The organism is Gemmatimonadota bacterium (genome assembly GCA_009841265.1).
In the GTDB taxonomy this organism is placed as follows: Bacteria; JAAXHH01; JAAXHH01; order JAAXHH01; family JAAXHH01; genus JAAXHH01.
The window spans coordinates 1-57,671 of sequence record VXMB01000009.1 but is presented as its reverse complement, the minus strand read 5'-3'; the positions used below and the strand labels follow the sequence as shown (position 1 = coordinate 57,671).

The following is a 57,671-nucleotide window of genomic DNA, read 5'->3' as shown; positions in this document are numbered from 1 at the left end:
TCCGGACGGACCACTCGTCTATACATTCGACTAGAGGTATACACCATGGCATTCGAAATACTGGACCAGGGCATGATCGCCCGCCAGCCGTCGACCGGTCCGGACGCGGTCGCGGCCTGTTCCCGCTGCGTGGACACGGCGGATGGCGGCCTGGTCTGTTCCTTCGCCGTCCAGGAAGCCCTCGGCCAGAACGATTTCAAGCAGGTCGTCGTCCGGTCTGTAGACGGCGGCAACACTTGGACGAAGCCGGCCTACCTGTGGCCCCAACTGCACGATGATTTCGCGCACATCGGGTCGATCAGCCAGGCGCCGGACGGCACCTGCTTCATCTCGGGTATCCGCATTCCCATCGACGAGCCCGGTGAATCGTTCTGGCGGGACGAGACCCAGGGTATCAAGCAGAACGCCATGTTCTGGGCATCGTCCGCGGACCAGGGCCTGACCTGGACCGATCCTGCGCCCATCGTCCTGCCCGCCGCCGGGTCGGCCGAGGCGCCCGGCGCGCTCACCGTGACGCGCGACGGGACCTGGATCTGCTGCTATTCGCCATACAACACCTTCGATCCCTCCGTGGAAGTGGATCGAAACCAGGTGGTCTACCTGCGCAGCACCGATCAGGGCAAGTCGTGGACCCATGGAACGATGCTGCGTTTCGACGATGCCGGATCGACGGCCGCCGAGGCCTGGGTCGTGGAGCTGGCCGACGGACGGCTCCTCGGTGCTTGCTGGCATATCGCCCCGCACGGCAAGCCGGATTTCCCCAACGCGTACGCGCTGTCCCACGACGGGGGGCTGACCTGGACGCCGACCCGCTCCACGGGCACGCTGGGCCAGTCCATCTCGCTGACTGCCCTGGCGGACGGACGGGCGATGATGGTATACAACCAGCGGCAGCACGGAGATCCCGGGATACGCCTCGCCGTCGCACGGCCCACGGACGATGATTTCGGCGTGGAAGCGGACGAACTCGTCTGGAAGGCCGAAGTCCGGACCCAGAGCGATACGTCCGGCGATCACGACGACTGGCAGGACTACTCCTTCGGCGAACCCGCAGTGACGGTGCTCCCGTACGGCGAGTTCCTGGTCGTGTTCTGGCTCATCCAGCCCGATGTCCGGGGCATCGGCTACGTGAGGGTGAGGTAGCGCGTTGTCCGGCGCCCGGATCATGCTGGCCCCGCTGATCGCGGCGCTGGTACGGCACGCCATCTTCGCGGTCGCCCTTCCCTGGCTGATCCTGTACCGCACCGCGGGCATGGAGGAGATGCGGCTCGATGCCGGCTTTCCGGCCGCCGGATCGGTGCTCATCGTACTGGGCGCGGCCCTATATATCCGCGCCTTCGCCGAACGGATTCGCATGGCGGCGATCGTTACCGCTGCCGCAGGAACCTTCGAGCCCACGGGAGATGCCCGGCCGATTCCCGGGGGAGATGCCCGGCCCATCTGGTCGACCGGCGTCCATGGCTGGTCCCGCAACCCCCTTCAACTCGGTGTCCTCCTCATCCTGACCGGTGAAAGCCTGGCCTTCGAGTCGCTTGCGCTACTCGTATACACGGCGCTGTGCTGGACCGGGCTGACGCTGTACCTGGTCCTCGTGGAGGAGCCGGCCCTTCGACGCGCCCTGGGCGACGAATACCTCCACTACTGCCGCCAGGTTCCACGCTGGTTTATGCGTTTTGGATTCCGTAAACCGTCCTGATCCCACACGCTGATTTCCTTCTTACATTTACCATCAATACGATCTACTCCGGTGGTGCAGTGTTTCTGCTCTGCCCAGTTCGGCCCAGTGAAACTGCCATTTTGGCAGTTATGTCATTTTGGCAGTTATGTCAAGTCTATTACCGGTTTTAGACCGGTTGAGCAGACGGAATTTGCTCTAAAACAGGTCGAAATCGCCAGCATCACGGCTAAATCAGCCATGGCACATGTTTTGCGACCTAAATGGCTTGGTATGAGATGAAACAGCGTAAAATCAGGGTGGAACAGGCGAGGAGGGACCTCATGCGAACGGATAAACTGACGCAGAAATCGATGGAGGCGATCCAGGTTTCCCAGGAGATCGCCCGCGGCCGCAACCACAACCGGCTGGAGCCCACGCACTTGGCGCTGGCGCTGCTCAAACAGGACGAAAGCCTGGCGGCCATCCTGCTGGAAAGGACGGGAACGGATCCGGCCCAGGTCCGGGAAGGGCTGGAAGCGGCTCTGGACAAGATGCCGAGGGTAACCGGCGACGGCGCATCGCTCTATGCCTCCGACGGCTTTCAGCGGGTCATGGACCGGGCGCTGAAAGAGGCGCAGAATCTGAAAGACGAGTACATCAGCGTGGAGCATCTGCTCCTTGCTCTGCTGGATGACGGCGGGGAGGTCAATCGCGTCATGAAGGAAGGCGGCGTACGGAGCGAGGGGATCATGAAAGCCATGAAGGAGGTTCGGGGAACTCAGCGTGTCACGAGCCAGACGCCGGAGTCCGGCTACCAGGCCCTGGAAAAGTTCAGCAGGGACCTGACCGACCTGGCCCGGGAGGGCGGACTCGATCCGGTCATCGGCCGGGACGAGGAAATCCGGCGGGTGATCAAGGTGCTTTCCCGGCGGACCAAAAACAACCCCGTGCTCATCGGCGAACCCGGCGTGGGGAAGACGGCCATCGTGGAAGGACTGGCCCAGAAGATCGTGACCGAGGACGTCCCGGAATCCCTTAAGGGACGCAAGGTGATCAGCCTCGACATGGGCGCCATGCTGGCCGGGGCCAAGTTCCGCGGCGAATTCGAGGAGCGGTTCAAGGCCGTGCTGAAGGAAGTGGAGCAGGCCGCGGGCGACATCGTCCTGTTCATCGACGAGTTGCACACCATCGTCGGCGCGGGCGCCGCGGAAGGCGCCGTGGACGCGTCCAATATGCTCAAGCCGGCGCTGGCGCGGGGGACCCTGCGCTGCGTGGGCGCGACGACCCTGGACGAATACCGCAAGCATATCGAGAAAGACGCCGCCCTGGAAAGGCGGTTCGCGCCCGTATACGTCGGCGAGCCTTCCATCGAAGACACCGTGTCCATCCTGCGCGGGCTCAAGGAGCGCTACGAGATCCATCACGGCATACGCATCCGGGACGGCGCCCTGGTCACGGCGGCGACCCTGGCCGAGCGGTACATCAGCGACCGGTTCATGCCGGACAAGGCCATCGACCTGATCGACGAGGCCGCGGCGAACCTGCGCATGGAGATCGACAGCATGCCGGCCGAACTGGACGATCTGGAGAAGCAGATCCGCCAGCTCGAAATCGAACGGGAAGCCGTTAAGCGCGAGCGCGACGCGGAGGAACGCCTCAAGCCCGTGGATAGCCGGCTGGCCGACCTTGCGGCGCAGCGCAGCGTCCTGCGGGCCCACTGGCTCGCCGAGAAGGAACTGGTAAAGACGATCCAGGAGATCAAGGAGCAGACCGAACAACTGAAAATCGAAGCGGACCGGGCACAGCGCATTGGCGATTACGAGCGGGTGGCCCGCATCCAGTACGGCGAGCAGCTGGAGCTCGACGGCCGGCTCGAGGAGAAGAACCGGGCCCTAGCCGAACTCCAGCGGGAGCGCCGGATGCTGAAAGAGGAAGTGGACGAGGAGGACATCGCCCAGGTCGTCTCGAAGTGGACGGGCATTCCGGTGAGCCGGCTGGTCGAAGGCGAGGTCGAGAAGCTGATTCAAATGGAATCCCGGTTGCACCGCCAAGTGGTGGGCCAGGATGAGGCGATCGTCGCCGTGTCCAACGCCGTCCGGCGGAACCACGCCGGCCTGGGTGACGGAAACCGGCCCATCGGCTCCTTTCTGTTCCTCGGACCCACGGGCGTAGGCAAGACCGAACTGGCCCGGGCCCTGGGCGAGTTTCTCTTCGACGACCGGGGCGCCATGATTCGCATGGACATGTCCGAATACATGGAGCGGCATGCCGTCGCCCGGCTCATCGGCGCGCCTCCGGGTTACGTGGGTTACGAGGAAGGTGGGCAGCTCACGGAAGCCGTGCGGCGCAGGCCCTACCAGATCGTGTTGCTGGACGAAATCGAGAAGGCGCACCCGGACGCGTTCAACATCCTCCTGCAGGTCCTCGACGACGGGCGGCTCACGGACGGTCAGGGCCGCACAGTGGACTTCCGGAACACCGTGATCATCATGACCTCCAACATCGGGACGGAGCATATCGGCAGTCACGACGCGTCCCAGTACGAACAGGTGCAAGCGGACGTGATGCGCGCGGTGCGGGCCCACTTCCGCCCCGAATTCATCAACCGGCTGGAGGAAATCATCATCTTCCATCCCCTCGACCGGGACCACATCCGGGATATCGTCCGTATCCAGCTCGAGGAACTGCAGGGACGGCTCTCGAAACAGGCCGGGTTGACGCTGGAACTGGCCCCCGAGGCCGAATCACTGCTTGCGGAAGAGGGCTATGAGCCCCAGTACGGCGCACGGCCCCTCAAGCGGGTGATTCGCAAGTTCGTCGAGAACCCGCTGTCCATGGCGCTGATCGAGGGCAGGTTCCGGGAAGGCGACGCGATCCACGTCATCCGCGAAGGCGACCGCCTGGACTTCGTCCGGCAGGAAGCGTCCGCGGCGGCCTGAGCACAGGCTCCCGTGAACGGCTTCATCCCGCATACACACCCATACAATTGAATTGACGGCGAATGGCCGATTGTTCATCTTGATCTGGCGGAAACCGTAGACCGTAACGGGTCTTCCCGGACGGGTCTTGCGGGTGATCCCTCACCATGACGCTTCATCGGCTGCCGCTTGAAATGAACAGACGATCCTTTCTGCGAAAATCCGCCGGGGTGACCGGCGCGGGCGTCCTGGCGGGACTGGGCTCCCTGCGCGAGTCCGCCGTCGGCCAGACGAACGACCCCTACGGTCCGTCCGGATCCATCACGGACGTCGAAGGGATCAAGGCCGGGCACTTCACCGACCCGCGGCGTCCGACGGGCTGCACGGTGATCATGGCCGAGGAAGGGGCTGTGGGTGGGGTGGACGTGCGTGGCGGCGCACCGGGCACCCGGGAGACCGACCTGCTCGATCCCGTGAACATGGTGCAACAGGTCCACGCCATCGTCCTCTCCGGCGGCAGCGCTTTCGGCCTGGATACGGCCACGGGCGTGATGCGCTACCTCGAGGAACGATCCATCGGATTCAACGTACGCATCGCACGGGTCCCGATCGTCCCCGCCGCCATCCTCTTCGATCTCGGCATCGGCGGCAAGCCTGAGATCCGCCCCGATGCGGAAGCGGGCTACCGGGCCTGCCAGGCCGCTACGTCGGATCCAGTCCCCGAGGGCAGCATCGGAGCGGGAGCCGGCGCCACAGTGGGCAAGATGTCCGTCGGCGCGCCGGGCACTCGCACGGCCATGAAGGGCGGCATCGGCAACGCCTGCTTCACCACGCCCGAGGGGCTCAGGGTCGGCGCGATCGTTGCGGTGAACGCCGTGGGCGACGTGTACGATCCGGATTCGGGCCGCGTGCTTGCCGGCGCCAGGATGCCCGATGGGTCTGGTTTCGTCCGCGTGGCACGGAAGATTCGCGAGACCGGGTCGCTTCGCCTGGAAGCGCCGCCCGGAAATACGACCATCGGCGTCATCGTGACCAATGCCGGGCTGACCAAGACCCAGGCCAGCCGCATCGCCCAGGTTGGGCACGACGGGCTCGCCCGCGCCATCAACCCGGCCCACCTGCAGGCGGACGGGGACACCCTCTTCACCATGGCCACCGGGACCTGGGAGGGCGGCGTGAACCTGTCCCTGCTGTCCATCCTTGCGGCGGAAGCAGTCACGCGGGCCATCATCCGCGCCGTCGTTACGGCCGAAGGCCTACCCGGTTATCCCTCCTATTCGGACCTGAACGCGGGATGACGGGAAGCGCGACGGAAGCTCTATGTCCCCCTACGTAACCGCCCTCCTCGTTTATTCCATATTCCTCATGGCGATCGGTTGGTGGACGTCGCGGTCGGTCCGCCGCGCCGAGGACTTCTTCGTGGCCGGCCGGCGGCTTTCTCCCGCGCTGCTGTTCGGCACGCTGCTGGCCGCCAACCTGGGCGCGGGTTCCACGGTGGGTGCCACCGGCCTCGGTTACACGCACGGTTTTTCGGCGTGGTGGTGGGTCGGGTCAGCGGGTATCGGGAGCCTCATCCTGGGCATGACCGTGGGGCCCCGCATGTGGCGCGTGGCAAAGGAACAGAACCTGTACACGGTCGGGGATTACCTCGAGCACCGGTACAGCCGCGGCGTCCGGTGTCTTATCGCCGTGCTGCTGTGGTTCGGTTCCCTGGCGATCCTCGCCGGCCAACTCATACCCCTGGCCTGGATCCTCAACCTCGTACTGGGCATCCCGAAGTACGTCGCCTGCATGGCCGGGGGCGCCGTGGTGGTCGTGTACTTCACCTTCGGGGGACTGACGTCCACCGCCCGGGTCAACATGGTCCAGCTGGTGGTGAAACTTTCCGGCTTCATCCTGGCCTTTCTCATGATCGTATCGGGGGCAGGTCTCCTGTCCGGCGAGAACGCGGCGCCTACCGGTTTCGAGAGCTGGTTCGGGGACGATCCTTCCCGTATCTGGGGTTACTTCATCGTCCTGGTGCCCGCGTTTATCATCTCGCCGGGCCTTCTGCAGAAGATCTACGGCGCCCGGGACGCCCGGGCGGTCCGGCAGGGCGTCTGCACGAACGCGGTCGCCCTGATGCTCTTCGCCTTCATCCCCGCGCTCCTCGGCATGGCGGCTTACCACGCCTTCCCGTCCCTGGATTCACCGGACCTTGCGCTGCCCCGCCTGCTGATGGATGCCCTGCCCTTCTGGATCGGCGGGCTGACGCTGGCTGCCGTGTTCTCGGCGGAGATCAGTTCGGCGGACGCCGTGCTCTTCATGCTGACGACTTCCCTGAGCCGGGACCTGTACCAGACCTATATCGAACCCGGCGCTTCCGAGCAGCGGATGCTGGCCGTCAGCCGGATAACGGCCGTGGGCGCGGGACTCGCGGGCGTGGTCCTGGCGGCCGTGCTGCCGGACGTCATCACCGCGCTGACCATCTTCTACAGCATACTGTCCGTGGCGCTCTTCGTACCCCTGATCGCGGGACTGTACTCCACCCGGCCGAACGCGAACGGCGCACTGGCCACGATCGCCGGTTCCGTCCTGGTGATGATCCTCGTGCATCTGTGGTCGAACGGCGGCGGATTGGCCGGCATATCCCCGGCGACCTGGGGCATCGGAACGGCGGTGGTCATCATGGCGCTGCACATGACGTCCCGGCGGGGGACGGAATCTGCCCCGATGAACTCGAAATAAAAACATCAACCCAACGAAGGAGGAAGAGATGCTCAATGACCTGAGGGGCGTAATCCCCCCGGCGACCACACCCTTCTCCCGGGACGGCGCCGTGGATCTCGGGGCCATGAAAGAACAGGTCAACTGGTTGATCGACCGGGGGGCGCACGGCATCGCAGTGGGAGGAAGCACCGGAGAGGGCCATACGATAGACGTCGATGAGTTCCGGGGTCTCGTGGACACGACCCTGGACGCGGCGGCCGGACGCGTGCCGATCGTTGCCGGCATCATCGTCGACAGCACCCGCGATGCGGTCCGGCGGGGGCAGGCCATCGCCGATCTCGACGTGGCCGCGCTCCAGGTGACCCCGGTCCACTACCTCTTCCGCCCCGACGACGATGCCATGCAGGAGCATTTCAGGGTGATGGGCGAGGAAGTGGATCAGCCCATCATCATTTACAACGTGGTGCCCTGGAGCTACCTCTCGCCGGAACTGCTCTGCCGGATCATGGACGAGGTGCCCGGTGTGGTCGGCGTCAAGCAGAGCGCTGGGGACCTGAAGCTGTTCGCCGACCTGATGATCATGGCCGACCCGGAACACCTGCTCTTCTGCGCCGTGGACGCCCTGATGTACTCGGCCTACACCCTGGGCGCACGCGGATCGATCGCGGCCATCCTGACGGCGGCGCCGCGGGCCTCGGTGGATGTATGGGACGCGGTACAGGCGGGCGATCACGCGCGGGCCCTCGATCTGCACCGAAAACTCCTACGACTCTGGAACGCCATGGCGGGGACGAACCTGCCGGCCTGTACCAAGCATGCCCAGACGCTGCAGGGCTGTCCCGGTAGATTTCCACGCGCTCCCATGCAGGATGCGACCGACGAGCAGAAGCGGAGCATCGAGGAAGGACTTGCGCTCCTGGGCGCGTTGGACGTTTAGCACGACAAGGACCGCGCAAGATGGAGGAAATGTCAAGGATGCCCGCTTCGGATCACACACACGCTTCAGATAGCAAGTCCGCTTCGGAACCGCGTCCCGTCCGCATTGAGCCGGACCGGCTTGCCCGGATCATGGACCGTATCTTCGAACGACTGGGCCTTGAAGGCGACGAGAGACGGGTAGTCGTCGAGCGACTCATGGAGGCCTCGCTCTCCGGCTACCATTCCCACGGCGTCATGCGGATCATCATGTACACCGAGGGCATCCGTGCGGGGAACATGATCCCTGGCGCGCCGTTAGACGTCCTGGGTGAAACCGTCTCCACCGTGCATCTGGACGCCAACATGGGCATGGGCCCCTGCACGGCCACCGAGGCCATGAAACGCGCCGTCGGCAAGGCCGGGGCGACGGGTGTCGGCTGCACGAGCGTCGTGAACGCCAACGATATCGCCCGGCTGGGCGGATATGTGGAACAGCCGGCGAAAGACGGTTACATCGCACTGCTCATGACCAACGATGCCGGGGGCAATCCCTGCGTAGCACCCTGGGGCGCGACCTCCCCCCTGATGAGCACCAATCCCATGGCCGTCGGGATCCCCCGGGAAAGCGGCGACCCGATCCTCATTGACCTCTCCACGGGCGTTACGTCCGAGGGCGGATTGAAGATGTTGCGCAACAAGGGCCAGGCGGTGCCCGAAGGCTGGCTCATCGACGGTGAAGGGCGGACCACGACGGATGGCGAGGCCTATTTCGCGACGCCCAGACGGGCGGCTATCCTGCCGTTGGGCAGCCTGATCGCGGGACACAAGGGCTTTGCGCTGAGCATACTGGTCGACGTGTTGACCGGCGGTCTGAGCGGCGCGGGCTGCAGTGGCCGATCCCCGGAAGACCTCGACCAGAACGCCCTGTTCCTCCTCGTCATCGACCCGGAGAAATTCGTTTCAAGGGCCGCCTTCTCTGCTGAAGTGGACCGGCTCGTGGAGAGCATCAAAGACGCACGCAAGGCGCCTGGCGTGGACGAAATCCGGGTGCCCGGCGACGGCGCGCGCCGTGAACGTGAGCGGCAACTGAAGCAGGGCATCGAAATCGATCCGCCCGTCTGGTCCGCCATCCTTGACATCCTGGACGAACTGGGCATCGGGCGAGACAAAGTGTAGTCTGGCCACTTCGCCAGGCCGCAGTCTCAGCTGTCGCGGTCCCAGCTACCGCAAGCTCAATTACCGGTGTTCGCCACCCGGATACCCAGGTAGCCCGTAATGCCCACGGTCCCGTAGCCCAGGATCTCCTCGTACTTCGTATCGAAAAGATTGTCGACCCGTCCGAACAGCTGAATGTTCGGCGTGATCTTCCAGTTGGCGGCGACATTCACGATCCCGTAGCCGTCCAACGTAACCGGCGTCGCCGGCCAGGTGGTAAAGTCGTTGTCCCGCCGTTCCCCCGCGAACCGGTAACTCAGGTTCAGGTCGAATCCCGGCCGCACCCGCTGATCCAGCACGATCCCGCCGCTGTGCCGCGGACGCCGCAACAACTGCTCATCCGATTCGTGGTCCTTCGAATCGGTAAAGGTGTAGTAGGCCCGCAGGGATGTTCCCGCGCCCCCCGAATACCGGCCGGTCAACTCCACGCCCTTGCTCGTCGCCTTGAAGACGTTCTTGTAACTGGAGGTCGCGCTATCCCATCCGACCATGTTATCGAAGGTATTGTCGAAGTACGTCACACCGGCTGCAAGACGCTGGTCGGTCGTGTACTGTTCGATCCCCGCTTCCCAGCTCTTGCTCGACCCCGCCTGGAGCGTGGAATCACCGAAGGATGAATACAGCTGGAACAGTGAAGGCGCCTTGTAACCCGTACCGTAAGCGCCTTTTAACCTGGTCCCCGTCTCTTCGAAGAATACGTTTGGTGCGAGGTTGTAGGTGACTTCGGATCCGAACCGGTCGTGGTGATCGACCCGGATGCCCGCGGCAGCGAACAATGCGTCGCCATACTGCAGCATCTCCTGCAGGTAGACGCCCGTCATCCTCGCCGTCCGCCGGTCGAACCTGCTCGAAAACGGCCCTTTAGATTCCGATTCTCCCTGTTCCGACTCGGTTTCGGCCCCGAACACGACGGTATTCCCCTCGGCCAGTAACAGCGTGTGCTGCCAGTCCACTTTGTGCAACCGGGCGTCGAACGTGGAATTCGCGGCCGTCTCCTGGTTGGCGTCCGCCGGATTGTCGTCTTCCCTGCTGTGGTCGACCAGGCTGTAGCCCAGCGTCTGCCTCCATCGCTGCGACCACAGCTCGAGGGTCGCGGAGGGCCGGACAAACAGCTGCCTGGATGTGTTTATCCGATTGGGATCGTCTCCATTGGGGCCGGTTCCGTTGTCGATATCGGCGCGGCCGTCCGTGTACCGGACGTTGAGATCGACCGAAACGCCGGCGGAAGGCGTCGCCCCGAAACGGCCACCCAGCGTGGTGTTCCGGTATCCGTCTTCTTCCATGTTCCCCAGGGCGTTCGACGAGATTCCCTTCGTGTTGAGGAACGAGCCATCCATCGCATACCGGTAGTCTGTTGTGCCCCCGCTCAATCCCGCCCGGCTTCGAATGGTACCCAGCGCGCCGCCCTCGATGGAGGCATCGATCTTCGGCGGACCGTCCCCCTGCTTTGTAATGATGTTCACTACGCCTGCGATGGCATCCGATCCGTAAAGCGTGCTCTGGGACCCGTAAAGCACCTCGATCCGCTCAACCTGGTCGACGGTCATATGGGCCGGACTGTAGCTGCGTCCTGGAGACATGGGGTCGTTCACTTCAACGCCGTCGATCAGAAACAGGGTGTAGGCCGATTCGGCGCCGCGAAGGAAAACAGACGCGTTCCTGCCCGGCCCGCCGTTCTGTGCCACGCTCAGCCCGCCCACATCGCGCAACAGGTCGGCGACCGTGTTCCGGCTGCTGCGTTCGATATCTTCGGAGGTAATAACGGCGATCGAACTCGAGACCTGCCTCAAGGGAGTCTCGATCTTGTTACCCGTTACGACTACGGTGTCCAGGATGTACCTGGGCGCCTCGTCCGCCGCATTCTGCGTATCCTGTGCATTCTGCGTTTCCTGGGCGAATCCTGGCATGGCGGAAAGCAGGATCAAACTGAACACGGATTTAAGTGTGCTTCGTAGGTATTTCATTTTGGGCTCCTTGCCTGGTGAATGGTTCGGCTTCGATAACGGCGACACAAATCAGGGCTTTCCGGATACTGAATCAGGCTATCGTTGCAAGGTGACCTCCCATTAAACAAAAATCCCCGCACCTGAACGATGTCAGATACGGGGATGCCGTTTATCATCCTCGGAGCATGGCCCGCGCTATACCACGCCCCAGGATACTTAGCCGGAGCGACTACGCCGGATGGCCACGCTTTCCATTATCCATGTACACCGGACGACTTCAGTCCACGGAAGTGCCGATGAAAACTATGGCGCAGGTCGGTCTTCTGGCTTCCGGATCGTTCTACTCGCCGCGCCTTCCCATTCCTTTCGGAACAGTGGCTCGAGCCCTTAGGCTCATGTTGCGGCTTTCGTCCCCGGTCACAGCGACGGGTCCGCGACGGATTCGCACCGTCTTCCCAACTTCTCACCTGCTCCTGTCAATGTAGTGCTACCGTGACGGGAGATCAATCGAAAAGCGTGAATTTTCTTGAGGTATCCACCACTCCGTGACTAATTTTCCATTCACTGCAACTCATGCAATGCAATATCGGAATGCAAAAAGAGCATAAAGTTCGAAAGGGACAAACACGATGACGGATAGCGTGAAAGTCGGCCTGCTGGGGGTCGGTTTCGATGCGAACTCGACCTTTCGACGCGGTCCGGCCGCCGCGCCGCCTGCGATAAGGGCCGCCCTCGGATCGGAGTCAGGCAATCCATACTCTGAGACCGGCATGCGCGTGTGGCCGAGCGACAGCGTGCTCGACCACGGCGACCTCGACGTCCCAAACGAAAAGGGCACGCGGGAACCCATCGATGTCATTGAGCGTGGGGTCAGGCAGGCACTGGACGAAACGTCTCGGCTCGTCGTCCTGGGCGGCGATCATACAGTCACTTATCCCGTAGTTCGCGCTTTCGCCGCGAAACACGGCCGGATCAGCCTGCTGCACTTCGACGCGCACCCGGACCTGTATCCCGACTTCGAAGGCAACCGCTATTCTCACGCCTGCCCCATGGCCCGCATCCTGGAAGACGGCCTCGTCGAGCGGCTGGTCCAGGTCGGCATTCGCAGCTTCACGCCCGCGCAGCACGACGCGGCGAAGCGACACAACGTCGAGGTAATCCCCGCCTACTCGACCGGACCGGTTCCGGCGCTGGCGTTCGACACACCGGTCTACATCTCGATGGACATAGATGCGCTCGATCCCGGTTTCGCACCGGGCGTCTCCCATCCCGAACCGGGCGGCCTGAGTGTTCGCCAGGTGCTTGAGGTCGTTGCCTCAATGCGGGCGCCGTACGTGGTCGGCGGCGATGTGGTCGAGCTCAATCCCAAGCTGGACCGAGACGGCGGGACGGCGATCGTCGCCGCTAAACTGGCCTGTGAACTACTAGGGCGCGTCATCCTCGACGGGCGGGCGGATTGATTCTGCCGCTGTCACAGCACCAGGGCTTGTCATTAAAATACCGGGAGCAGTTCTGTTTCCAATACATCACTGATTCGACTGCAATAACTCCAAAATACGTTCAACCTTCTGATCAAGACTGTCTACTTTTTGTTCAAGGCTGTTAACCTTCTGATCAAGGCCGTTAATCTTCTGATCAAGACGGTTAACCTTCTGATCAAGACTGTCTACCTTCTGATCAAGACTGTCTACTTTTTGTTCAAGAGCATCCATCCGCTTGTCGAGTTTAACAAACGAAGCTGCAAGCCCCGCAAGACATGTTACGATGTGGTCGTACTGTTTTTCAAGTTTCGTGACCCGGTCTTCCAGGTAAACGGTCATGATTTACTCCGAGTTGGTTGGAAACACGGGCTTAAGCGTACCCGATTTCTATCCTGTTGTAATACGTACGGCTGTTAAACACCCACACAACACCCCTGAACTGGACATCTTCTCACCCTTCTTTACCCATTCACCACCGGGCATTCAACTGCAGAACCCACCGTGTTTCGACGAGGGGTACCTTGAGTTGATCGTAACGGGTCTGGCGAGTCCGCGTGTAGCGAATCAGGGTTGAAACGCCCGGTCCGACCGGTCCGTATAGCAGAATAACCCATCTCTCGCGGTGATTAGCTCTGAACACGGAGGCCGTGTCCTCCGGATCGGGAAACCCGGCCATCGTGTCCTCCGGATCGGGAAATCCGGCCAGGGTGTATTCCCACTGCGCGGACAGGCTGAAGCGGTCTTTGGATCGATACCGCATGTACAGCCGCAGATCGTGTTCGGGCTTCAAACCGGACCGGCCGCGCCGCTCGTAGCGGGCCCGCCATTGGACCCGAGCCGGCACGCGCCAGGCCACCTGTCCCCGCCAGGTATCCAGCAGGGCCGATCCGGTGGCCTGCCGCTCATCCATTTCACGGCGCCACACTCCGGAGGCTATGACACCGCGCCCCATTCTTCGGCGAAATCGAAAGGTGCTGCGCCGGTACAGTTCCAGGTAGGTCAACCGGGGTTCAACGCTCAATTGTAGTGTCGTCCGGCGATCCGGCCGCCAGCGCAGAAGCAGGCTCTGCCATGCCCTTTCGGTTTTCTCGATGAACCTGGCTTCCGGCTGGCGGTGGAAGGTCAGCCCGCCTTCCACGCCCTCCATGCTCCAGACCATGCCTCCCTGAACGGTCTGGTATCCCTCGTCGTCAATGGCCACCTCGCCGAACAGGTTCGTACCACCGTAGAGGTAGTCCAGGTCCGCACCAACGCGCAGGCTACCTTCCGATTGCAGGACCGAGAAACCGATCAACCCACTGTTCCGGCTCCAACCCAGGCGGCCGCCGGGTTCCCATTTGCCCGAATCGGCCCGCGAGAGGATCCCCGTAAGGTTGAAACCGCGTCGGTCAATCCGCATAGCCATGCCGCGCCGGGCGCCGGATGCATAGGTCGTTCGCACGGGCCTCAGGCCACGGATGCGGCGTTTCACCGACGCGCTGAGACTGGCCGTGGAGGGCCGGATCGAATGGCTGCGCCATATCAGTCCCTGGCCGAAATCCATTTCAAAGTATCCGAGGATCAGCCTGCGGTAAGTAGCCGAACCGCCGAATTCCACGTATCCGGACCGCCACCTGGTTTCGCCGCCCCGGTCCCGGCGTTCGCCCCGGCCTCCCAGCTTGAACCTGTTTCCCAGTCCAATATCCGCCTGCACACCCAGGATGCCGTTTCCCGGCGCTTCGGGACGGTCGGTGCGGCTTCGCGCCAGGCGCAGGCGTCCGGTGGTCTTAAAACTGTGATCGTCCTCCGCCCGAACGAAAGGACTGATCCGAGAAACGAGGTCCGCCGTGAATCCCGGAACTCGTGCAAGCTCCCCGGCGCTGCCGAAGGGGCCGTGTCTTTCCCGCCAGGCCACGATCGCGCCGGCGAGGGCTGGCGTGATCCACGGGAGTTGTTCCAGCTCGGTACGGTCCGCCCGGTTGATATCGAGCGGGTCGCGCCGCAGCGATACCAACAGCGCGATGTCCTCCGGATCGATATCGGCGGCTTCCCGGTCGATCAGCGCATCGATCGAGTAGTCGAGATCCTGGGCAGCCCGTTCTGCAGGCAGGCCCATCATCGCCACAAGGGACGCGGCGGCAAACGTGCGCTGTATTTGTTTAATGAACAGACGCATATCAACCGAACTCCATGGTAAGAGAAAACCGGTGCGTGATGCCCAGCAAGGCGTGGGACGAGAGGGCGTAGTCCGTCTTGACCCGTCCCTTCGCCAGGCCCAATCCGACGTAGAAAAGAGAAGGATCGGTGCTCAAACCGGCCCGGATCGTAACGGATTCGGCCAGGCGAAACTCCTGGCCCACTCTCGTGGTGTAGCCATGACGCGGGTGGCGGTCGAACTGGAAGGAAACCGTCAACCGGTCTCCCGTCCTGCTCAATCCCGCCTGGATGATGCGGGGGCTTTCCGCAGCGGGACCGGATTCCGAGAAGCGGCCGACGGCGTGGGCCATCGCGCCGAGACGAAGATCATAGGGGAGATCCAGGAGGATGCCCGCGTCCATCGCAACGGCGGAAGCGCCATCGTAATTTTTAATGGAAAGGCTCAATCGGCGGAGAGCGAGTCCCGCATGGAACCGCTTGCCGATGGAACGTCCGTAGGAGAGACCGAAGACACTCTCCCGGTATAGCGAGCTACCCAGTCCGTGATAGAACAGGCCGAAATGCCCGAGGCCGGTCGGCGCGACGGCGGAGACGGCCACCTGGGCCAGTTCTTTCATGCCGAAGAGCCGCGTATAGTAGCTCGTCAGGGCAAGCCGGCCTACCCTGGGCGTACCGCCCGGGTTCAGGAAGGATGCTTCGGCGTCGTCCGCGACGGCCACGAACGCGCCCGCCATGCCGACAGGTCTGGCACCGGCGTAGACCGGTTCGAAAGCGCTCCATGCAGTACCCGGTGTCGCGAGTAACAATAAAAGCGGTAGAAAACGTTTCATTTTGGCTCCCATGTGGAGATGAACTGTCGAGTGACCGCTTCAATGCGGCATACCTCAACAGTCGGAAGCCGTTTCTGAAATCTCGTTTTCTACCGCAAAAAGTCGACCTGGGTCCGTCCCACTCTCGTGTTGACAGCAACCCCCGATCCCGTATATTGATGGTGGTGCGCCCCAGTAGCTCAGTCGGACAGAGCATCGGACTTCTAATCCGAGGGTCGCAGGTTCGAATCCTGCCTGGGGTATACCAACCTCGCATCTACCCAGAATAACGGGCTACTACCAACAATATTCCTTTCATACCGTTTGAACCGTGAATTGTAGTCACGGGATGACACAATGGTCGCCGAAGAGAACGTCCCCTCCTGAGTACCCCAGGCGTCACGATTCCGGCGATTCACTGGCAGAAAACGCTCGAACCTTGCGTTTTCTGGTATCCCGGAGAGAAACGACCCGGGTTCCGTGGATCGATTCATTGTCCGGCAGCGCCGTTTCGCCTTTCTCCTTGCCGGTCTGCGCCACACTTTTCACCGACTTCAGGATATCGCCGCCCGAAACGGCCTCGTGATCGGCGTCGTAATAATCGTACCAGGGCAGGCCGGCTTCGGTGTAGTGTTCGGCCGTAGGCGGTTCTATCGGGGGACGCTCACCGGTTATGGCCAACCACTGGGCCGAATTGGCGATGGTAATGAAACAACGGACGGGATGCCGCTGGTCCCAGGCATCCAGGCCGTATTCGTCCTCGTAGATTTCCTGCCGCATCCGGCCGCCGGGCGCCAGTCCCATGCCCTCTTCCCGGGGACTCTGCATCGCCATCGGCGCCATGTCCCTTTCTCCGTATACTCTGGTCCGCATCGCTTCATACCGTTCCGCCTTCATGGGATAGGCCGTTATCTGCAGGCCGCCATACTGCGCCGAGCCCGTCAACTGCTCCTCGACCGTGTACCCCTTGCCCAGCGGCATGGCCACGAACTGGCGGATCACGCCCTTTTCGACGCAGTACCCATCGAGCCACGGCTGTTCGGGCAACACCAGGTAGTCCTGCGGATCGGTATTCAGATAGTTTATCCAGTTCTCGCCGGTGATGGCGCAGACCTTCCCGGTCGCGATCTTCAATGCGAACGGATAAGCACTATAACCGCTGAAGTTCAGCCACATCGCCTCAGCCTGAAACATCGGCATGATCACACCGCCCCTGCGGACCCACTCGTCCGGCAGGCGATCCGCGTAGTCGTCCAGGTGGCGCAGGGGGAAACAACCCAGACCCGGTGGCAAAGGGTAATCCCGCCCATCGTCCGGGATGCGCAGCGTACGCTGAAACGAGATCGAACACCGGGCACGATCGTGGACTTCCGGGCAACTTATTTCCAGTTGGTCGTGCTCAAGGTAAATCATCATGGGTCTCCTTATTGTTACCATTCACCGTCCCGCACTTCGCGAACTATCTTGAGGATGGCGTGATCGGGCGCCTCCTTCATCTTCCGGATCAAGTCCGCGAATAACTTCGGCCGTTTGCGGATGATCTCCTGCAGATCGCTCGACACCTTGCCCGCCAGGGCCAACAGCACGTCCGGGTCCTCCCCCAAATCCCGTGCCAGCTTGAGCGTCGTGGCCTCGGAGGGCGGCGCCACATCGCCGCGTTCGATCTTGCTCAGGTAGGCCGGTTCGACCTCGATGCGCTGCGCCACCTGGCGCAGGGAGAATCGCCTTTCTTGCTTCCGCAGGGCTTCGCGGCGGGAACGGATGTGTTTACCAAAATGTGTCATATGTCATATATAGTACACATTCGGATGTTTGTCAAGCCCCTATGTTAAAAAGTTTCGAAGAAACCCCAGTTTGTACGTATTAGTTGTTAAATAGTCCTCGAAAGCGTAAAATCGATCCATTTGGATTTTCACAAAGGAATCAATAACCAGGAGTACTAGAAGCATGGGATTGTTACGAGGTTTGTTACGAAATTTGAAGATGACGGATGGTATGCCAGCCACCCAATCCGCGTCTATCCGGCCAGCCAGACGTTCCGCGTCTTCCGTCCCAGCCACGGTTCGGGGCGCCTGGCGTTTGCTTGCGACGGCACTCGCATTCTTAATCACCGCCGTAGGAACCACGCAAGCCCAGGAAAGCAAGACCGGTTTCTACGTCGGCGCATTCTCGGGTGCTGGTGTAATGGACGTTCGTTCGACCGACATCGACGGTTTTACGGGATCTCAAGGCGTCCCCGGAGAGATTTTCGAGTACGACGACACTGGATTCCCGACCGGTGTCGTGGCAGGCCGGCACTTTCACCTGGGACGCGTGCCGATCCGGTTCGAAGTGGATGGCGCCGTCGTCGGGCTTCCGTCGGCTTCGCGGCAGATGGATCCCGTCGGAATGGACGAAACGGCCACGTCGGAATTGCGTTGGGTCGGGACGGCGCGCATTGGCGTTCGGAAATCACTCGGCCGAGCAGGCGTGTTCCTCGATGGCGGTGTGTCGGTTGTCGGCATATCGAATTCGTTCATCGATCTCGACCCGGGAACGGACGGCCAGATGCAGGTGGACCACGACGATTCATTCGACGATCAGTTGACGCGCGTCGGGTGGGTCGTGGGCACAGGAATCGATATGCCGGTGGCCGGCGCCTGGAACATCCGATTCGAAGGTCTGTACGTGGATACGGGAGAGACCGACCACCAGGCCCCGAACCGGCTTGACGTCAACGCAGGCGTCTGCGGACCTGCCGGTCTCCCGAGTCCTTGCCGCTATGGCATCGATCAACGGTTCGCCCTCCTCCGCCTGATCCTCGTTCGCAGTATTGGCCGGTGAATGGACGATTGATTTCGTTGACATCAATCCGTTCTGTGCGTATATCGGATGCTGGCCTCAGTGGGTTCCCCGTGCGTCTGTAGCTCAGCTGGATAGAGCAACTGACTTCGGATCAGTAGGTCGGGGGTTCGAATCCCTCCGGGCGTATTCTCTTCTTCGACTTCCCCATCTGTTGCATCGATTCCAGGACATCGATTCCAAGACATCGATTCCAGGATATCGACTGCCGGAAAGGCATATCCATGGATCGCATCAGGATCGGCGTGGTCGGCTGCGGCGCGATCGCCCAGATCCAGCACCTGCCCCATATCGCCGAACTTCGGGACCGCTACGAACTGGCCGGGCTCTGCGACGCGTCCGCGAAACTCGTTGACTTCATCGGCGAACTCTACCATGTGCCCGAGCGCAGCCGTGTCTCGCGGTACGAGGACCTCCTGGCGCTGGACCTGGACGCCGTACTGCTGTGTTTCGCCGACCCCAAGACCGACGCAGCCGTCGCTGCGCTGGACGCGGGCAAGCACGTGTTCATCGAAAAGCCCATGTGCTACTCGGTGCGGGAAGCGGACCGGATCATCGGGGCCGCCGAAGCTTCGGGCAAGACGCTGATGGTGGGGTACATGAAGCAGCACGATCCGGGGTACCGTTTCGCCCGGGACGAAGTACTTGCCATGCCCGATATCCGCTTCATTCAGGCCAACCACCTCCACTGCGGTAACGACCGCCACTTGAGTGAATACACGTTGTACGCCTTCGACGACATACCGGGCGAGGTAATCGAGCGCACAGGCGCCCTCCGAGAGCGCGCCGTCCGGGACGCCATCGGCGACGTGCCGGAGGCCGCACGAAGGATCTTCTTCTCGCTCTCCGGCAGCATGATCCACGACATCAGCAGCCTGCGTGGCCTCTTCGGTCCGCCGGACCGGGTGGTCAGCGCCGAAATCTGGCGGGGCGGATCGAGCGTGACGACGGTGCTGGCCTACGAGAACGACGCGCGGTGCGTGGCGACGTGGACCAGCCTGCCCGAACTGCACGATTTCCGGGAGACCCTGGAAGTCTTCGGCGCGGGACGGCGCGTGGGTATCCGTTTTCCCACGGGGTTCGACCGGGGACTGCCGTCGCCGGTCACGGTGCAGGGCATGGACGGCGAACAGCCCTGGAAAAAGGAACTCGTCGTCAACAAGCAGAACGCGTTCAAGCTGGAGCTGATCCACTTCCACGATTGCGTCGTGAACGGTAAACCACCCATCACCGACGGATACGGCGCGCGGCAGGACCACGCCCTTTGCCGCGACATCGTACACGCCTACCTGCGGGCCAACCCATCATGAAGATCGTCTTCTGTACCCTCACGCTGAGCGGCTATCGTTCACCAGAAGCCGCGGAACGGGGCTATCCCCTGGCCGAAGAGCGCAAGCCGGTGTGGGACTGGCTCGTCCGCCACGGATTCAACGGGATCGACCTGGGCGAGACCTGGTTCAATTTCTACGACGCGCCGGACGAAGTGCTCGTCGAGCTGGGCGAGGAGGCGCGGGGTCACGGACTCGAAATCGGCGGGCTGACCGTTCTGCGGAAGATCATCACCTGGCCGGCGCCCGAGGAGGTCCGGGCGACGAACCGGGGGTTGCTGTCCCGTGCGGTGAAAGCGGCCCAGCTCGCGGGCGCGCCGCTGGTCAACATGTCCATCTCGCCGCAACCCTGGGAAGTGGGCGTGCGCGAACAGGATCTCCGTGGACAGTCCGACCCGGTGGGCAGCAGCATGCGGGCGCGGGACGAGGACTACGATGAAGCCGCCGGCGTGCTACGGTCGCTGGCGCGGGAAGCCGAACCGGAGGGTACCGAACTGACCCTGGAACTTCACCAGAACAGCATCGTGGACACCCCGGAGGGCATGCTGCGGCTGATCGACCGGGTCGGCCATCCCCTGATCAAGGCGAATCCCGACCTCGGCAACTTCTACTTCGCCTACGCGACGCCCGAGGGTGGCTGGGACGACGTGTGCCGCATGCTCGCGACCCACACCAACTTCTGGCACGTCAAGAATATCCAGCGGATCTACTTCCAGGAAGAAGACCGCGCCCAGCACATCAACGCGCCCCTGGGCGAGGGCATGATCGACTACCGCCGGGCGCTTCGGATCATGCGTGACGGCGGCTTCGACGGGTACATCAGCATCGAGCTGGCCACGGGCGCCGATCCCTTCAACGCGATCCTGTCCGGCAAGCGGTACCTGGACGAAATGATGCGGGACGAGATTTGAAACTGAACTTCTTCCAGATGCTCGCCCTCATGGGACCGGGGATCGCCGTCGCGGCCACGGGCGTTGGCGCCGGGGACATGATTTCGGCCACCAATGCCGGCGCGAATTTCGGCACGGTGCTGCTGTGGGCCCTCGTCTGGGGCGCCGTCCTCAAGTTCGCCCTGAACGAAGGGGTCGGACGCTGGCAGCTCGCGACGGGCACCACGCTCCTGGAAGGCTGGGTGGAGCGCCTCGGCAGGCCCGTACAGTATTTCTTCCTGCTCTATCTCCTCATCTGGTCCTTTTTGGTCGGCGGCGGGCTGCTTTCGGCCTCCGGCATAGCCGGCCACACGGTATTTCCAGGGCTCTCGGTCGCGCAATGGGGAATTATACACGCCCTGGCCGCGTGCGTCATGGTTTGGGCGGGCCGTTTCGGGTTCTTCCTGACCGTCATGAAGGTGCTCGTCGGCCTGATGTTCGTGAGCTTCCTGATAAGCGCCTGGGCGCTCCGCCCCGACTTCGGCGACATCCTGCGCGGCATCGCCCTGCCGACTGCACCGTCGGGTTCGGTGGTCGCCGTCCTGAGCGTCCTGGGCGGCGTGGGCGGCAGTCTGTCGGTCATGTGCTATGGGTACTGGATCCGGGAAGCCGGTCGCGAAGGTGGCGAGTGGCTCAAAGGTATACGGATCGATCTCGGCGGCGCCTATCTCCTGACGGGGTTCTTCGGCATTGCCGTCATGATTCTCGGCGCACAGATACGTCCTGAGGCCGTGGGCATCGATATCGTACTGGGCATGGCGGACCGGCTTGAAACGGCACTGGGGCCGTTCGGGCGGTGGTCCCTCTACCTGGGTTTCTGGGCCGCGGTCATCACCTCGGTGCTGGGGGTCTGGCAAGGCATCCCCTACCTGTTCGCCGATTTCATGGCGATGTTCAAAAGGGCGTCCAGCGAGGCCCGAGAGGCTATGGTCCGGACCGATTCCCGGTACTACCGCGGGTTCCTGCTGTTCCTGACCTTTCCGACCATGGTCCTGCTGCTTTTCGACCGGCCGGTTTCCATCGTCATCATCTACACGGTGGTCGGCGCCTTCTTCATGCCGTTCCTGGCCGGCACCCTGCTGTACATGAACTCGAAACGTGAATGGGTCGGAAACCTGAAGACGGGGTGGCTGCTGAACGTGCTCCTCGTCCTCGCGCTGGTTCTCTTCCTGTATCTCGGTGTCAATCAGTTGATCGACGCCCTGGGTTGACCCGGACGATCGAGCGGCGGACCCCGGCGATAACCCGGCTGAGCTGGCGATTATGCGGATGACCACGCGATCGAGCGGCGGAGCGGCGGACCCCGGCGAACGGTGCGATCAATGAAACGGAGCGGATGAAATGGCCTCGCCGATCGGCATCGGCATCATCGGTATGGGCTGGATGGGCATGGTCCACGGCCGGGCCTACCACCAGGTCCGACAGCGCTTCCCCGAAAGCGGGCTGATTCCGGAACTAGTGGTCTGCGCGGACGACGTGGCGAACCGGTGCGAGCAAGCCCGGAACATGCTGGGATTTACCAGGACCACGACGGACTGGCGCAAAGTCATGGACGATCCCGATGTGTCCGTGGTCAACATCACCGCGCCAAACCGTCTCCACCTGGACATGGTCCGGGCCGCGGCGAAGGCGGGCAAGCATATCTTCTGCGAGAAACCCGTGGGCCGCTCTCCCGCGGAAACGGCCGAAATTGCCCGGACGGCCGCCGAAGCCGGCGTGCTGACCTGGGTGGGTTACAACTACCACTGGGCGCCGCTGGTGCAGCATACGCGCAGTCTCGTTGCCGACGGCGTGCTGGGCGATATAACCCACTATCGCGGCCGCTTTTTCGCGGGCTACGCGAGTCACCCCGACGGCGTGCTCTCGTGGCGCTTCCGAAGAGAGGATGCCGGAAGCGGAGCCCTTGGCGACCTCATGTCCCATGTAACCGACATGGCCCACCTGCTCGCGGGACCCATCAGGCGCGTGGTCGGACAGAAGGCGCTGATCATCGAAGACCGGCCCGTCGCGCCGGCCGGCGAAGGAACTCACTTTTCCTTCGGGACCGGCGGGCAACGCGAACCCGTGACGAATGAAGATTACGCCGGAGCGCTGGTGGAATTCGGGAACGGCGCCCGGGGGACCTTCGAAGTCTGCCGCGTGATCCAGGGGACGAAATGCCAGATGGCCTTCGAGATCCACGGCACGCATGGCGCGGTCCGGTGGGACTTCGAACGCATGAACGAATTGCAGTTGTACACGGTCGACGGACCGCACGACGGGTTCGTTACCCTGCAGAGCGGGCCGGCCTATCCCGGGCATGTCCACTTCAACCCCGGCCCGGCCGTGGGACTCGGATACGACGATCTCAAGGCGATCGAGACCTTTCAATTCCTGCAGTCCATTGCAACTGGCAGGCAGGGCGAGCCCGGCTTCAATGAAGCGCGGGCCGTGGCCGAGGTGCTGGCCGCGGTGGAGCGCTCCTGGTTGTCCGACCGCTGGGAAACGGTGCAGGAAATCGGCTGAGTTACCCGGCGAAGGCTATCGACTAATCGATCGCGGCCGGCACCGTCCGAATCGATCGGAATCAGGTATCTAAACGAAGGAGCAGATCATGGCATATCCCCACGATAAGGTCCGCCTGACCACGGCGCAGGCGGTGGTCAAGTACCTGTCCGTGCAGTACAGCGAGCGCGACGGCGTGGAGCGTCGTTTCATCCCCGCCATATTCGGCATATTCGGCCATGGGAACGTGGCCGGGCTGGGCCAGGCGCTTTTCGAGTACGGACAGGACCTGACCTACCACCAGCCCTGCAACGAGCAGTCCATGGTGCACACGGCCTCGGGTTACGCCAAGGTGAACCACCGCATGGCCACCATCGCGTGCACGGCATCTATCGGTCCGGGATCGACCAACATGCTGTCCGGCGCGGCCACGGCCACGATCAACCGTCTTCCCGTGCTCCTGCTGCCGTCCGACTACTACGCCACCCGGTACCAGGGCCCGGTGCTGCAGGAACTCGAGCACCCGGTGTCCGCCGAGGTCAGCGTCAACGACTGCTTCCGCCCGGTCAGCCGGTTCTTCGACCGGATCAACCGGCCCGAACAACTGCTTACCGCCTTGCCGGAAGCCATGCGCGTGCTCACCGACCCGGCGGATACGGGCGCGGTGACGATCTCGCTGCCCCAGGACGTGCAGACCCACGCCTACGACTACCCGGCCCACTTCTTCAATAAGCGGGTCTGGCGCGTGGAGCGCAGGCCGCCGACGAAGGCGCGTGTCGCGGAGGCGGTCGAACTGCTGAAAGGGGCGAAGCGGCCGATGATCATCGCGGGCGGCGGCGTCCACTATTCGGAAGCCTGGGACGCCCTCGCGGCCTTCGCCGAGACCTGCGGCATACCCGTGGGAGAGACCTTCGGCGGCAAGGGCGCCATGCGCGAATCCTCGGATTGGGCGATCGGAGGGTTCGGCGTGACCGGCACGCCGGCGGGCGCCAGAATCGCTGCCGAGGCCGACCTGGTCATCGCCGTGGGAACGCGACTGACCGATTTCTCCACGGGCTCGCAGTCGGCCTTTACGAATCCCGACGTCCGGTTCATCGGCATCAACGTGGCCGGACACGACGCCTACAAGCAGGGTGCCCTGCCGGTCACGGCCGACGCCCGGGAAGCGCTGACCGCCCTGGCCGAAGCCGCACGGGAGGCCGGCATCCGGCCCGACGACACGTACAAAGCGGAAATCGGCCTCCACATGGAGGCCTACCAAAAGTCGCTGAATGAAAAAGTATATGTCGACCATCCCGGCGAGGCCATGAGCCAGGCCCGGCTCATCCAGACCCTGAACGGCGAAGCCCGGGAAGGCGACTGCGTCATCGCCGCCGCCGGCAGCCCGCCGGGCGACCTGCACCGGCTCTGGGACGTGACGGGCGGCGCGGCCTGCTACCTGGAATTCGGTTTTTCGTGCATGGGATGGGAACTGCCGGCCGGACTGGGCACCCGCATGGCCGGGAAACACGACGAAATCTACGTCTACATCGGCGACGGGACCTACCTGATGAATCCCACCGAACTCATGACCGCCATGCAGGAGGGCCTCAAAGTGACCGTCGTCATCTCGGAGAACCACGGTTACCAGATCATCCGGGCCCTGCAGATGGCCCGGGCGGGCCGGTCGTTCGGCAACGAGTTCCGCGGACGGGACGCCGGTTCGGACCGCCTCGAAGGGGAGTACCTGGAGATCGATTTCGCGGCCAACGCCAGAAGTTTCGGCGCACGGGCATGGCACGTGAAGTCACCGGACGAGCTGCGGAAGGCGCTCAGGGAAGCCCGTTCGGAGACGCGGGCCTGCGTGATCGTGTGCGAGACCGAGAAACACCGCTACCTGCCGCCGTCCGACGTGTGGTGGGACATCGCGTCCGCCGAGGCGACCAACGATCCCATGACGCGGAAGCTGCGCGAGGGATACGAGGCCGAACGGCGCACGAGCCAGCGGTTTCACTACTAGGGGAGGACGCCGTGAACATCCGCATTGGCAGCGCGCCGGATTCCTGGGGCGTCTGGTTTCCCGACGACCCACGGCAGACCCCGTGGCAGCGGTTCATGGACGAGGTGGCCGAAGCCGGCTACACGTGGATCGAACTGGGGCCCTATGGTTATCTGCCCACGGAGATCGACCGGCTGCAGCGGGAACTGGCGGCGCGGAACCTGAAGGTGACCAGCGCCTTCGCCATGGGGAACCTCGAGGATCCGGCCCGTTGGCCCGATCTGGAGCAGCAGGTGTTGGGCGCGGGAGAACTGCTGGCCGCCACCGGGGCCGGCTTCCTCGTCCTGATCGACGGGACCTACTCCGACCTGTTCACCGGCGAAATGATCGAGCCCCGGACACTGGACGACGAAAACTGGCGGCGCCTGGTCGATACGACCCACCGCGTGGCCGATCTCGCCCGCAACGCATTTGGACTCCATCTCGTGTTCCACCCGCACGCGGAGACCCACGTCGAGTACGAGGAACAGATCGAGCGTTTCCTGGAAGACACCGACTCCGGGCGGGTGTCGCTGTGTTTCGACGTGGGCCACCACGCCTACCGCGGCGGAGATCCGGTGGCCTTCCTCGAAAAACATCGCGACCGGATCCCCTATCTCCATCTCAAGAGCGTGGATCCGGTGAAGCAACGGAAGGTGGAAGCCGAAAACATCCCCTTTGCCGACGCGGTGGCCAAGGACATGTTCTGCGAGCCCTCCGCGGGCCTGGTCGATTTTCCGGCTTTGCTTGGGCTGCTGAAGCGGATCGACTACGATGGTTACGCCATCGTGGAACAGGACATGTATCCTGCCCCTTTCGACAAACCTTTCCCGATCGCGAAGCGGACGCTGGAGTACCTGCGGGGCATCGGGTTTTAGGGTCGCGTCAGACTCGAGCCTGCCGCCTTCGCATCGCTCCCGGCAGCCAGATGAACAGCGTTCCCAGCGAGACGCTCCATACCGAACCGGCGAGGAATGTGCCCCCCGCAACCATACCGCCGTTCAAAATCGTCATGACCGGACCCTTATAGTCGAGTACTCTCCCGGAGTTCTCCGGCGAGAACCGGCCGTGCTCCAGCCCGACGAAAAACGCGGTACTGTACGAAATCAGGTTCGGAATGAACCAGACCAGGAACACCACCACGATGAGCGATCCCGCCACCCGCCTCCAGGCCAAATGGTCCCACCTGCCTTTTAACCCGTAGTACAGGTAGGCCAGGGGCATCAGGAAGTAGACGCCGATGAACATGGACTGATCGGGCGCGACGAAATCCAGCAGCAGGCGCGTCGCCGCGACGATCCAGCCGAAGAAGACGAGTCCGCGGATGTCCGACCAGAGTGACGGTTGATCCGATGTCATAGAGGTTCTCCCATTCATTGAAGCATGTATTGCGTCGTGGCATTGCTGCTGTACGACGACATTGCTGTGCGTTCAGTATGTAAAGTTCGCGGACCGTTCATCCGCCAGCCAGTCGCTCATGGAGAACGCGTCCCGGTCCTTCTCGGACAGGATGGCTTCACCCACGACGATCTCGTCAAAGGCACGCTTCAACGCGCGATCGCAAAGCGACCAATCCAGGTCGGGTGCCAGGGGCGAGATGCCGGCCTCGTTGCCGGGGCTGTACTCTCCGCTGCACAGGTACTCCAGGATGCAGTCGGTCGGGCAGAAGAAGCCGTGGGCGAATCCCGGCGGTACCCAGATCCACTCGCCGTGGTCGGCGTCGGGATCCTCCGAAATATCGCGTGCAACGATACTGCCCAGGGTGGGCGAACCCAGCCGGATATCCAGCGCCAGGTCCACGATGCGACCCCTGACGGCGCGGACCAGCTTTCCCATGTGGGGGTTCCACTGGAAATGGAGGCCTCGGACCACGCCGGCGCGGGAGAAACTCTCATTGATCTGTAGAAAACGGACATCACGAAGAAACTCCGTCTCTGAGTTGAGGGCAAGGTCTCCCAGCCGGTAGGATTCGGTGAAGTACCCCCGGTCATCCCTGAAGCGGCCGAAGCGAATCACTTTCAACTCGGGAATCGCGAGGGATTCCACGGCTTCGATCTTCAAGCGTTTCTCCTTTCAAGAGCGGTCGCACGCTCGCTGAAGATAGGCAGACGAGGAAGAACTGGGCAAGAAGGAAATCCCGCGGGCACCGCAGTTACGAAAGTCGGCAGCGAACCGTCGCGCTTGACAACCTCGATTCGTCGCGCTTGACAGCGTTGGGCCGTTGCTGTTGATTCCCGACTATACCCGCACCACGATCTGAATCGAGAAGAAAGAAGCCCCGAATGACCATGGAATCCGGCCCCACACCGGCGGAACGGAAACAGTGGGAGGAAGAAGGGTATCTCGTCTTCGAGGACGCGATCCGGGGCGAGATGCTGGATCGACTCCAAAAGGCCTTCGACCACTGGGCTGCCGCCTGCAAGGAGAATTGGCTCGACAGGATAGCCCGTGGCGAAGCCGCGGCGACCTATTACGATATCCCGAATACCCTCGAGAAAGACGACGTATTCATCGATATCCTCGACCGGCCGCGCTACTTCGAGTACGTCAAAGCCTTTACCGATGACGACATGATCTTCATTGGCGAGCAGGTCCGCACGGCGCCGCTCTGGCCAATGGGTTACACGGGATGGCATCCCGACGTCCCCCCGGACCATCCCCTCCACATCAAGGTGCAGGTCTACGTAAACGACGTCGAGCGCGACGGCGGAGAATTCGCCTACGTCCCGGGCAGCCACCGGCCCGGCGCCGGGCCGTACCCCCGCGTGAAGAGTCTCGAAGCCATGCCGGGCCACAGGCGGTTCCCAGGCAAGGCCGGAACGGCCGTCATGTTCAATACCTACGGATGGCACGTGGCCATGAAAAACCGCACAGAAACCCCCCGGAAGTCGATTATCCTTACCTACGAAAAGCGTACGCCCGGAAAAATCAACCCCGGACGGTACGCGCACATCGCCCCATCGCTGAGCACGCCGGACCGGCGCCGGCTGTTCGGGATGGCATAGGCAGGAAACCGCATGCCGCGTATCGATGCCCACGGTCACGTGTTCGCGAAGGTGACCCGCGAGTTTCCGAGAGAAGCAGGCGGCAACACGCCTCCGGAACGCGAAGAAACGGTCGAAAAGCTGATGACCTACATGGCCGCCAGCGACATCGACCAGGCCATGCTGGTGCAGATCGGCGGCACGAGCGTGGCGCAACACGCCTACCTGCTCCATTGCCTCAGGTCTAATCCCGATCGCTTTCTGGGCATCGGGCTCATTCCCGAGTCGGCCTACGGCGCGCCGGAGGAGCACATGGACCGGTTGACGGACGGAACGGGTATCGTGGGTTTTCGCCTCGGCATGGTCGGCGGCCCCCCGGATCCCTTTGATCCCGTAGACGTACGCACGTTCACGACCTACCCCATCTGGCGGCACGCGGCGGAAAAGGACCTCGTCCTCTGGCTGTACGTGCGGGCGGCGGACGCCCACCTGATCGCCTGGCTCGTCGACGCCTTTCCCCAGGTGCGCGTCGTCATCAACCACCTGGGCATCTGCCCGGGACTGGGCAAGGGCCGGTCGGACCAATGGGGACGGCCGCAGATCGACATCGTGCCGTACAATCCTGCCTTTCATACCACGCACAGGCTTAGCACCTACGAAAACGTGACAATGAAACTGTCAGGCCATTACGCCTTCAGCAAAGAACCGTACCCCTACCCTGATCTGGCGGGGTGGCATAGGAACTTTCTAGGCACATTCGGCGCGGACCGCCTCATGTGGGCGACCGACTTCCCGTGGATCTACGACGAGCCGGGATACGACAAACTGGCGAAACTGGTCGAAGAGACCATGCCCGAAATCAAGCCCCACGAGTACGAGGCGATCATGGGCGGCACGGCCAAGCGGTTCCTGCGCTTTCCGGACATTAAGTAATACGGATTGCAACAGTATGCGTCTACGTTCCGATCGGAGACCAAAATGAGCGACGACCATAACGGTTTACTGACCAGCAAACACATCCAGGGCCTGGTTCAGCGGATGGGAGAAGCGGCCGTCGACTTCACGGCCGTCTTGGCCCCGGATCAGCGGGCGAAAGCGCTCTTTCCCTTCGAAGACGATGACGCGCGCACCTTCTGGGACTACGTGCCACTGGCGCGAAAAGGCCTGCCGCTCGGCGAGATGGACCGGGGTCAGCGGCGCCGGGCCATGCAACTCGTCGCCTCTGGGGTTAGCAGCACGGGATACGCCACCACGACGACTATTATGGGCCTGGAAGCCACGCTGGATGCCCGTGAGGGCTGGTCGTCGGGAAACTGGCGGGATCCTTCCGACTACTACGTGTCCCTATTCAGCACGCCTTCGGACCAGGATCCCTGGGGATGGAAATTCGAGGGGCACCACGTTTCCATCAACTATACCATCGCCGGGGGAAGGATCGTCGCGCCCACGCCCTTCTTCTTCGGGGCGAATCCGGCATCGGCCGAGCTCAACGGCGTCAGTTCGCTCCGGCCCCTGGGCAACGTGGAAGACCTGGCGCGGGAACTGGTGCGCGCCCTGGACGAGGAACAACGGCACAGCGCGCTGATCGCAACGGTTCCGCCGGGTGATATCGTCACGGTGAATCAGCGCATTATAACGGAAAACAGGGAGAAACCGGACCGGCTAGCCCGAACGGACGTGCCCTACGATGCGGTGCGATACACGGAAACGCCCCGCGGCCTCGCCGGGGCTGGCATGAACGACGGACAGCGAGAGATGCTGGAGACCCTCATCGGCGAGTACATTCACCGCATGCCCGACGCCGTCGCCGAGATCGAATCCGACCTGTTGAGGAAGCACGGCGTGGGCGACGTCCACCTTGCCTGGGCGGGCGGCCTGGAAGCCCGGCAACCGCACTACTACCGCCTGCAGGGCGGACGGTTCCTGGTGGAATACGACAACGTGCAGAACGACGCCAACCACGTGCACACGGTATGGCGCAACCCGACGAATGATTTCGGCGCGGACCTGCTCGCCCACCACTACCACACCGCGCACGACCACGGGGTGGTACACCGGCACTGAGCAGGCGGTCTGATACCCTGACGTGGCACGCCAGTTCCCGGACGCAGCGCTCCGGCGGGTCGCGGATTCAGTACCCCTTGCGCTTGTCGATCACGCTCACCAGCGGCCGTCCATCCAGGTAACGCCGCAGGTTTTCGCAGAACAGGGCCACGCACCGGCCGTCCCGGTTGGGAGATCCCCCGGCGGTATGGGGCGTGATCACCACGTTATCCATCTTCCACAGCGGATGGTCGCCGGGCAGCGGCTCCTGCGGCACCACGTCCAGGCCCGCGCCGCCAATCTGTTTGCCTTCCAACGCTTCCAAGAGGGCCGCTTCATTGACGATCCTGCCCCTGGTGACGTTGATCAACAGCGCGTGGTCTGGCATGCGGGCGAAGGCGGCCCGGTCGAACAGCCCTTCCGTTTCCGCCGTCAAAGGCGCGCAGACCGCTACGACGTCCGACTGTTCCAGGAGCGCATGGAACCGGTCCATGCCCCAGCAGGCTTCCACTTCGGGCGGCACTTCCACCTTCTCCGGATCCACGGCGACGACGCGCATGCCGAAAGCGGCCGCCCGCCTGGCCAGTTCACGGCCGGTTCCCCCCAGTCCCACGATGCCCATGGTCCGGTCCACCAGTTCCCATGAGGCGTCGCGAATGGGCCAGCGCGGATCCCAGCCCGGATTGCGGATCGCGGTGTGGACACCCCGAGTCAGCGCGAGCAGCAGTGCCATGCCGTGATCGGCCAGGTGCACGCCCACGAAGCCCTTCGAGCTGCATAGCACCACGTCGCTCTCCACCAGTTCGGGATAAAGCAGTCCGTCCACACCGGCGCCCCAGCTCTGGATCCAGGCGAGCCTCCTCCTTCGCGCGAAGAGCGCCCGGGTGATCTCACCGCAGACCACTTCGATCTCCGGCATGACGGCCAGCGCCTCCTCCTCCGAATCCACCCTTATCACCCGTACTTTCTCGTCGACCCGGCGGATCTCGTCGACGAGGGGTTCGATCAGATTCATCCTGAGCAGGACGTTCATGGCTGCACCTCGGGGTAGACGGACATCAGGTTCGTTTCTTGAAATAGGAAGCGCCTTTCCTGGCGATTTCGAAGGCGGTTTTGCCGTTCCTGTTAAGTACGGTCGTGTCCGCACCCGCGGTGAGGAGCGCTTCCGCGGCCTCCGCGTGTCCTTCGTACGTTGCGCGATGGAGCGGAGTGCGGCCTTTGCGATCCTGCGTGTCCAGGTCGGCACCGGCTGCCGCCAGCAGCTTCACGGCCTCCGCTCGGCCGCATTCGGCCGCAAGCTGTATGGACGTGCGATGGGCGTCGTTCCGCGCATCGACCTCCGCGCCGTGGTCCAGCAGCCACCGCAGACTCTTCAGCGAACCCGCCCTCGACGCCCAATGCAGAGGTGTCATCCCGTACGCACGGACCGCCGTGGCGGTTCCGGGATCGACGGCCACCAGTTTATCTAGCTGTTCCGCGTCGTCCAATCCCGCCGCCGCGCATGCGTCGTAGGCCGCGCCGTCCTCAATAAGCATACGGGCGACTTCACGCTTGCCCCGGTTCCTGGGTGCATCGTCGTCGCCCCAGAGTCCGGGAGCCACGGCCTCGTGCAGGGACGTTACGCCCCGCTCTCCGTTCCCCTTGATCGGCAGTTCGTGATGTCTTCCGGCGCCGTACGCGATCAGGAGCCTGGCGATTTGGGGAAACCCGCCCCAGGCGGCCCAGTACATGAGGGAGAGGTTCGCGGGCCAGCCCGTATGGGGCTTTTTGACAGACACCGGAGTAGCGTCCGCCGCGCCCGAGGTGAAAACGGCTTCGAGCGTGTCTGTCGACCCCGCCCAGGCCGCTTCGTGGAGTACGTTATAGGAACGGGTATCGATGTTGAACGGCACGCCGCGATCAAGCAGAAGCGATACCGCGCCTCCGCAGCCGCGCATGCCGACGATGACGGTAAGCAGGTGGGCGCCCATGCGATCGAGAACGGCCGGATTATCGGCAAGGATCGCGGTCATCCGCGACAGGTCCGGCTGGCCATCCCAACGACCGGGGTCCGGTCCCATGGCGGCTTCGATGAGGCGCTTTTCCGCCAGGGTAATCTCCGGCAACTGCGCTTCACGAAGGAACCAGTTTTCGTGGAACAGTCTGATGGCCGGACTGTCGCGCACCGTACCTCCCACCGGACTGTCGCGTACCGCACCAACCTTTGGAATGTAGCGAACCGCTATTCGAGCAGGTTCGCGCCGCCGTCGTCCATCTTCCCGGGCTGGCGCCAGTAACGGTACTGTGGGGTCCATTCCGCTTCGCCGAGGCCTGCAAGGCCCAGCAGGTTCCAGAGGGAGCAGTACAGGTCGCCGGGGCCGAACACGCAACTGTTCTTTCGCAGCACCTGGTCATCCTGCCGTTCGTAAAGCACAGCGCCAGGCATGTTCTCTACGCCCTCCATTACCGTCTGTTCCACGATATACGCGCCGCCACCGTGGGAAGCGAGGCGAAAGCGCCAGTTCCGCGAATTGGCGAAGTCACGCTGCAGGGCGGGGGGATCGCCGGACAGCAGCACGACGGACATGGCGTCCTCGAGATGGGCCAGCATGCCATTGAATCCATCCGCCCACAGCGTACAGTACCGGCAACCCTGTCCCATGTTGTGGATGGCCAGCAGGCGGTCGCGGCCGGCGAACAGGTCGAGCAGGGAGACCTCTCCAGACAGGGTGTCGAACCGGTAGTCCGGCACCGGCAGAGGAACATTGTCCCGCCGCAACGCGTTCAGCTTAGCGGTGAGTTCGAAGATCTGCCGTTCGAGGGCAACGATGTCCTTCTCGACCATGCGTATTCCTTTCGTCAGAAACGGTCGATGACCGTCAGAACCGGTCGATGGCCGTCAGAACCGGTCGATGACCGTGACGCCCGTCTGGCTGAACCGTCCCATGGCTTCCAGTTCCGCGCCGGCCTCTTCGAGCGCGACGGTCTTGCCGACCAGGCGACCGGGCTGCAGCGCGCCGGAGGTGACCATGCGCAGCAGGTCGGCAAACCGGTGGGCCGGCATGCCGTGGCTGCCCACGATTTCGAGTTCCTTTGCGATGACCGCGTTCATGGGGATCGGGACGTCGGCCTCGTCCGCCAGGGTCAGGCCGATCTGCACGTGGCGACCTCTCTTTCGAAGGCACCGGATGGAATTGCGGCTCGTGATTTTGCTCCCGAGGGCGTCGATGGAGACCAGGGCGCCGCCGCCTGTCTTCCGCCGTATTTCTCTGACCACATCTGGACTCGTCTTTGCATTCACCGTCATGCGTGCGCCGAAGTCCCGTGCCAGCTGCAACCGGGTCTCATCGATGTCCACGGCGATCACCTCGGCTCCCACGGCCGCCGCAATCATGGTCGCCGACAGCCCGACCCCGCCGCATCCGTGGATGGCCACGAAATCACCGCCGGTCACCCGGCCCTGGTCCACCACGCCTCGGAACGCCGTCATGAACCGGCAACCCAGGCTCGCCGCCTCGACGAAGTCCAGGTCATCGGGCAGGCCCACGAGATTCACGTCGGCGTACGGCATGGCCACGTAACCGGCGAAGGCGCCCCAGCCAGTAAACCCCGGCTGGTACTCGTTGTCGCAAATGTGGTGATGGCCGGTCAGACACTGCTCGCAGGTGCCGCATCCACCGCAGAAGGGCACGGTCACCCGGTCGCCGACCCGCCAGTTGCGCACCAGGCTGCCCTTTTCGACGACCACGCCGGCGAATTCGTGGCCCGGCACATGAGGCAGCTTGATCGACGGGTCGTGTCCCATCCATCCGTGCCAGTCGCTCCGGCAGATCCCGTTAGCCCGCACCTCGATCACGACGCCGTCCTCCGACGGCACTGGATCGGGTACTTCCCGCACCTCGAGGGGTGATCCGAAGGCGTCCATTACGGCGGCTTTCATCAGGTAGTCCTAAGGCTTGGCGGGCGTTCCGGTGACCGATGGGTCGCCGGAGGCACCCGCCTCTTTAGAAAGATATTCGACTGTGGATTCGGCACGACGGACAGGCCTAGAGGCGCCAGACCACCAGGAACTGGATGGTGTTCTCGTCGTCGTCCGTGCCGAACTTGTTTCTCCAATACTGGTACTCGAATCCGAGCATCAACTGATTGGGTTCGCCGGCTGCGGCCCGGCCGATGTCCCAGACGAACTGCGGCTGTGCGAGAATCGATGCGTCGTGCCGGCCGCCGAGTTCGTTGGACCGGCTTCCGATGTACTCCGCGTGACCCATGAATGCGAAGGAATGCTGGCCGATATCAAAAGGGGCGGCCCAGTTGATGTCGAACATGAAACTGTGCCCTTCCTTAGGTGCACCGCCCTTTGCCACGCCGAAGTTCTGGTCGATATAGGCCGTGAGATCGGTGTTCAGGAACAGGAATCCGGGGATATCCCAGGACGCCCGGAATCCAGGCAGAAACTTGAACAATTTCGCGTCGCCGCCCATGTTGATTCCCGCGATGATCGCCAGGTCGGAAATGAGTCCCAGGCTGGCATCAGACTGCTGCATTTTGCCGATACTGAGCGTTGGATACCACTCGGCGTAGAAATCACGGTCGTTGAATCCGTCCGTTTCCCGGTCAACCAGGTAATTAAGGAAGAAGAAACTGTCCCCGAGCTTCCATTGGGAGGCCTGCTGTATGTTGAGCACCAGGGACTGCACGCTTTTTTGTGCGAAGGGATTCCTCAGCTTCCCCGCCTTCAGATGGAATTCGGTCTGGGCGGAGGCCGTGAGCACCGTAGACGCTGCGGCCAACAACATGATCGTCCATACCGTGTATCGTTTAATACTGCTGTAGACGCTACGATTCATCCCAGTGTCCTTGTCCGGTGACGACCGCCTTCCGTTTCTTTCGAGTATTGCCGGGCTACAAGAGTTGATTTCGATCAATCTCCCCAGCGGTCGGGGTTTATCCCCGGCGCTTCGCTTTTCATCCCCTTCGGCTTGTGCGGCTGCTGCCACTCCAGGCCGGTCGTATTCAGGCTCTGCAGGAAGGGTCTGGCCTGTGCGGGCGCGGCGGCAACGTCCCCGGGATCCCACTCCTCCATCGGCTGAACGGGCCCGGACCAGGCCGGCCGGTAACCGAACTGGATCAGTTCCCGGGGTACCGTGTCGCGGTTGGGATGGGTACCGTGAAAGACGTCCTTGGGAATGACCAGGGCTGATCCTGCTTTCGCGCAGAGGGTCACCTCCTGGGGATGGGACTTGTAACGTACGTAGGGGTTGCCATGGGCGTGAAAGGACAGGTGCGAACGCGGCACGACCCGGAACGGCGCCCTTTCCGGCGGCAGATCGTCCAGATAGTAGAGCACGCGAACCAGACGGGGCGAACTGCCCTCGTAGCTGAATATGGATGAGCCGTAGGGCTGGCCGTCCGTATGCATGGAAATGGGCGGCGAACCCGACAGGGTCCGTGTGAACAGGCCTCGCGTAAACACGATATCCGCACCCATCAGCGCTTCGAGGAACTCGATCATGGGCGGATGCCCGATCAAGGCGCACATGGCCGGACTGCGCCACTGGGCCTCCAGGCAGTAGGTCTGGCAGTCGCTGTAATCCTTGCATTCCATGGGCACATCGGCCAACTCGGCCTTCAGCCGTGCGATGTGATCGGCGTCGAGCATGTCCGGTAGATGCACGTAGCCTTCGACTTCGAAGTGACGGATACGCTGGGCCGTCGTGAAAGACCCGAAATCCGTCTCGTCGACGTGCATGAATCCGATCTCTTCCCGGGGATCGATTTGAACCGTGGCGCTTTCCATGCTGCGCTCCTCGATGCTCTACGGCATCTTTCTTGCGACATTCATCGGTCGTTGCGTTTGAGGAAACTATATGATCTGGCTGGTCGTTTTCAAGCGTTTTCCGCGCGCATTTGGCAAGACCGGCGACCCGCAGGCACGCTGACCGGGGGATTACCCTGCTGCGTATTCGACCCGGGTGCGAGTGAGGTTTCGAGCTTCCCGGTTCAGGACCGCGCGCCGAAATGCCGGCGCACGAAATCCCAGGCCGGCGTCTTGAAAAACCGGTGCCCGCCTTCTCCGACGGCCAGCTTGCATTTATCTCCGGCGCCGGCAACCTCGTAGACTGCCTTGAGCCGGTCGAAGGCTTCATGGACGTGGTCGATGGGAAAGATGGGGTCGTGCCGGCCGGCGATGGCACAGAAGGGGCGTGGAGCGATCAAACCGGCCACGTCGTACATTTCTCCCATCCGCAGCAAACCGGGCACGTAGTTGCATTCACAGTGGTGGATCATCCCGATGCTGCCCACGAACGTGCAGAAATAGCACCCCGGCATGGAGAGAGCGATCCGGGTGTCGCAGGCCGAGGCGAAAAGGGATATCGTACCGCCGCCCGAGTTGCCCGTGATGGCTATGCGGCCGGCGTCAACGGGCAGATTGGCGACCGCCCAGTCGATCAGGCGGGACGTGTCCCACACGCGTTCGCCGATGGGCGTTCTCCCGAGCAGCAGGTCGTGGACGAGTTGGTCGCGGCAGGAGTGTACTCTATCGGCCTCTATGTCTTTCGCGGTGCGCGTTTCCCCGAAGGCCCGCGTGGTCGGCGCGATGACGATGTACCCCTCCTCGGCGGCCGCCTGCCGGGCGATGTCTCGCTCGCCCTCCATCATGTGCGCCTCTTCCGCCGCGTCCCGGGCAATGCCGACGTAGATGTGGGGATGATTGTGACCGTGGGGCACAAGGACCAGGGGGAGCGCCTCGTCGCGGTCTATCCCACCTGTGCCTGAGTCTGTGCCTGTGCCTGTGTCCCCACGCTTCACGCCTTTAGGGAGCAGGAGGTAGAAAGGCAGCGGTACCGTCGGTTCGACCCAGAGATACCAGCGTTCCCGGACATGACTGCCCAGGTCGGTAGATTCAAGCCGCTCCGCTTTCGGCACGTAGCCCGAGAGGTCCGAAGCCATGTTGTCCAGGCCGAGGGCTTCCCGCAGTTTCGGGCGAAAGGCGGCCTGCCAGGCGGACAGGCCTTCCGGATCCGTCGCCCTGAAGGTGTACGTCCCGGAGACGTTTTCATACAGGGCATTCAAATGAGTTTCCTGGTCATAGGGCTTGAACGTTCCGGCCGCCGGCTTTCCCGTCCGGTTATCCATCATGAACTCCAATGCTGGTTGCGAAGACTTGATACGAGGTGCGCGTGTGGCCGCCCTGTCAACGGTACCCGAAGATCAGCGGAAAAACGGCCACGACGAAGGCCGCCCATACGGAGAATACAGGGAGATAGTCCGTCTGCCAGCGTTCCACGGCAGAGAACGGCCCCCGCCGTCGCAAGAATCCGATGTACAGGCGGGCCGTCCACGCCAGGTTGCCGAACAGTATGATGTTCAGTCCTATGGCCCACATTCGGTTCGGCGTGATCCCGAATTCGCTGATGCGCGCCGTCATGGACGCCAGCACGAGGATGTCTACGACCAGGGCGGCTGATACGAGCGCGATCTGCAGGCCGTCAAAGACGCCCGGCGGCGCCACGGGGTCTCTTGCCGAGACCGAATACAGCACGAGACCCAGGACGACGATGAGCAGCGCATCGAAGGCGATCAGCATCTCGCGCTGCACGTCGATCCCTCTTCCGGTCCACACCAGGACCGCGAGAAAGGACAGCAGCATCAAAGTGAACAGTGGCGTGAAAATCCGCGTGAGCACCGGCGCCACCTGCTCGATTGCGCCTTGCCCGGTATCCACAAGCCAGGCCACTACGACGAACGCGCCCATCGCCCCGCACGGAATGATCCACGATGCGACCGCCCATCGCAGGTCCACGCCCAGCGCGTTGAACACTGTCAGCGTTATGCCGGTGAGCACGCCGCCGCCCAGGGCGATGAGCACGTACAGGATGAAGAGCTGTCCGCTGAACCGCACGAAATCCATGCGCAACCCGCGCGTCCGCCAGTCACCCCCGGCATATGCGAAGCCGACGAACAGCCACAGGGCAATGGGCACATGCAACGTGGCGAGAATCGCGGTATCGCCACCCGGTTCGAAGGGAAAGACATTACACAGCAGCATGGCCACGAAGAAGGGCGGTATCAACCAGCCCCATCGGGCAAAGTCCATGCCGCGTTTCCAGGCGAAATAGGCCGTCACGAAGGGAAACGCGAAGAAACTTATGTTCAGCGCATAGAACTGGTTGACGTCATCGTCGTCGAATGCGTATCCGAACAGCGCGGGAACCTTGATCGCCAGCGCCGCGCCGGCGGTCAGGCAGAGGACGAAGATGAATTCCGTCAGCCTGGGCCTGGCGAATCGCGGGGCTATGTCGATATTGTCGGTAACGTCGATTTTGCCGGTTTCGTCCGTGGCGGGCTCGTCTGGTGCAGCGCCCATCAACTGCACCGCGTGAACCTGGACGAACGCGCGCGTCGCCGGGTCGTCACGGCTGATACGTCCAACAGCGACCTGAAAGGCTTCTTCGGCCGGGAGACCGAGCCGCAGCAGGTCGCCGGCCTGGACCCTCAGCCGGGCTTCGAGCGCATTCAACTCGGTCGCCGGCAGGGCGCCATGCCGTTCCACGTAGGTCCGCCACCGGGCGATTTCATTTTCAAACATGGGTTCGTTCAAGATCCTGGCCCTGGGGAATAGGATTTCCCGTAACCATGCGTTACTCTGTACTGGATACTAACGCGGATCGCCGTGCAATGTTCCAGAACGGAGTCAATCTGCGCCAGGCGGATCGCCGAGATCCGGCACCTCAAGCAGAGCACCCCCGTGGAGCGCGGACTCATGGGCCGTCAGTCCGGGCAGCATGTACCTGGCTGCGGCCCAGGCGTTGTTGGGGGGCACCGTACCGTTCACACAGGCCATCACGAAGTCGTCGACGAGAAACTGGTGGCTGCCCGCATGGCCGTTGGGCAGCCCTGCGAAAGTCTCCGGCAACCGCTCGACCGGGTGCGCCGAGGAGACGCCGAGATGGGTGCCGTCGGATGCGGTCACCTTGTCCATCGGGTCGCTTCCGGGCACGGGCTGGCCGGTGCAGGCGAGCAGGTCGTCGAGAGGTTCCACGCGGGTCCCGTCCTTGCGAAGCCAGGATGCCCCGGCGGCGGTCTGTTCGAAGCCGCCCTCGGTCCCCTGAAGGCCCATGCGCACGCAACCTGGATGGCCCACGCGCCGGAACTCGTTGATGCGGCAGACACTCCCGTCGGACATGCTGTACAGCGCGCTCTGGTTGCTGAAGGGATTGGCCCAGTCATTAGCCCCGTAAATCCCGTCCTCGTGGGTGTCTCGAAATCCCTGGCAGGATACCCGGGTCATCCGGGCGCCGGTGACGGATATGATCTGGCTCGTCGAATGCGTGGGGTAGTACATGGGCGGTATGCCGGCTGTATCTCGCCAGTTCTCGCCGCCGCGCCAACGCGCCACGTCGTAGAGGCCGTGGTCCCAGTCATGGTAGTATTCCGCCTGGCCGTAGACAATTTGGCCGAAAGCGCCCCGCGCGAACTGTTCCCGGCAATACAGCACGCCGGGATAATAGTAGCTGGTCTCGCCGAGCATATAGACCGCGCCCGAGGACCTGGCCGCGGCCACAAGGTTTTCGATCTCGGTGACGCTGATCCCCGGCGGCACGGCCGAGTACACGTGTTTTCCGGCTTCCAGGGCCTGGACGGCCTGGGAGCCGTGAAGCCAGTTCTGTGTAAACAGGCACACGGCGTCCACGGGGGATGCGCAGAGGTCATCGAGGGAGGGGCTGGTATCCCTGATCTCGAAACGGGTGGCCGCAACCGCCCTTTTTTCGTCGTCCAAATCGCACAGCACCACCCGTTCTACGTGCGGATGCGCCTTGAACAGGGGGATGAACGACTGTGAGAACGCACCCGTCCCAACAATACCGACCTGGAGTCCCATGTCCACCTCATGACGCGCTCAGACGCCTTTGCAGTCCGCTTCGTTAGCCCCTGCCCGGCTTATTCTCCATTTGTTACAAGGAGATTGCGCAAGAACACCACCGCGCGGGGAATCGCGCTCGGCATCGACGTGATATCGTGCGTTCCACCCGGGTAGATATAGGCCTCGAACTCAGGCGGTCCGCGACCGATCTCCCCCATGGCCTGAATCATGGATTCCGCCTGGGTGACGGAAACCACCCCGTCCATGTCGCCGTGATGGACTTGCAAGGGAGGCATATCCTCGGCAAACAGGACGGCGGACCGGCGGATGAGCGCCAATCGGGCATCCTGGAGCGTAACGTCCCCGGTCCACCACGGTACGACGTACGTGGTGCGCAGGTATTCGACCCCGGGCAGATCGACGGTCACACCGCTCACCAGAAGCGTAGCGATGTCGCGCGCCCATTCGTTCTGGAAATCCGTCGGTCCGAAGAACGTGATGAGGCCCGCGATACGTTCATCCCGGATCCCCATCAGCATCGCCACTCCGCCTCCCCTGCTGGCCCCCGCCGCGAAGTACCGGTCGGTCTGGGCTTCCGGTATCGTTTCCATGGCGAGGTTGACCAGCGCCAGCGCGTCGTCCACGTCCCGGTCCCACGGACTGGCCGGACCATCCGACAGCCAGGACCGGTCATCGTACCTGAGCGGTTCGTCCCGGAACGACGGGATCAGGTAGACGAAGTCGTCCGTCATTTCTCCGAGGGCGACGGTTAATATAAATAACGTGCTTTCCACCGAAACGCCGTCGTCACCGCCATGGGCGAATAGCAGTATGGGGAGGCCCTCGGCGCCGGCGCCGTCAGGCACGATGATGGCGCCGAAATGGCGTAATCCCTCGACCTGGTGCGAGACGACACGCAAGGTGGTCGGATATCCTCCCATGCTGTAGGCTTCCTCAAGCTCGACCGTCCCTCCTGCCGCAGAGAAGTCCCGCGCGGTCCAGTCGGCGCGGACCGCCGATAATTCGTCCTCTTCGGCTGGCGCGAACAGGACGTCTAGCGAATCTTCCACGGAGATCGCGTGGCCGTTCACGTTGGCGGTCGCGCTCGAAGCGGTGACGGTCAGCGTCTGCAGTCCGGTGGTCGAACCCAGCGTCCAGTGGGCGGCGGCCATGCCGTCCGGTCCGGTTCCGACGGTTGTCGGTTCGGTTACACCATGGTTGGGTGAAAACAGGACGAGCGCACCGGGCAGGGGCTGTTCTTCCTCGTCGAGCACCTGGACCACGACCGGTTCCCGCAGACTCGAACCGGCAAGCGCGCGCTGCCCGTCGCCGGAAACGACGTTTATCCTGGCGGCTCGGGGCGGATCCACGGGATCGGGCGAGGTAGGGCCATCCTCGCCGCAGGAAACCAGGACGGCCAGGGCGATGAGCAGCGTGACCGGAGCAAGAATGCGCCGGCGGCAGGCTGCCGATCCGAATCCCGACGTTCCGGGGCCGGACGTTCCAAGGCCGGAGACGGATACAGGCCGCGATGGATTTTCAAATGGACGCATTTGCTTGTTCGGTGGTAAGTGCATCGGTTAGTGGATGGTTTCGTGCTGCTCGGTGCGAATCTGGTATGTCAGCGGGCTGTTAATTTACGGATCGGCTACAGAGATAGAAAGCATCAATTGTCTAAACCGCGAATTTGTTAAGTTTTTTAAGTAATCTGCCCGTTCAACCAGCGTGTTGCGCACCTTTCAACCAGCATGTTGCGCACCTTTTAACCAGCGTGTTGCACGATATCTACGAAGTAACGCTCGAGGTCGGAATGCGCCGGAGCCACAACAGGCACGCTATGCCCGCCACGGCCAACACGCCGTTGAAACTGAACACCAGGATCCAGGCCGACGGCCCGCCGGAAAGGTCGAGTATCGATCCCGCGACAACCGGCGCCCCGGTTCCCACGACAAACCCGATGAAGGACTGCACGGCCTGTGCGGACCCGACCAGGTTCCTCGGGGCGAGTTCCGTCACGGCCGTCGAGTAAATGGCGGAATCGGCAGCCGTAAAGAACCCGTAAAGGAAACCCAGCGCAATCAGCCAGGCAATCGGAAGTCCAACCAGCCATCCGGCAAGAAAAGAACAGATGCCGCTTACCGTGAAGATCAAAGTCGCCGTTCTGTTTCTCCCGAATCGGTCCGACATCCATCCACCCAAAAGCACGCTGAAGATGCCCGTCATGAACATGAAGCCGGCCAGGGTGGCGGCGCGCGAAGCAGCGACTTCCGAATCAAACCCCGTCATCATGAGTGCGGCAACGAGAAGCAGCGGCAGCCACAGGCGGGCTACGAAGAGTTCTGCGGTGTGCAGCGCATAGGCCATGATCACCAGCATCAGCCGGCGGTCGCGCAGCGGCGCCAGGGACAGCCAGCCCCGATTTCCATGGCGACTCTCCTCATGTGGGGGCCGAGCACTTCGTCCGGAGGAAAGAATTGCAACAATTACAACGCTTGCCAGACCGGGAAGCGTGGTCGATAGAAATGCCGGCTCCCATCCGTCCAACCAGTCCAGCAAGATGCCCATGAAAACGTACGAAACCGTCGTACCGGCGTAACCTGATCCCACGAAGACGCTGACGGCCGTAGCCCGGCTACGGCCGGCAAACCGGTGCGACGCCAGGCGGATCCCGGTGATGTAGACACATACATGACCGACTCCGTAGGCGAATCGCAGCAGACAGGCGGACCACAACCCCTCCGCCAGTTTGGGAAACAGCAAACCGCTGCTCGCCGTCAATACAACGCCAATAAACAGGATCCGAATTGGATTGAACCGGTCGGTGAAGGGTACAAGGAGCAGAGACGAAATGGCATAGCCGGCCAGGTACGAAGAGAAGATCACGCCCGACTGGGTATTGTTCAGTCCCCACGCTTCGCGAATGAAAGGAAGGGAAGCGACGTAGCTCGAGGAGGACAGCAGGATGAGGAATAGAGAGGCGCTCATTCCCGCGAGCCAGGCCAGATCGGCCCTTGCGCTCAATGTCCCGCCGCTTTGGCTGGTGCCTGTGTTGTCAGAAGTTCCCGAATGATTCGATGGTGACAACTTGGACATTGTTGGTAAAATGACGGTTAATAAAGGCGCTCTTACGGGCTGATATCGCCGCTGGCACTGTTACGTCATTGACCATGACCTAAACTACATTCAACCAATTTTAGGCGTTCTTTACTTAAATTCAACCACTACATTACATGCACTGATTCAATTGAAAAGAGGGGGTACGAAATGACCGCACAAAAACCCTCGGACGAAACCTACCTGGCCCTGCTGCGCGGAATAAACGTCGGCGGCAAGAACATCATCAAGATGGCGGATCTCCGGAGTTGCTTCGAGGCCGAATGTTTCCGCGATGTCGTCACCTATATCCAGAGTGGGAACGTGATCTTCCGTTCGCCTTCCACCGGGCTCAGGACCTTGACGAAGAGCATCGAGGGGATGCTGTCCGTGGCGTTTGACTACGAAGCGAGTGTCGTGATGCGCTCAAGAAAGCAGATGCGGGCTGTGGTTTCCGATGCGCCGGCGGGGTTTGGAGAACGGCCGAAGACGTACAGATACGACGTGATCTATCTGAAAGCGCCACTTACGGCAACAGCCGCCATGGAGGGCATCCCCACCAGGCCCGGCGTGGATGAAGCCTGGGCGGGCAGCGGTGTGCTCTACTTCTCCAGACGGATCGACCAGGCCTCACGGAGCTATCTCAGCCGTCTCGCGTCGATGCCCGTGTACCAGCGCGTTACCGTCCGAAACTGGAATACGACGACCCGGTTGGTTGAACTCATGGAAAAACTGAATGCCGACTAACCTGACCGACGCCGGCCGGTCTTGCGTATCTTGTAGTATTCGATTCGCATCGGTCAATCATTTGCATACTCATTCAGCACTGATCGAGTTGTTCGACGTCGTTCAAGGGCGAGTCGTCATTCCGTGCCGCACCGTCCATCCCTAAATACCAATACCGGCATGTTGGGAATCGAGCAGTCGGAAACGTACCCGTAAAGCGCATTCATCTCGGCTTCGAAGGCGTTGTATTCTGCCAGCCGACTGACCAGTTCCGTCGGATCTGTGGATGATGCTGAGTAAACGATGTACGCCCAGGGTCCGCCGCACGGCTTAGCGCCAATGCCCGCGTAGCGACAGTCTGCAATCGAAGCCCCAGCCGCGTCGCCGATGAGTGCGTCGATTTCCTGTCGCATCTCTACCAGCCGTGCCCGGTCGCCTTCCTCGGTCCGCTGTTCGCCTTCATTGGTCGGCTGATCCCCCTCATCGGATTGCTGTTCGCCATTGTTGTCTGGTCCAACAACAGGATCGCGGTCGTCACAGGCAATGAGGGATACGGAGATCGACGCCGCCACTACCAGGCATACCACCGCAACCAGGTATCGCATGGACTTTCCTTTCTTTCGGAAATGAATCATAAACCCCACTGTGGAGGACGCTTGACCACGCATGCGGTTCCCTTCCGAGGCTACGATTCACCGCGTCAACAGCTTTACATTATCGACTGCAACCCGATCGGCAGATCAGTTCCCAGGTTTCCTTGAAACAGATTCGAATTCCAATCTACTAATCACACCCTCCACTCTTCCTAGCCGGGTGTTCATGTCATGCACTTCTTTAGATAGGTCTTTGATGTCTTCCCTGGAAGCCATTTTACCGCGTATAAAGAACAACCAGCCGAGAATCAAACAGGCTCCGGTGGTTACAGGCATGATCCAATCACTCATGTCGACTCCTTTATTGATTGTGGCCTGTTTTTATAGTTGTGAAGTGTCTACTTCGTTTGCAATGTTCTTTTCTCATCCGCCTTCCGAATCCGTCGAATGACCGTGCTCGCGACGTTGTTATCTACCTGTATCTAACCGACCGGGTGTCATTTGATTCATCCGATACTTCGTGTGAATCCCCCGGATAATCTTTATAGTAGCCTTAACACCTTCTGTTCTCGAATTCTGTAGATGAAAAAGGAGATCGCACCATGCAAAAATACCGGGTCGCTGTTCTGGGCTGCCGTGGCCGGGGTACGGCCGCGGGCCGCGCGTACCATCAGCATCCCCGCACCGAAGTTGTGGCATTGTGCGACCTCGTGCCCGAACGGCTGGCGACCCTCGGCGACGAACTGGGGGTTGCGGCTCGTTACGACGATCTCGACCGGATGATCGAGGCCGAGGCTCCGGACATTGTCGCTATTCCCACGGGTACCGAATTCCACTACCCGCTGGCTATGCGCGTGCTGGAACACGGCGTCCACATCGACATTGAAAAGCCGATTTGTACGACCCTGGCCGAGGCCGACGCGGTGCTGGCCAAAGCCGCGGAGCAAGGGGTGCAGGTGGCCGTGCATCACCAGGGGCGCAGCGGCGGTGCGCTTCAGGCGGTCAAAGCGGCGGTTGACGAGGGCCGGATCGGCGACTTGCGGTTTATACAGGGCAGCGGCAAGGGCTACTACGGCGGCTACGGCCTGATGAATATCGCCACGCACTCGCTCAATGCCATGCTAGGCGTGGCCGGACCGGTGCGAAGCGTGCAAGCCGTGGCCTTGACCGATGGACGTCCGATCACGCCCGAGGACGTGGTGCCGTCGCCGAGTGGCATGGGCTACATTGCCGGTGAACACGTGACCGCGGCTCTTGCCTTTGAAGGCGGGTTTTCGGGTGTCCTCCTGCAGCACCGCTTCCCGGTGATGGATTCGACAGCCTATATGATCGAGATCTACGGCACCGAAGGCAGGCTCTATTGGAAAAGCGATGCCCCGTGGTTTCTGTCTACTCCGCACTTTGCCCCCGGACAGGCCGAATGGCAGCCGCTTGCCCCCATCGTGCCGGAGCACTACGATCCGGCCGGTCCCGCTTCCGTGGAGGACTACCAGTTCGCCGACGAGTACGTGCGGGCGCTCGACGAGGGCCGTGCGCACGAGTGCTCGGGTGATGCCGGCCGCCACGTGCTGGAGATATTGATGGGCATTTCGAGTCGGGCGCGCGCGGCCGGCGTGTGGATCTGCCGCAAGCGGAACGCGATCACCCGCTCCTGCGCTGGCGCGAGGAACACGGTCTGGGCCTGCCCGGTCCGATGCCGCGCCCCTATTCGGAATGGCTCGCCGCGGAAGACGGCCGTCTGGGCCGGAGTGCGAGCTAGCCGCCGGGCTTTCCCAAATCACCCTCCTCGTCCCTACCCGGCAAACCCGCCCACGCCCATAATCCGCTCCATATTGCCACCGAGAATCGCCGCCATCTCGTCCTCGTCCAGGAACGGGCAGTAGCGCCTCACATAGTCCAGGCTCTGGCGGTAGGTCCAGTGCAGCAGCACGATGGGGATGTCCGTACCCCACAGGATGCGGTCGGCGCCGAAACATTCGACCATCTTCTCCAGGACGGGCCGCATCTGGGGCATGGGGTAGTCCCAGCGCGACTGCAGGAACACGGCGAAGAGGATCTGGATGTGGAAACGGGGGTGGTCCGCGGGCGCGGCTTCATACACTTCGTCGGGGACGTTGATCCGGTCACGTTCGGCAAACATCCGCCAGGGGAATCCGTGGGTCACGATCACGTCGACATCGGGGAACCGGTCCATCCAGGCACTCAACGAACGTAACTCTTCGATGTATGCGGAAGGCGATCCGACCGCGCCGAGGGTGAAGAAAACAGGAATACCCAGTTCGGCCACTGCTATCCAGAACGGGTCGAAATCGGACCCGGTCCATTCAGCGGAGAGGTCATAGAGCGGCCGGTGAAAGGGCGCGAACTGAAGGCCCGAAAGGCCGAGAACGCCGATCGCCCGTTCCAGTTTCGCAATGGCCTCGTCGGTCCGGTCAGGTATCCACCATTCGGGGACCTGGGCCAATCCCTGGAGCCGCTCCGGGTAGCGGCGGCAGCATTCCGCGATGTAACCGTCGTCGAGCCCCATGTAGGGCGTGCGGTGAAGGAGGGCCCGGTCGACGCCCGCGTAGTCCATCTCCGCCACCAGGCTTTCCGGTGAAAATGAGAAGTCCTCCGTCCACGGCGGCAACGCTTGTTTGACGTAGTCCTCGCCATCGACCGACCACTCGGCCAGTCCGTGTTTCCCGGTGCGGAAGTTTGCGTTCCGCAGGCCCTCGAAACGCCAGGGTAGATCGGGATCGTATAGCCCCGTAGCGTCGGCCGGCGCGCGGTCGCTACGCCGCCAGACGGGCTGCTGCCGGGCCTGGGACATGAACAGTTGCAGGTGACGCCGGAATTCGGTATGATCGTCGAAACCTCCGATATCTCCCGGAGAAGGAAAGCAATAGGCGTGTCCGTCGTAGATCATTTAATGCCTCAATAGTTCGCCCGGAATGGACCTTCGAATCCCTGGAAGACGCATAATGAACAGGTATGGATGCGGGACCGCAACTTCATTCCTGCTTGTCAGTTCTGAATGGACTTGACGGACAATTACCATGGCGTTAAGGATGTTGGACGAATGATTACAACGGACAACATGCGGAGGGATCATTAAAATGCCGGCCCATCCCACGGATGCCGAACGCTTCCTATTCGACACGAACGGTTACCTCGTGCTGGAGGATTTCCTTCCGAATTCCCAGGTCGACGCGCTCAACGCCGCGCTGGAGCGGACGATTGCGCGTCGCCGCGACCCCGGGTTCCAACGAGCGCACGAACCGGCCTTCGCAGACAAACTGGATTCGGCCAACGCACGGGTCATGCACCTGCTGGCCGAAGATCCGCTCTTTCTGGACATGCTCGACTACGAGCCGATGATGCACTATGTCCACAGTCTGTTCAACGAGATGCCCCACCTGCACTCGACCGACGCCATCTACGAGATCGAACCCGAAGAGCACCACGGAAAGGGCTGGCACACGGACGGGATACAGGACGGATTTCGTGACTTCCAGCCTCACATCCCGCTATTGCAGTTCAAGGTGGGATACTACCTGAGCGACATGTCCGGTCCCGACCAGGGCAACCTGACCCTGGTACCGGGCAGCCACAAGTCCCTGGTCGAGCCGGACGCGAAGAATGGAATGCCCGGGGCCGTACAGATCTGCGGACGGCCCGGCACGGCCGTGCTCTTCCACAACGGGGTGTGGCATTCGGCCGGCCCGTTCACGCGCAAAGGCGGCAAGCGGGTGATCCTCTACTACGGATACGAACACCCGTGGATGCTGGCCTGCGCGGAGCAGTGGCGGTACGACAGGGATTTCCTGAACAGCCTCACACCCCCACGCCGGCGATTCTTCCACGGTTTCGTCTTCGACCCGCCGGAATACCGCTGGGGTTGAGCCGACGCGTATCGCAACGGAATCGGGCCATGAGATTCCTTCTCGTTCCTGTCTTCCTCTCAATCATCGTCCTTCCGTCGTGCAGCCGGGAAAGCCCCACGGGACCGCCGCGGGCAGCCAGCATCACGATATCGCCTGCCGAGGCCGAGCTGGACGCCATTGGCGCGACCGTGCAACTCACCGCGTCGGTCCGGGACGGGAACGATCGGGTGATCGCGGACGCTGCCGTGACGTGGACCAGCGGAAACATCGAAGTGGCCAGCGTGACAGACGAGGGCCTGGTCACGGCCCGGAAGAACGGTTCCGCGGTTGTCACGGCCGTTTCGGGGCCATTCCATGCAAACGCCACCGTCACGGTATCGCAGGCCGTCGCTCGCATCGAGGTCATGCCCGCCAGCGTGACGCTGACGAAGACGGACGTGGCGCTGCGGTTGGACGCCGTGGCCAAAGACAGGAACGGCAACCCGGTGCCGGACGCGCGGCTCTTCTGGACCAGCAGCGATCCCTTCGTCGTCTCGGTGAACGCCCTGGGTGACCTCGAAGCACGGTCGAACGGAAACGCCCGGATCACCGTGTCTTCCGGGGAAATATCGGCGAGCGTGGAAGTCACGGTCTCGGGATTTGGACCGGACGCGCTGGACCGCGCCGCCCTGGTGGCGCTGTTCGACGGCACCGGCGGACCGGGATGGACGCTCGCCACGAACTGGTCGAGCGACGCGCCCCTTTCCGAGTGGCACGGAGTGACGACCGACGCCGAAGGAAGGGTGACCGAACTGTTGCTCGACCGGAACGGCCTGGAGGGCGCGATTCCCGCGGATCTGTTCCGGCTGGAAAGGCTCCGATCTCTTTCACTCCTGGGCAATCGGTTGACCGGAAGCATACCTCCCGGAATCGGTCGACTCGCCCGGCTGGAGGAGCTGGAGGTTTCCTACAACCGGTTGACGGGAAGCATACCCCCTGAAATCGGACGACTCGTCAGGCTCAGGATACTCGGCGCCAACGGTAACAACTTCTCGCCAGGACCGTTGCCCCGGGCCATGACCAATCTCGACCACCTCGAATCCCTGGGGCTAGCGAGGACTCCGCTGTGCGCACCGTTGGACGCGGTTTTCCAGGCCTGGCTTCGCGCGATTGACAACGTTGAGGTGGACAATTGCGAGGACATGGAGCGGAGCGCGCTGATCGCGTTGTACAACGCGGCGGACGGGGGGAACTGGACCGGACGGCAAAATTGGCTCACCGCCGCGCCCCTGAGCGCCTGGCACGGCGTCACGATCAATGATCAGGGCCAGGTAACGAGCCTGGACCTGGCAGACAACAACCTTGAGGGAACGCTGCCGTCCCGGCTGAGTGATCTCCGGTCCTTGAGCATATTGGACCTGTCCAACAACTCCAGCCTGTCGGGACCGCTGCCTGCGTCGCTGGTTGGTCTCGGCTTGACGGTCCTCAAGTTGGGCGGAACGGGACTTTGCGCGCCGCCCGAACCCGCTTATCAGGCCTGGCTGTCCACCGTCGGGGACATACGGGTCGACAACTGTCCCGCGGCCGTCGGCCCCGACCGGGTGGCGTTGACCACGCTGTACGGCGAAACGGGCGGCGCCTACTGGAAGGAGGCCGCCAACTGGCTCAGCGAAGCGCCGCTGCGGGATTGGCACGGCGTCGAGACCGACGACGAAGGGCGTGTGACCTCCATCGACCTGCAGTACAATAACCTGAAGGGGCGGCTGCCTTCGGAACTGGCGCTCATGGACCGGCTGGAAGTGTTGCGTCTTTACGGCAACGGCCTGACGGGGGCCATTCCGCCTGAACTCGCTCGCCTCGACCGGCTCACCTCGATGGAACTCTCACTGAACCTGCTGACGGGACACATTCCGCCCGAACTGGGACGACTGGCAGACCTCTCCGTCCTCGATCTCTCCGCCAACGGGTTGACCGGGGCCCTTCCACCCGAACTGGGACGACTCGACCGACTCTCCTTCCTCGACCTCAGGCTCAACCGGTTACACGGTCCCCTCCCACCGGAACTGGGAAACCTCCGCAGCCTCGGGCGACTGGAGCTCTCCTCCAACGAGTTTACGGGCTCTGTTCCCCCGGAATTGGGACGACTGGAATCACTCACCGTCCTCAATCTCGCCGTCAATGGGCTGACGGGATCCGTTCCACCCGAACTGGGGCGACTCCGAAACCTCGTCGCGCTCGAGCTCGGTAGAAACGGGCTGACGGGCCCCGTTCCGCCGGAACTGGGACAGCTGGCAGACCTCGAGGAACTGGATCTTTCCACCAATGGGTTGACGGGCCCCGTTCCGCCCGGACTCGGAAGCCTGGCAAACCTCGAGGAACTGAACCTCTCCGCCAACGGGCTGACGGGCCCCGTTCCACCCGAACTGGGACGACTGGCAAATCTCGTCACGCTAAGTCTGGCGTCAAATCGGCTGAATGGACTGGTCCCACCCGAACTGGGAGCACTCGGAAACCTCAAGACGCTGAGTCTTTCCCACAACGGCGCAATGCTAGGGCCGTTGCCGCGCGCGTTGCTCAACCTCGACCTGGCCTCCCTGCTGCTGGCCGGCACGCGAATTTGCGCAACCCGAGACGTCGAGACCCAGACATGGCTGCAAAACATCGATGAAAGGCGCGTTTCCACCTGTGGAGGCACTGTCGCGCGCGTTGCGTCCGCATATCTCACGCAAGCGGTGCAGTCCCTCGAGAACCCGGTGCCGCTGGTTGCCGGCAAGCCCGCGCTCCTCCGCGTCTTCGTAACGAACGGCGGCATGGCCGACGCCAAACGGCCTCCGGTACGCGCTACTTTCTACCAGAACAATCTTCCGGTGTACACGGCCGAGATGCCGGGCGGAGACTACAGCCTGCCGGACCGTCCTGAGGAGGGAGACCTCGCGGCGTCATCTAACGCCCATATTCCGGCCTATGTCGTTCGGCCGGGCCTGGAAATGGTGATAGAAATCGATCCCGGCAGCATACCGGATTCCGCTTCGGACGTCGATCGCCGCCTGCCGCCTGCCGGACGGCTGGCCCAGGAGGTGACGGAGATACCGCCCCTGGATCTTACCCTGGTCCCGTTTCTGTGGACGCAGAATCCGGATTGGGCGCTCGCGGACTACGCCGCGGGCCTGTCGCCCCATGACGAACTGTTCAGGCTTACCCGGGAAACGTTGCCGGTAGGCGATCTCCATCTGAACGTGCGCGAACCCGTGTGGACTTCGGTGGCCTCGGAGGCGAAGAACACCATATCGATCCTGATCGAGGTTTTTGTGGTTCGCATCCTGGACGGCGCACGGGGACACTATATGGGCATCCTCCCTGCCAGCGAACGCGTGGGCGTCGCCGTCATCCCCGGAAGCATCGGCGTGTCGGCACTGAACGGACAGATCATAGCCCATGAACTCGGACATAACATGAACCTGAGGCACGCGCCGTGCGGTGGCCCGGCCGGTGTGGACCCCGACTACCCCTACGCCGACGGGACTACCGGCGCATGGGGCTACGATCTCCTGTCGGGATCGCTGGTGTCGCCGCGGAAACACGACCTGATGAGTTACTGCCCTCCCGGATGGATCAGCGACTTCCACTTCGTCAAGGCGCTGATCTATCGGCGGTCCCTGGAAACGCCCGTTCCTGCTGCGCGCGCCGCTTCCGCGACCAACCTGCTGCTATGGGGCGAAGTGAACGACCTGGGTGAAATCGTCCTCCATCCTGCTTTCGCGGTCGACGCCCCGCCCGTCCTGCCGGAGACCGGCGGTCCTTATCGCCTCACCGGTGAAGACGAAACGGAGAACACGCTTTTCGCGCTGTCCTTCGGCGCGGTGGACGTCGCGGACGGGGCCGGGCGCGTTTTCGCCTTCGTGCTTCCCGTCCGGACAGACTGGCTCGATCGTTTACATCGGATCGCGTTATCCGGCCCGGAAGGGGTGACGACGATGGATCGCAGCGGAGGGCCGTCCGCCGCGATCATGTTGGACCGGGCGACCGGCGCGGTCCGGGGCATCCTCCGGGACTGGCCCGACCAGGGCGGCTCTCCCGCGTTCGCCCGGCGCGTGCCGCCGGATGGAGATTTCGAAGTGCAGGTCAGCCGCGGCATCCCGGATTTGAACCCCCGGTAGCGAGGGTTGCCTGCCGAAGCCCAGCGTTCGGTTCAAAAAACTGTTTTGGGAGTGGTGCAATGGTTATAATGATTAGGTATAGCCCGGATCGGTCGTGTCGTCCAGATCGGGGATGCCGTCGAGACCGGTCCCTGTGTACACCCGGATCGACCTGGATCGACCCGGATTCCCGCCCGGTCCCATGAATCTTGTTCTTGCCCTGGCGCTGACCGCCGTCTGCCTGGGTGGCGAGACCTTCTTCCACGCGCCACGGGCCTATCTGGGAGAGCGGGCTTTCTCGCTCCACCTTTCCGATGAGCGGGTGGCGAACGGCCATACCCTATTACTGCAGTGCATCCCGTACGGTCCCGGCGAGGAAGCCGGTCGTGCGGCTGATCTTCCGATTGAGCGGGTCGATCTCCCTGGTCCGGCCGATCGCGTGGCTGACCTGACCGTTTCGACGGGTGCCCGGATCCATCGCCTGTACCCTCATCCGACCGGGCCCGAAGGTGTTTTGTTCGCGCTGATCGGCATTCCCTATCGTGCGGCGCCGGGATCGGATACCGTTCACGTGGAGTGGACCGAAAGCGATCGGATCTTCGATCGGGAACTCCCGTTCACCATAGTTGCCGGCCCGTACCGGTCGGAGCAGATCCGCGGCGTACCGCAGAGCCGGGTCACGCCCTCGGTCACGGACTTCCGGCGTATCGCACGTGAACAGAAGATCATCGCCGCGGCGTACGAGGCGGTACGGGATACGGTGATGATGGAAGACACGTTCCGTTACCCCGTGGAGAAGAAGACCATCACCAGCCCGTATGGGACTCGAAGGGTGTTCAACGGTCTGCTTCGAAGCTACCACGGCGGACTCGACCTGCGTGCCTACGAAGGAACGCCCCTGTACGCCGCCCAGTCCGGCGTGGTCAAGCTGGCGCAGGACCTGTTCTATTCGGGCAACCATGTCCTCATCGAACACGGCATGGGCATCCACACCGGGTATTCGCACATGAGCCGGCTGTACGTGAAAACGGGGGACGAGGTGTCACGGGGACAGTTGCTGGGGCTGTCGGGGGCCACGGGCCGGGTGACCGCCGCGCACCTGCACTGGACGGTGAGCGTAGACGGCGTGGGGGTCAGTCCGCTCCAGTTTACCGAGATCCTCGCCTTGCTGTACCAGAAACCCGTCGAAGTGCGCAATCCGAATGACGGTTGAACGGGGTAGTCATGCGATCGAAGATCTGCCTGTTGCTCCCTGCTTCTTTGCTGATGATTGCCGTTGCCCTCGCGTCGGACGCACTGTCCGGGCCGTCAGGGCCGCCTGGTTCCTCCGGCCAACCTGGTCCGCCCAGTCAGCCCGGCCAGCCCGGCCAGGTCAATTCCGTCGGCGTGACGCTCCCTCCGGACGCCGCACCGCCCTCCCTGCAGGTCCTGCGGACCTTCGAGCTGAACAACCGGTACATGGACCGGGCCACGTCCTCCTACCAGAAGTCCTTCGGATTTGCCCTGACGAACGAACCGCTCAGCCGGGTCGACCGCGATTTCAACCTGGTGCCCGCCGCCGCCACCCGCTGGGAGGTGACCGAGGACGGCCGCACCTGGGTTTTCCACCTCAGGAAGGACATGGTGTTCGGCGACGGCAAGCCCGTAACCGCCTACGATTACGCGGACACGTTCCGGCGATGGGCGGACCCGGACATCGGCTTCGATTTCGAATGGTACTACCGGCCCATCAAGAACTGGGGCGCGGTCGTCGCGCGGAAGATGCCGCTGGACTCGCTGGGCGTCGAGGCGCTGGGCCCGCACACCATCGCCTTTACGACCACCCGGCCCGCGCCTTTCGCGCCTCATTTGCTCAACTACAGCTGGGTGACACCCACCCACCAGTTCGAGAAATACGGGGCCGCCTGGTCCACAAAACCCGAAACCCACATCGGGTACGGCCCCTACCGGCTCAAGGAGTGGACGATCAATGACCGCATCGTCCTCGAACCGAATCCCGTCTACCCCGGACCCAGCACACCCTACCTGGAGCGGATCATTGCCCGGTTGTACAATGCCGCGGCCCAGCCGCCGTTTCTCGCCTCCTACGAGGCGGGCGAGGTCGATTACGTCCTGCTGAACAACCCGGCCGAGATCAACCGGGTCCGGTCCGACCCAGTACTGCGAAACCATCTCAATACCTATACGAATTTCACCACGTACTATCTTTTCATGGATACCCGCGGACCTCCCTTCCACGACCTGCGCGTCCGCCAGGCTATCAGCCACGCCATCGACCAGCCGGCCATCATGAAATCCGCCCTGAAGGACATCGCGGTGCCCGCCGTATCGATGATGCCGGCAGGATTTCCCGCCGCACGTCCCGATTCACTCGCCCATATCCAACGGTACGATCCCGAAAGGGCCCGCAAACTGCTCGCGGAAGCGGGATATCCCGATGGCAGGGGATTCCCGGAGATGGCCATGTGGCTGCGCGGCGAAGCCTATCTCAGAAAAGTGGCCGCCGAGGCCATCCAGGCCATGCTGAAGCAAAACCTGAATATCGAGGTCGAGGTGCTGAACGTGGAACGGAAGGTCTACACAGAAGCCATGAACGCCAAGGAGATCCCCTTTTCCATGATCGCCTACGGATGGGACTACCTCGACCCCAGCAACCTGCTCAACCTGTGGTTGTCCCGGGGCCGTCATCCGTGGCGCAACGACCGGTTCGAGGTACTCGTCGAACGGGCCAACCACCTGGTGGGCGATCCCGGCCGCCGTGCGCAACTCTACCATGACGCGGAAGAGATCCTGGTCCGCGACGTGGGCGGCGTGTTCCTATGGCACGACCTGGTCAACGAGATGTGGCGACCCTATGTCCGCGGCGAAGCCCTGGAACCGAACGAATCGGGATACAGGGCCTGGCGGGGAAACCAGATGCTGAACCTGATGACGACGATTTATATTACTGAGGATGTATCCCGGGAAACGACGTCACGCAGGCAGGCCGGACCCCGGAGTGGGCTGACCGAGCGTTGACGGGACCTTGCTCACCGCTTCAATCATCAGATCGGTCCGCTTTATGGGTATGCCATCACACATGAGAACATGGGGTATTCGGGGTATCCTCGCCTCCGCGGTTGTATTGACAGGCTTGGCGGCACTCCTGTATTACACGCTGTTGGGGTCCGCCGTCGCCGACCCATCCGGCCAGGATGAGCCGGCTCAAGTAAACTCCGTGGGCGTCACGCTTCCCCCGGACGCCGCGCCGCCTGAGCATCAGCACCTGCGCACCTTCGAATTGAACAACCGGTTCATGGACCGGGCCGTTTCCTCTTACCAGAAGGTCTTCGGTTTCGCCATTACGAACGAGCCGCTGACCCGGGTCGACCGGGACTTCAACCTGCTCCCCGCCGCGGCCACGCACTGGGAAGTGACCGAAGACGGCTTCACTTGGATTTTCCATCTGCAGCAGGACCTTATTTTCGGCGACGGGCGTCCCGTGACGGCCTACGACTACGAGTCTTCGTTCCATCGCTGGGCCGATCCGAAGACCGGGTTCGATTTCGAATGGTACTACCGTCCCATCAAAAACTGGGGAGAAGTCGTGGCCGGCCGCATGCCGCTGGACTCGCTGGGCGTCGAAGCGCTGGACGAGCACACCATCGCCTTCACCACGACCCAGCCGACGCCCTACGCGCCGGAGCTTTTGAATTACAGCTGGGTGACCCCCACCCATCTGTTCGAGAAATACGGCCCGGCCTGGTCGACCCGGGCCGAGACTCACATGGGCAGCGGTCCCTTCCGGCTCAAGGAATGGACGATCAACGACCGCATCGTCCTCGAGCCGAGTCCCACGTACCGGGGTCCCAACAAGCCCTTCCTGGAACGCATCACGGCGCAACTCTTCAACGCCGCCGCCCAACCGCCCTACCTCGCCGCCTACGAAGCCGGCGAAGTCGACTACATCGTGCTGAGCAACCAGGCCGAAATAAACCGCGTCAAATCCAATCCCGCGTTGGAAGACCACCTGAACACCTACGTGGATTTCCAGACCTACTATCTGCTGATGGATACCTACAACCCGCCCTTCAACGACCGGCGGGTGCGCCGGGCCTTCAGCCACGCCGTCGACCAGGCTTCGCTCATGAGTTCGGCCCTGCGGGACATCGCGTTGCCGGCCGCCGCCATGTCGCCGCCGGGGTTTCCCGCGGCCAACTCCGAAGCGCTGGCCGCCATCCAGGCCTACGATCCGGAAATGGCGCGTAACCTCCTGGCGCAGGCGGGTTATCCCGATGGCAAGGGATTCCCGGCCGTGAGTATTTGGCTGCGGGGAGAAACCATCGTGAACAGCACGGCCGCCGAGGCGGTCCAGGCCATGCTGAGGCAGAATCTGAATATCGAGGTCGGGGTGCGGAACGTGGAAAGGAAGGTGTTTACGGAAACGATGAACGCCAAGGAACTCACCCTGGCGCTTATCCCTTACCGCTATGACTACGTAGATGCCAGCAACCTGCTCACGCTGTGGCTGTCTAACGGCAGGCATCCCTGGTACAACGAGCAGTTCGAAGATCTGGTGCTTCGGGCGAATGTGCTGGTGGGAAATCCGGACCGGCGCAACGCGTTATACCAGGAAGCGGAGGAAATCCTGGTCCGCGACGTGGGCGGCGTGTTCCTCTGGCACACCCTGATCAATGAAATGTGGCGGCCCTACGTACGCGGCGCAGCGCTGGAGACCAACAAGTGGGGGTACAGGGCATGGCGGGGCAACCAGATGCTGAACCTGATGCCGACCCTGTATATTTCGGAAGACGTCCAGGATGCGGCCCCGAAAAAGGAACCCGCCGGCTTCTGGGACTGGCTGACCACCCGGTAGATCCTAGCCGAGGCCCAGGAACGGATCCAGTGCCTCCGCCTACGCCGCTGCTTCCTGCACGATCCGCCCGTCGAAGAGGCGGATGATCCGGTGGGCGTGGTCGGCCAGTGTCTGGTCGTGGGTCACCATGATGATGGTCGTGCCCGCTTCGTTGAGGCCGCTTA

49 protein-coding genes, 2 tRNA genes and 1 riboswitch (1 of these 52 running past the window's edge) are annotated in these 57,671 nt (G+C 62.6%); of the genes, 28 read left to right on the top strand and 23 right to left on the bottom strand.

The annotated features are described in order from the left end of the window. From F4X08_05280 to F4X08_05245, 8 genes are all read left to right on the top strand, one after another. A protein-coding gene (locus tag F4X08_05280) for a hypothetical protein (protein ID MYD25205.1) crosses the window boundary here: on the top strand, window positions 1-34 show its end. 467 nt of this gene lie to the left of the window's left edge; the window shows 34 of its 501 coding nt (coding positions 468-501); its start codon lies beyond the left edge, outside the window; its stop codon occupies window positions 32-34. Window positions 35-45: 11 nt separating this feature from the next. Next, a complete protein-coding gene (locus F4X08_05275; GenBank protein MYD25204.1) occupies window positions 46-1,143 on the top strand; it encodes an exo-alpha-sialidase in 1,098 nt (365 codons plus the stop codon). Between the two features lie 22 nt (window positions 1,144-1,165). Continuing rightward, on the top strand, window positions 1,166-1,696 hold the full coding sequence (locus F4X08_05270; GenBank protein ID MYD25203.1) for an isoprenylcysteine carboxylmethyltransferase family protein: 531 nt from the start codon (window positions 1,166-1,168) through the stop codon (window positions 1,694-1,696). 302 nt (window positions 1,697-1,998) lie between these two features. Then, window positions 1,999-4,596 (top strand): ATP-dependent chaperone ClpB, encoded by a 2,598-nt coding sequence (clpB, locus tag F4X08_05265; protein MYD25202.1) that lies wholly within the window; start codon window positions 1,999-2,001, stop codon window positions 4,594-4,596. A 173-nt stretch (window positions 4,597-4,769) separates the two neighbouring features. Continuing rightward, window positions 4,770-5,873 (top strand): P1 family peptidase, encoded by a 1,104-nt coding sequence (locus tag F4X08_05260; GenBank protein MYD25201.1) that lies wholly within the window; start codon window positions 4,770-4,772, stop codon window positions 5,871-5,873. Between the two features lie 22 nt (window positions 5,874-5,895). After that, window positions 5,896-7,302 (top strand): sodium:solute symporter family protein, encoded by a 1,407-nt coding sequence (locus F4X08_05255; GenBank protein ID MYD25200.1) that lies wholly within the window; start codon window positions 5,896-5,898, stop codon window positions 7,300-7,302. Window positions 7,303-7,330: 28 nt separating this feature from the next. Beyond that, the gene (locus F4X08_05250; protein ID MYD25199.1) at window positions 7,331-8,221 is read left to right on the top strand and encodes a dihydrodipicolinate synthase family protein; all 891 of its coding nucleotides are present in this window, start codon (window positions 7,331-7,333) and stop codon (window positions 8,219-8,221) included. A gap of 20 nt (window positions 8,222-8,241) precedes the next feature. Next, window positions 8,242-9,378 carry an Ldh family oxidoreductase gene (locus tag F4X08_05245; GenBank protein MYD25198.1) on the top strand — a complete coding sequence of 379 codons (1,137 nt, stop codon included), beginning with the start codon at window positions 8,242-8,244 and terminating at the stop codon, window positions 9,376-9,378. A gap of 56 nt (window positions 9,379-9,434) precedes the next feature. On the opposite strand, the gene F4X08_05240 is transcribed toward F4X08_05245, so the two are convergent. Continuing rightward, window positions 9,435-11,381 carry a TonB-dependent receptor gene (locus F4X08_05240; GenBank protein MYD25197.1) on the bottom strand — a complete coding sequence of 649 codons (1,947 nt, stop codon included), beginning with the start codon at window positions 11,379-11,381 and terminating at the stop codon, window positions 9,435-9,437. Window positions 11,382-11,658: 277 nt separating this feature from the next. After that, a riboswitch (cobalamin riboswitch) is annotated at window positions 11,659-11,849 on the bottom strand. 143 nt (window positions 11,850-11,992) lie between these two features. On the opposite strand from F4X08_05240, the gene speB reads away from it, so the two are divergent. Continuing rightward, window positions 11,993-12,823 carry an agmatinase gene (gene speB / locus F4X08_05235; GenBank protein MYD25196.1) on the top strand — a complete coding sequence of 277 codons (831 nt, stop codon included), beginning with the start codon at window positions 11,993-11,995 and terminating at the stop codon, window positions 12,821-12,823. 66 nt (window positions 12,824-12,889) lie between these two features. On the opposite strand, the gene F4X08_05230 is transcribed toward speB, so the two are convergent. The 3 genes from F4X08_05230 to F4X08_05220 all read right to left on the bottom strand — a co-directional run bounded on the left by F4X08_05230 (window position 12,890) and on the right by F4X08_05220 (window position 15,810). Then, window positions 12,890-13,183, bottom strand: a complete 294-nt coding sequence (locus F4X08_05230) for a hypothetical protein (GenBank protein MYD25195.1) — start codon at window positions 13,181-13,183, stop codon at window positions 12,890-12,892. Window positions 13,184-13,313: 130 nt separating this feature from the next. Further along, window positions 13,314-14,999, bottom strand: a complete 1,686-nt coding sequence (locus F4X08_05225; GenBank protein MYD25194.1) for a helix-hairpin-helix domain-containing protein — start codon at window positions 14,997-14,999, stop codon at window positions 13,314-13,316. 1 nt (window position 15,000) lies between these two features. Further along, window positions 15,001-15,810, bottom strand: a complete 810-nt coding sequence (locus tag F4X08_05220; protein MYD25193.1) for a hypothetical protein — start codon at window positions 15,808-15,810, stop codon at window positions 15,001-15,003. A gap of 168 nt (window positions 15,811-15,978) precedes the next feature. On the opposite strand from F4X08_05220, the gene F4X08_05215 reads away from it, so the two are divergent. Beyond that, window positions 15,979-16,052: transfer RNA gene (locus tag F4X08_05215), tRNA-Arg, on the top strand. 136 nt (window positions 16,053-16,188) lie between these two features. Here F4X08_05215 and F4X08_05210 read toward each other — a convergent pair. Both F4X08_05210 and F4X08_05205 read right to left on the bottom strand, forming a co-directional pair. Next, on the bottom strand, window positions 16,189-17,202 hold the full coding sequence (locus F4X08_05210; protein ID MYD25192.1) for a hypothetical protein: 1,014 nt from the start codon (window positions 17,200-17,202) through the stop codon (window positions 16,189-16,191). Window positions 17,203-17,219: 17 nt separating this feature from the next. Continuing rightward, complete coding sequence (locus tag F4X08_05205; protein MYD25191.1) at window positions 17,220-17,573, bottom strand: helix-turn-helix domain-containing protein; 354 nt, start codon at window positions 17,571-17,573, stop codon at window positions 17,220-17,222. A gap of 163 nt (window positions 17,574-17,736) precedes the next feature. On the opposite strand from F4X08_05205, the gene F4X08_05200 reads away from it, so the two are divergent. The 8 genes from F4X08_05200 to F4X08_05165 all read left to right on the top strand — a co-directional run bounded on the left by F4X08_05200 (window position 17,737) and on the right by F4X08_05165 (window position 26,266). Further along, on the top strand, window positions 17,737-18,612 hold the full coding sequence (locus F4X08_05200) for an outer membrane beta-barrel protein (protein MYD25190.1): 876 nt from the start codon (window positions 17,737-17,739) through the stop codon (window positions 18,610-18,612). A 73-nt stretch (window positions 18,613-18,685) separates the two neighbouring features. Then, a tRNA-Arg gene (locus F4X08_05195) sits at window positions 18,686-18,759 on the top strand. Window positions 18,760-18,854: 95 nt separating this feature from the next. Continuing rightward, entirely contained in the window at window positions 18,855-19,940 is a 1,086-nt protein-coding gene (locus tag F4X08_05190; protein ID MYD25189.1) for a Gfo/Idh/MocA family oxidoreductase, read from the top strand. Next, window positions 19,937-20,869 (top strand): sugar phosphate isomerase/epimerase, encoded by a 933-nt coding sequence (locus F4X08_05185; GenBank protein ID MYD25188.1) that lies wholly within the window; start codon window positions 19,937-19,939, stop codon window positions 20,867-20,869. The genes F4X08_05190 and F4X08_05185 overlap by 4 nt, the downstream gene beginning before the upstream one ends. Further along, window positions 20,866-22,098 (top strand): divalent metal cation transporter, encoded by a 1,233-nt coding sequence (locus F4X08_05180; GenBank protein ID MYD25187.1) that lies wholly within the window; start codon window positions 20,866-20,868, stop codon window positions 22,096-22,098. Before F4X08_05185 ends, F4X08_05180 begins: the two co-directional genes overlap by 4 nt. A gap of 130 nt (window positions 22,099-22,228) precedes the next feature. Beyond that, window positions 22,229-23,392 (top strand): Gfo/Idh/MocA family oxidoreductase, encoded by a 1,164-nt coding sequence (locus tag F4X08_05175; GenBank protein MYD25186.1) that lies wholly within the window; start codon window positions 22,229-22,231, stop codon window positions 23,390-23,392. A gap of 88 nt (window positions 23,393-23,480) precedes the next feature. Then, window positions 23,481-25,370, top strand: coding sequence for a 3D-(3,5/4)-trihydroxycyclohexane-1,2-dione acylhydrolase (decyclizing) (gene iolD, locus F4X08_05170; protein ID MYD25185.1), 1,890 nt, complete (start codon window positions 23,481-23,483; stop codon window positions 25,368-25,370). A 95-nt stretch (window positions 25,371-25,465) separates the two neighbouring features. After that, window positions 25,466-26,266, top strand: coding sequence for a TIM barrel protein (locus F4X08_05165; protein ID MYD25184.1), 801 nt, complete (start codon window positions 25,466-25,468; stop codon window positions 26,264-26,266). Window positions 26,267-26,273: 7 nt separating this feature from the next. Here the strand turns inward: F4X08_05165 and F4X08_05160 are convergent, their stop codons facing one another. Beyond that, a complete protein-coding gene (locus F4X08_05160) occupies window positions 26,274-26,747 on the bottom strand; it encodes a hypothetical protein (protein ID MYD25183.1) in 474 nt (157 codons plus the stop codon). Window positions 26,748-26,819: 72 nt separating this feature from the next. After that, complete coding sequence (locus F4X08_05155; GenBank protein ID MYD25182.1) at window positions 26,820-27,443, bottom strand: dTDP-4-keto-6-deoxy-D-glucose epimerase; 624 nt, start codon at window positions 27,441-27,443, stop codon at window positions 26,820-26,822. Window positions 27,444-27,670: 227 nt separating this feature from the next. Here F4X08_05155 and F4X08_05150 point away from each other — a divergent pair, with 227 nt between their 5' ends. The 3 genes from F4X08_05150 to F4X08_05140 are packed head-to-tail and all read left to right on the top strand — an operon-like array spanning window position 27,671 to window position 30,436. After that, entirely contained in the window at window positions 27,671-28,393 is a 723-nt protein-coding gene (locus tag F4X08_05150) for a phytanoyl-CoA dioxygenase family protein (protein MYD25181.1), read from the top strand. 12 nt (window positions 28,394-28,405) lie between these two features. After that, window positions 28,406-29,305, top strand: coding sequence for an amidohydrolase (locus F4X08_05145; protein ID MYD25180.1), 900 nt, complete (start codon window positions 28,406-28,408; stop codon window positions 29,303-29,305). A gap of 45 nt (window positions 29,306-29,350) precedes the next feature. Continuing rightward, a complete protein-coding gene (locus tag F4X08_05140; protein MYD25179.1) occupies window positions 29,351-30,436 on the top strand; it encodes a DUF3500 domain-containing protein in 1,086 nt (361 codons plus the stop codon). Between the two features lie 67 nt (window positions 30,437-30,503). On the opposite strand, the gene F4X08_05135 is transcribed toward F4X08_05140, so the two are convergent. The 11 genes from F4X08_05135 to F4X08_05085 form a co-directional block, all read right to left on the bottom strand. Beyond that, complete coding sequence (locus F4X08_05135; protein ID MYD25178.1) at window positions 30,504-31,448, bottom strand: D-2-hydroxyacid dehydrogenase; 945 nt, start codon at window positions 31,446-31,448, stop codon at window positions 30,504-30,506. A gap of 25 nt (window positions 31,449-31,473) precedes the next feature. Further along, complete coding sequence (locus F4X08_05130; GenBank protein ID MYD25177.1) at window positions 31,474-32,709, bottom strand: ankyrin repeat domain-containing protein; 1,236 nt, start codon at window positions 32,707-32,709, stop codon at window positions 31,474-31,476. Continuing rightward, a complete protein-coding gene (locus F4X08_05125) occupies window positions 32,637-33,239 on the bottom strand; it encodes a DUF899 domain-containing protein (GenBank protein MYD25176.1) in 603 nt (200 codons plus the stop codon). Before F4X08_05125 ends, F4X08_05130 begins: the two co-directional genes overlap by 73 nt. Window positions 33,240-33,293: 54 nt before the next feature. Beyond that, window positions 33,294-34,334, bottom strand: a complete 1,041-nt coding sequence (locus F4X08_05120) for a zinc-dependent alcohol dehydrogenase family protein (protein ID MYD25175.1) — start codon at window positions 34,332-34,334, stop codon at window positions 33,294-33,296. Between the two features lie 106 nt (window positions 34,335-34,440). Beyond that, window positions 34,441-35,241 (bottom strand): nucleoside-binding protein, encoded by an 801-nt coding sequence (locus F4X08_05115; GenBank protein ID MYD25174.1) that lies wholly within the window; start codon window positions 35,239-35,241, stop codon window positions 34,441-34,443. A gap of 74 nt (window positions 35,242-35,315) precedes the next feature. Beyond that, the gene (locus F4X08_05110) at window positions 35,316-36,191 is read right to left on the bottom strand and encodes a phytanoyl-CoA dioxygenase family protein (GenBank protein MYD25173.1); all 876 of its coding nucleotides are present in this window, start codon (window positions 36,189-36,191) and stop codon (window positions 35,316-35,318) included. 203 nt (window positions 36,192-36,394) lie between these two features. Then, window positions 36,395-37,531 carry a hypothetical protein gene (locus F4X08_05105; GenBank protein MYD25172.1) on the bottom strand — a complete coding sequence of 379 codons (1,137 nt, stop codon included), beginning with the start codon at window positions 37,529-37,531 and terminating at the stop codon, window positions 36,395-36,397. A 58-nt stretch (window positions 37,532-37,589) separates the two neighbouring features. Beyond that, complete coding sequence (locus F4X08_05100) at window positions 37,590-38,984, bottom strand: hypothetical protein (protein ID MYD25171.1); 1,395 nt, start codon at window positions 38,982-38,984, stop codon at window positions 37,590-37,592. Window positions 38,985-39,089: 105 nt separating this feature from the next. Further along, the gene (locus F4X08_05095; GenBank protein ID MYD25170.1) at window positions 39,090-40,277 is read right to left on the bottom strand and encodes a Gfo/Idh/MocA family oxidoreductase; all 1,188 of its coding nucleotides are present in this window, start codon (window positions 40,275-40,277) and stop codon (window positions 39,090-39,092) included. Window positions 40,278-40,336: 59 nt separating this feature from the next. Further along, on the bottom strand, window positions 40,337-41,812 hold the full coding sequence (locus F4X08_05090; protein MYD25169.1) for a hypothetical protein: 1,476 nt from the start codon (window positions 41,810-41,812) through the stop codon (window positions 40,337-40,339). A gap of 232 nt (window positions 41,813-42,044) precedes the next feature. After that, complete coding sequence (locus tag F4X08_05085; GenBank protein MYD25168.1) at window positions 42,045-43,352, bottom strand: MFS transporter; 1,308 nt, start codon at window positions 43,350-43,352, stop codon at window positions 42,045-42,047. Between the two features lie 171 nt (window positions 43,353-43,523). Between F4X08_05085 and F4X08_05080 the strand changes: the two genes are divergently transcribed. After that, window positions 43,524-44,099 (top strand): DUF1697 domain-containing protein, encoded by a 576-nt coding sequence (locus F4X08_05080; GenBank protein ID MYD25167.1) that lies wholly within the window; start codon window positions 43,524-43,526, stop codon window positions 44,097-44,099. Between the two features lie 116 nt (window positions 44,100-44,215). Here the strand turns inward: F4X08_05080 and F4X08_05075 are convergent, their stop codons facing one another. Next, the gene (locus tag F4X08_05075) at window positions 44,216-44,683 is read right to left on the bottom strand and encodes a hypothetical protein (GenBank protein ID MYD25166.1); all 468 of its coding nucleotides are present in this window, start codon (window positions 44,681-44,683) and stop codon (window positions 44,216-44,218) included. Between the two features lie 135 nt (window positions 44,684-44,818). Next, on the bottom strand, window positions 44,819-45,022 hold the full coding sequence (locus F4X08_05070; protein ID MYD25165.1) for a hypothetical protein: 204 nt from the start codon (window positions 45,020-45,022) through the stop codon (window positions 44,819-44,821). Window positions 45,023-45,273: 251 nt separating this feature from the next. Here F4X08_05070 and F4X08_05065 point away from each other — a divergent pair, with 251 nt between their 5' ends. Next, complete coding sequence (locus F4X08_05065; protein ID MYD25164.1) at window positions 45,274-46,554, top strand: Gfo/Idh/MocA family oxidoreductase; 1,281 nt, start codon at window positions 45,274-45,276, stop codon at window positions 46,552-46,554. Here F4X08_05065 and F4X08_05060 read toward each other — a convergent pair. Continuing rightward, window positions 46,464-47,579, bottom strand: coding sequence for an amidohydrolase (locus F4X08_05060; protein MYD25163.1), 1,116 nt, complete (start codon window positions 47,577-47,579; stop codon window positions 46,464-46,466). The two genes, F4X08_05065 and F4X08_05060, sit on opposite strands and share 91 nt — an antisense overlap. 190 nt (window positions 47,580-47,769) lie before the next feature. On the opposite strand from F4X08_05060, the gene F4X08_05055 reads away from it, so the two are divergent. The 5 genes from F4X08_05055 to F4X08_05035 all read left to right on the top strand — a co-directional run bounded on the left by F4X08_05055 (window position 47,770) and on the right by F4X08_05035 (window position 57,507). After that, window positions 47,770-48,555 (top strand): phytanoyl-CoA dioxygenase family protein, encoded by a 786-nt coding sequence (locus F4X08_05055; GenBank protein MYD25162.1) that lies wholly within the window; start codon window positions 47,770-47,772, stop codon window positions 48,553-48,555. A 29-nt stretch (window positions 48,556-48,584) separates the two neighbouring features. Then, window positions 48,585-52,673, top strand: coding sequence for a hypothetical protein (locus F4X08_05050; protein ID MYD25161.1), 4,089 nt, complete (start codon window positions 48,585-48,587; stop codon window positions 52,671-52,673). Window positions 52,674-52,767: 94 nt separating this feature from the next. Further along, the gene (locus tag F4X08_05045; protein ID MYD25160.1) at window positions 52,768-53,865 is read left to right on the top strand and encodes a M23 family metallopeptidase; all 1,098 of its coding nucleotides are present in this window, start codon (window positions 52,768-52,770) and stop codon (window positions 53,863-53,865) included. A gap of 11 nt (window positions 53,866-53,876) precedes the next feature. After that, window positions 53,877-55,670, top strand: a complete 1,794-nt coding sequence (locus F4X08_05040; protein MYD25159.1) for a peptide ABC transporter substrate-binding protein — start codon at window positions 53,877-53,879, stop codon at window positions 55,668-55,670. 43 nt (window positions 55,671-55,713) lie between these two features. Further along, the gene (locus tag F4X08_05035) at window positions 55,714-57,507 is read left to right on the top strand and encodes a peptide ABC transporter substrate-binding protein (GenBank protein ID MYD25158.1); all 1,794 of its coding nucleotides are present in this window, start codon (window positions 55,714-55,716) and stop codon (window positions 57,505-57,507) included. Window positions 57,508-57,546: 39 nt separating this feature from the next. Here F4X08_05035 and F4X08_05030 read toward each other — a convergent pair. After that, a partial coding sequence (locus F4X08_05030) for a macrolide ABC transporter ATP-binding protein (GenBank protein ID MYD25157.1) occupies window positions 57,547-57,671 on the bottom strand: 125 nt, incomplete at its 5' end.

Excerpts from the sequence above, each read along its gene's own strand:
- F4X08_05275 (MYD25204.1), top strand. The coding sequence starts at position 46 with ATGGCATTCGAAATACTGGACCAGGGCATGATCGCCCGCCAGCCGTCG.
- F4X08_05270 (MYD25203.1), top strand. The coding sequence starts at position 1,166 with ATGCTGGCCCCGCTGATCGCGGCGCTGGTACGGCACGCCATCTTCGCG.
- clpB (MYD25202.1), top strand. The coding sequence starts at position 1,999 with ATGCGAACGGATAAACTGACGCAGAAATCGATGGAGGCGATCCAGGTT.
- F4X08_05260 (MYD25201.1), top strand. The coding sequence starts at position 4,770 with ATGAACAGACGATCCTTTCTGCGAAAATCCGCCGGGGTGACCGGCGCG.
- F4X08_05255 (MYD25200.1), top strand. The coding sequence starts at position 5,896 with ATGTCCCCCTACGTAACCGCCCTCCTCGTTTATTCCATATTCCTCATG.
- F4X08_05250 (MYD25199.1), top strand. The coding sequence starts at position 7,331 with ATGCTCAATGACCTGAGGGGCGTAATCCCCCCGGCGACCACACCCTTC.
- F4X08_05245 (MYD25198.1), top strand. The coding sequence starts at position 8,242 with ATGGAGGAAATGTCAAGGATGCCCGCTTCGGATCACACACACGCTTCA.
- F4X08_05240 (MYD25197.1), bottom strand. The coding sequence starts at position 11,381 with ATGAAATACCTACGAAGCACACTTAAATCCGTGTTCAGTTTGATCCTG.
- speB (MYD25196.1), top strand. The coding sequence starts at position 11,993 with ATGACGGATAGCGTGAAAGTCGGCCTGCTGGGGGTCGGTTTCGATGCG.
- F4X08_05230 (MYD25195.1), bottom strand. The coding sequence starts at position 13,183 with ATGACCGTTTACCTGGAAGACCGGGTCACGAAACTTGAAAAACAGTAC.
- F4X08_05225 (MYD25194.1), bottom strand. The coding sequence starts at position 14,999 with ATGCGTCTGTTCATTAAACAAATACAGCGCACGTTTGCCGCCGCGTCC.
- F4X08_05220 (MYD25193.1), bottom strand. The coding sequence starts at position 15,810 with ATGAAACGTTTTCTACCGCTTTTATTGTTACTCGCGACACCGGGTACT.
- F4X08_05210 (MYD25192.1), bottom strand. The coding sequence starts at position 17,202 with ATGATTTACCTTGAGCACGACCAACTGGAAATAAGTTGCCCGGAAGTC.
- F4X08_05205 (MYD25191.1), bottom strand. The coding sequence starts at position 17,573 with ATGACACATTTTGGTAAACACATCCGTTCCCGCCGCGAAGCCCTGCGG.
- F4X08_05200 (MYD25190.1), top strand. The coding sequence starts at position 17,737 with ATGGGATTGTTACGAGGTTTGTTACGAAATTTGAAGATGACGGATGGT.
- F4X08_05190 (MYD25189.1), top strand. The coding sequence starts at position 18,855 with ATGGATCGCATCAGGATCGGCGTGGTCGGCTGCGGCGCGATCGCCCAG.
- F4X08_05185 (MYD25188.1), top strand. The coding sequence starts at position 19,937 with ATGAAGATCGTCTTCTGTACCCTCACGCTGAGCGGCTATCGTTCACCA.
- F4X08_05175 (MYD25186.1), top strand. The coding sequence starts at position 22,229 with ATGGCCTCGCCGATCGGCATCGGCATCATCGGTATGGGCTGGATGGGC.
- iolD (MYD25185.1), top strand. The coding sequence starts at position 23,481 with ATGGCATATCCCCACGATAAGGTCCGCCTGACCACGGCGCAGGCGGTG.
- F4X08_05165 (MYD25184.1), top strand. The coding sequence starts at position 25,466 with ATGGACGAGGTGGCCGAAGCCGGCTACACGTGGATCGAACTGGGGCCC.
- F4X08_05160 (MYD25183.1), bottom strand. The coding sequence starts at position 26,747 with ATGACATCGGATCAACCGTCACTCTGGTCGGACATCCGCGGACTCGTC.
- F4X08_05150 (MYD25181.1), top strand. The coding sequence starts at position 27,671 with ATGACCATGGAATCCGGCCCCACACCGGCGGAACGGAAACAGTGGGAG.
- F4X08_05145 (MYD25180.1), top strand. The coding sequence starts at position 28,406 with ATGCCGCGTATCGATGCCCACGGTCACGTGTTCGCGAAGGTGACCCGC.
- F4X08_05140 (MYD25179.1), top strand. The coding sequence starts at position 29,351 with ATGAGCGACGACCATAACGGTTTACTGACCAGCAAACACATCCAGGGC.
- F4X08_05135 (MYD25178.1), bottom strand. The coding sequence starts at position 31,448 with ATGAACGTCCTGCTCAGGATGAATCTGATCGAACCCCTCGTCGACGAG.
- F4X08_05130 (MYD25177.1), bottom strand. The coding sequence starts at position 32,709 with ATGGACCCCACAGTACCGTTACTGGCGCCAGCCCGGGAAGATGGACGA.
- F4X08_05125 (MYD25176.1), bottom strand. The coding sequence starts at position 33,239 with ATGGTCGAGAAGGACATCGTTGCCCTCGAACGGCAGATCTTCGAACTC.
- F4X08_05120 (MYD25175.1), bottom strand. The coding sequence starts at position 34,334 with ATGAAAGCCGCCGTAATGGACGCCTTCGGATCACCCCTCGAGGTGCGG.
- F4X08_05115 (MYD25174.1), bottom strand. The coding sequence starts at position 35,241 with ATGAATCGTAGCGTCTACAGCAGTATTAAACGATACACGGTATGGACG.
- F4X08_05110 (MYD25173.1), bottom strand. The coding sequence starts at position 36,191 with ATGGAAAGCGCCACGGTTCAAATCGATCCCCGGGAAGAGATCGGATTC.
- F4X08_05105 (MYD25172.1), bottom strand. The coding sequence starts at position 37,531 with ATGGATAACCGGACGGGAAAGCCGGCGGCCGGAACGTTCAAGCCCTAT.
- F4X08_05100 (MYD25171.1), bottom strand. The coding sequence starts at position 38,984 with ATGTTTGAAAATGAAATCGCCCGGTGGCGGACCTACGTGGAACGGCAT.
- F4X08_05095 (MYD25170.1), bottom strand. The coding sequence starts at position 40,277 with ATGGGACTCCAGGTCGGTATTGTTGGGACGGGTGCGTTCTCACAGTCG.
- F4X08_05090 (MYD25169.1), bottom strand. The coding sequence starts at position 41,812 with ATGCGTCCATTTGAAAATCCATCGCGGCCTGTATCCGTCTCCGGCCTT.
- F4X08_05085 (MYD25168.1), bottom strand. The coding sequence starts at position 43,352 with ATGTCCAAGTTGTCACCATCGAATCATTCGGGAACTTCTGACAACACA.
- F4X08_05080 (MYD25167.1), top strand. The coding sequence starts at position 43,524 with ATGACCGCACAAAAACCCTCGGACGAAACCTACCTGGCCCTGCTGCGC.
- F4X08_05075 (MYD25166.1), bottom strand. The coding sequence starts at position 44,683 with ATGCGATACCTGGTTGCGGTGGTATGCCTGGTAGTGGCGGCGTCGATC.
- F4X08_05070 (MYD25165.1), bottom strand. The coding sequence starts at position 45,022 with ATGAGTGATTGGATCATGCCTGTAACCACCGGAGCCTGTTTGATTCTC.
- F4X08_05065 (MYD25164.1), top strand. The coding sequence starts at position 45,274 with ATGCAAAAATACCGGGTCGCTGTTCTGGGCTGCCGTGGCCGGGGTACG.
- F4X08_05060 (MYD25163.1), bottom strand. The coding sequence starts at position 47,579 with ATGATCTACGACGGACACGCCTATTGCTTTCCTTCTCCGGGAGATATC.
- F4X08_05055 (MYD25162.1), top strand. The coding sequence starts at position 47,770 with ATGCCGGCCCATCCCACGGATGCCGAACGCTTCCTATTCGACACGAAC.
- F4X08_05050 (MYD25161.1), top strand. The coding sequence starts at position 48,585 with ATGAGATTCCTTCTCGTTCCTGTCTTCCTCTCAATCATCGTCCTTCCG.
- F4X08_05040 (MYD25159.1), top strand. The coding sequence starts at position 53,877 with ATGCGATCGAAGATCTGCCTGTTGCTCCCTGCTTCTTTGCTGATGATT.
- F4X08_05035 (MYD25158.1), top strand. The coding sequence starts at position 55,714 with ATGGGTATGCCATCACACATGAGAACATGGGGTATTCGGGGTATCCTC.